We start from the raw sequence: 56,852 nt of genomic DNA on the forward strand, positions 1-56,852 counted from the left end.
CCACTGCGGCTTGCAACGCGGCGTCGGTGGCGTAAAGGTTGTAGTCCGTAAGCGGCGGCACCTGATTGGTGACGTCGTGGGTCTGCCAGGCTTGCGTCATCCGTGTCTCCGTATGCCCAATTGCCGTATGTGACGGTCACGCCATGGGGATCCTTTCATCATAGCGGCTAGGTCCGCGCGCTCCCATAAATTAGAGGATTGCTTCACATCCCCCCCGAGCGCAGGGATTGTCTGCTTACAATGAGTGCCGCTCCGAGGCGTCGCCCATGCGGCGGCACCGCGCGCAGCGAGACACGAGACAATCGCGCTCAGAACGACAAGCAAAAAGCAGCGAACAAAACGTCAAAAAAAGCGGTAGATGCAGTGCCCATCCAAGGGAGGATGACAGCATGGACTACGACTACATCATTGTCGGCGGCGGCTCGGCCGGTTGTGCGTTGGCGGCGCGATTGGCCGACGGTGCGCCGGGCAGCACGATCGCGCTGATCGAAGCGGGTCCGCCCGACAACAGCTTTCTCGTACGGCTGCCGCTCGGTCTCGCCGCATTGGTGCCGTTCCGATCGCGGCGCAACTATGGCTATCGCACAACGCCGCAGGCGGGGCTGGCCGGACGTCAGGGCTATCAGCCGCGCGGACGCGGCCTAGGTGGCTCGAGTTCGATCAACGCGATGATCTACACGCGCGGTCACCCGGACGATTACAACGCGTGGGCGCAGGCCGGCTGCACCGGCTGGGGATGGGACGACGTGCTGCCGTACTTCCGTCGCAACGAGAACAATGAACGCGGTGCGGATGCCTGGCACGGTACCGGCGGCCCGCTCAACGTTGCCGATCTGCGCACGGTCAATCCGTTCTCGCAACACTATGTCGACGCGGCGCGCGAAGCCGGGTATCCCGTGAGCGACGACTTCAACGGTCCGCACTACGAAGGCGCGGGCATCTATCAGGTGACCCAAAAAGACGGGCAGCGCTGGAACGCCGCGCGCGCCTATCTGCAAGGAAAATCACGCGCAAATCTTCATGTCATCACCGATGCGCTGGTGCAGCGCGTTGTCTTCGATGGCAAGCGCGCGACCGGCGTCAAAGTGCAACGGCGCGGCGCGCTGGAGACGCTGCGCGCACGCGCTGAAGTCGTGCTGAGCGCCGGAGCGTTCAATTCGCCGCAGTTGCTGATGTGCTCCGGAATCGGCCCTGCCGAACACTTGCGCTCGCATGGCGTGGAGGTGCACGTCGATGCCCCGGGTGTCGGAGAGAACCTGCAGGATCACATCGACTTCATCATCAACAAGTACGTGGCGCATCGCGATCTGGTCGGCTACACGCCCGCGGGATTGTGGCATCTGCTCACGCAAGGGCTGGACTATCTTCGCGAGCGGCGCGGCCTGTTCGCCAGCAACGTGGCCGAAGCCGGTGGCTTCCTCAAGAGCGATCCGTCACTGGCGTGCCCCGATTTGCAAATGCACTTCCTCGTGGGCATCTGCGACGACCATAATCGTCGGCTACATCTGCGGCGTGGCCTGTCGTTGCATGCCTGCGTACTGCGTCCGAAAAGCCGCGGACGCGTGACGCTTGCCAGCGCCGACATGCGCGACGCGCCGCGGATCGACCCGGCCTTTCTGCAAGCGCAGGAGGACGTCGACACGTTGCTGCGCGGGGTGCGCGTGATTCGTCGGATTCTCGCAGCGCCGTCGCTCGCGCGGTTCGGCGGCGAGGAGCTGCACAGCCGGGGCATCGAGTCGGACGAAGCGCTCACCGCGCTGATACGTGCGCGCGCCGACACCATCTACCACCCGGTCGGCACCTGCCGCATGGGCAGCGATGCGGCGTCGGTCGTCGATCCGGAACTGAGGGTTCGCGGCGTGGAAGGTTTGCGCGTGGTCGATGCGTCGATCATGCCCACGCTCATCGGCGGCAACACCAACGCCCCGTCGATGATGATCGGCGAAAAGGCCGCGGACCTGATGTTGTCCGGCGCGGGTCGATTGACGCAGCGCGTTGGATCGACATCCGTCGACACCGCGCCGCACGCACCAGCGACGTTAGCCGCCCGGGCGCAGCCACAGATCTAAGAAAGGCTCGCCCCACAGCCGGCTCGCCACCGCGCCCAAGCATAGCCAGGGACCAAACGGCAGCGGCTCGCGCAACGCGCGGCCGCGCCACACGCCGAGGCCCGCAAAAGCGAGCGTGGCCGCCACCGCGCCGAAGGCCAGCATCAGCGGCGTGCCGATCCACCCCAGCCATGCCCCACACGCGGCGACGAGCTTGGCGTCGCCGCCGCCCAGTCCGTCGACACCGGTCAGCGCCCGGTACGCGCCCGCCATCGCCGCCATGACGCCATATCCCAACGCAGCGCCAAGCACGGCTTCGTCGATGGGCAATGTCAGGCCCGCGACGCTGCCCAGCAAGCCCGCCCACAGTAGCGGCAACGTGAGCGCATCGGGCAACAACCGCGTATCAATGTCGATCAGCGCGAGCGCCAGCAGTGCCGCGCCGAAGCCGCACCATGCGAGCATCGCGAGGTACTGCATCGAAGGGACGAACGCCCACGCGAGCGTTGCGAACATGATCCCTACGGCTAGTTCGACAAGCGGATAGCGCAGGGAAATCGCCGCGCGGCAATTTGCGCAGCGGCCGCGCAGGAGGACAAAGCCTAGCACCGGGACATTGTGACGCGCCGCGATGCGCGTCTCGCAATGCGGGCAGTGCGATGGCGGCCAGGCGAGGTTGAAGGCGGGCACGACCGGCGGCGCCTCGCCCGCCCACGACGCCGCGTCGTATGCCCATTGCCGCTCCAGCATGCGCGGCAGGCGGCAGACGACCACGTTCAGGAAGCTGCCCACCAGCAGCCCCAGCGTCGCCATCGCGGCCACCACGGCTTCGCGCGGCAGCGCCCGGAAGGCGTCTCCAACGTTATCGATGAGCAACGCCATCATCAGAACATCGACTCCGCGTACTCACCCGCCGCGTGACCGATCTGCAACATGCCGCCCACGGTGAAGATGATCGTCAGCCCGACCAACGCCATCAGCACCGAGCGTAGCGCGGCAGATCGCGCCTTGACGCGCTCCGCGACTTCCTCGATGGTCATCAGGCCGATCTTGCGAATGCCGGCATCGAAGTTGGTGCGTCCCGAGTATTCGACCAGACGATCGAAGACTTCCTCGTTGAAGATGCCGGTATCCATCGCCTTGACCATGCTTCGCTCGCTCTTGAGCGACGCCCGCATGCGCAGCAAATGCGAGCGCATCCAGGGCGAGGCGCCCGCGAGCATGAGTGACACGGCGTCGAACACCGACGTCTTTGCGCCGGTCAGCGCGGCCAGTGACACCAGAAACTCCCCGGCGCGCACGTCGCGATACACGGCATAGGGGCCGAAGTTCTCGACGCGCTGCCGCATCGGCCCCGTCCATCGGCTCAGCGACAGCAAGACCGCCACCACGATCACGACCGGCACGCCATAGAGCAGTGGCCACCAGTTCGCCACGAACCCGGACACGATATACAGCCCCGCGCCCACGAGGGGAAACATCTCCGGCGGCATGATCTCGGTCATGATCGGCATCATGCCGTAGGCCACGCCCAACTGGATCGCGGCGAGCAGCACCGACATGAAGATCGGCAGCACAACGGCCCCGGCGATCGCCGCGCGCGTTTGCTGCTGCAAGGTAACCACCCGCGCCAGAAAGCGCAGCGTGCCGGCCAGGTCGCCCTTCTCGCCGGCCGAAATCACGATCAGATCTTCGTCGGGGATCGTGCCCTGCCACGACTTTCGCAGGTTCTTCGAGCTGGCGCGATCGCGCCATATCGCATAGAGGGGCGCCATCGGACTGCGCCGCTCCTTGGCGCGTGCATACCGACGCGAGAATAGCTCGAACGGATTGGCACCGTCCTCGATAGCGTCGGCAAAGTCGCTGTAGAACTTCGCTCGCATTTTGCGAAAGTGACGTTTCGCGCGACTCAGGCCCGGGTAAGAATCACGCGCGGGAGATAGCTTGGCAAGCAGACGATTGACGGCTTCTAGCATAGGAAATTGGGCGACGTTTCAAACAAGTTTCGTGAGGACGACTTACACACTCGAGAGTCGGCGCGGGGGTTGGGGCGATGTGGAGCCCCCTTTCCATATCTGGAATTTCTTGAGCTTGTAGAACGAGGCTTCGATGTCATGCGGATCGACGCGACCCTGCGCCATCTTGTAGATCGCATGCTCCATCGCCGATTTTCCGTGCATGACAGGGCTCGTGAGATCGCCATCGTGGTACGTACGCCAGTGGCGCTGCGCCTCCCAGAATTTCGACTGTCGCAGCAGTTCGAGCAACTCCTCGGTCACCTCGCACACCTCGGCCACGACCGTCTGCCCCGCCGTACCCCGTTCCTTGCAGTGCCCGCACCCCGGCCCCGCCACGCACACGCGCGCCGTGTCGATACCGAGACTACCGATCACGCCCAGCGTCATCTCGTCGAGCTTGCCGACGGCCGGCAACTTGCAGTGATCGCACAACACCGGGATCAGTTTTTGATACACCATCGCGGTGAGAAAGTTGGGCGACGTCACGGCCGAGACTGGCATGCCGATCTCGTCGCTGATCAGGCGCGGAATGATGCCGAAGGCGCTCGACGCGTGCACGGTCGAGAGTACCTGGTGGCCCGTCTCGGTCATCGATTTCGCGAAAGACCCGGTTTCGACATCGCGGATCTCGCCAGGCATGAGCTTGTCCGGGTCGCCGCGCAACAGCACCTTGGCTGCCGCACCGAAGGCCGATTCGCCGTGACCGTCTTCGGCACGCCGTTGAATCGGGATCTGCGTCACATGCGGCTGGATGTATTCGACCGGATCTTCGATGGAGAAGAATTTCTTACCGGCGTCGCGCTCGTACATCATCATGGTGCGCAGCGTCGTCGACTTTCCCGAGCCCGTCTCGCCGGCGATGATCGTCAATCCGGGGCTGCGATACACCGCGTTCTCCAGCACTTCGATCTGATCCTCGGAGTACCCGAGTTCAGCGAGCGTCATGACATCGTCGTCGACGGCCTCGTTCACAAGCAAACGCAGCACCACGTCGACGCCACGATTCTCCTTGATGCTCTGCAAGCGCAGTTGGTACTTGCGATTGCGCAGGTTCAGCGGAATGGAGCAACTCTGGTGCTGGGCTTCATCGAAGTGATTGTGGCTTCGGCTGCTGGGGTCGGCGCGCGAGTTGTAGGCCGCCGAAACGGCATCGAGCATGGCATGGTAGTCGCGCGAAAGGCGATCCAGCTCGCCGGTCGCACGAAGCTTGCCGTGGATGCGCATGCGCACGCGCACATGCCGGCCCTCGCGAAACTCGAAATGAATATCGGAGGCACGCGCATCGATCGCCCGCTCGATGATCAGATCGAAGTTTCGATAGGCGCCCGTGCGCTGCTCCTCGGCTCGGGCACCCGTTTCGCTATGCTGCTGGAGGCGCGACTGCATGAGCAGAATCTCTTCGGTCGTGCCCACGTAGACACCCTCGAGATCGAGCCGATGCGTCGCGCGTACTGCCTGTTCGAACCGCGCGAGCAGATCGGACCCCTGCATGCGAACGAACGTCGTGTGTTCGAGCAGCACCAGGAACAGGCGCGGCTTGATGGCCACGAGCACCAGCGATCCGTTCTCGGCGCCGGCCAGGGTAATGCCGAGATCCTGACGCCAGCCCTGCGTCTGGATATCTTCGATGCGAAGGTCGGCAATCGGCCGCGCCACCGCGCCGCCGCGTCCATTGACGCGCGAAAATGCCGCCTGGAAGCGGTCAGAAATCGTCGCCATTGCGCCGCCCTGGTGACCCCTGCCTTGCACTGCCCGCCTGCGTCGCGCCCATCGCATTGGGTAACAACAGGCGACGTGGCTTGCCGCCTCGCGCCACGTCGACGTAGTCGCTGCCGATCTTCACCACTCGCCAGTCGCCAAACCGGTCGCCGTCACTCACGCTGTAGCCAAAACGACCGTCAACGCGCAGATAGGCCACCGTGGTGTCGTCAACGCCGTGAATGAACAGCAGCTCTGGCGCTACGTCGGGCGTCGCGCCCGTGACGGGCTGAGGCTCGCCCCCCGCCGCCGCGCTCTGGGCGGCCGTGGCTTCCTGCGACGACTTGAGATGCGCACGCGCAAAGGTGTCGATCGTCTCGGCGGCACGCACAGGCGTGATCGCCATCGGCAACGAGAGCATCGCGGTCATCGCGAACCCTGCGGTGAGGCGAAGCTTAGTGGACATAGTAGGTTCCTTGAGCGGAGAAGACCGGTTTGGTGTCGTCGATCACAATCGTCAACTCGCGCAACGACATGTTGCCCGCGCGCATCATCAAACCGGCCACGGAGTCGACAAAGGCCAGGTGCCCGGCCATCTTCCATTCGCCCTTGGCGATCGGCGGCGGCACATCACTGCGCCCCGCCGCCCCCGGTGGGGCATTGACGAGCGGTTTGGGCATGGACAGCGAAATGTCCATGCCGTAGTCGCCGAGCGATTGCAGACGGGCGCCTGCCGTGCGCAGGAACTGCGTGCGCGGCACGGGCGTCACGCGCGCATCGCCATCGTCGCCATCGTCGCTAACGTCTTCGTCGTCGGCGAGCGCTGTGGCGGCATTCGCGGCCGACGCCGTCGTAGCCGGCTTCGACACAGGTACGAGGGTATCGGGCGGCGTCATCATTTCCGTTGCATTGTCGAGATCGACGATTTGCGCGTTCGGGCGCTGGGAGAGAAGCAGATCGAACGTGCCACCCTCCTGGCGACGCCACTGGATCTCGCAGGCATGGGTGTTGCACGCGATGGCTGCGGGACGCCATCCGCCAGCACTCGCCGGCAATGACTGAATCGCGTATTGCAAGCGCCTGACATACGACGCCCCGGCCGAGAACGGCTCCGCGGCGATCGCCCGCGCAAGTGCCTGCTTGTAGGCGTCGATCGGATCGACCTGATTGGCCGCCGCAAGCTTCGCCTGCTGCATGTCGTCATACCAGGACCATCCCCACCAACCGGCGCCACCGACGAGACAGAGCGTCGCGAACGAGAGGGCCGCGATCTTCAGTTGCCGCGCCGGCAGAGGCTTGCGCACCTCCCGCAGCCGCGCATCCTGCGGGACATCCCCATGCATTTGCTTCGCGATGTCGTCCAGCGTGAGCGCCACGTCAGCACCGCCGCAACTCAAGGGGGCGATACCGGCAATCGTGATCTTGCCCTCGATCTCCGCGGCCCATTGCTCCAGCCTCGCGGCAACTTCAGCGGCGGGCATCACCAGATCCAGTTCCGGACGGCGATCGCGCAACGTAATGAAGAGCGTTGCCGAGGCATTGTCGGGATCGGGATGCAGGAACGCGACGTTTGGCGCATCGACCATGGCGCCGAGCACCGCGCCGAGTGCATATCGCTCCGGCACGCTTTGCCCTGTGATGGCGGGATCCATCGCAAACAATCCTACGGTACGCGTACCTGCGCCGTCATCCGCCACGGCGAAGTGCGACGCATCGCGGCTCCTGGCGAGACCCCGGATCTCCGTGGGCTCTTTTTGCAGGCCGAGCAATGTCTCCCACTGCGCACCGACAACGAGCTGGTTGGTCAATATGCGCGTCATGTCACACGCCCTCGGTCAGTTCCGGCGAAATCAGGATGACGACTTCCTTGACCTGCTGACGCGCCTCCTTCGTGCCGCCTTCGTAATTGAAGATGCCGTCGCGGTCGGTCGAATCGTCTGTGCGACGGAAGCCGCTGAGTACCAGCGTATCGCCCGACTTGAGCGACGCCCGCTGCATGGTCTGGATCGATGCCGTGATCGGCAACTGCATGAACGAGCCCACGCCGAGACCGTCATCGCCGCTCGAGCGTCCGTTCGCTCTGCCGCCGACCCCCACCTTGACGCCATCGGATCCAATTTCCGCGGTGACATCCGAACCGCCGTCGCTGACGCCCGCATTGCTGCCGCTGGGCGCCTCCTTACCCGTGCGCAAATTGATCTTGTCGAGCTTCCTGAGGTCGGACATGTCGATCTGCACCTGCAACATCACGCTTCGGTTGTCCATGAGCGTGGGCAACAGGTTCATCACGAAACCGGTGGTCAGCACGGACTGCTCGGCGGTCACGACCGCCTGTCCACCGTAGTTACCGGGCGACATTTTTGTTTGCGCGACAAAGCCCTGATTCTGGGTGACGGCAACCGGCGCCGGCTGGTTGTTCAGCGTGACGACCGTGGTGTCGATCACCGTGCTCACGCGCCCCTGTTGACTGAGCGCGCGGATAAACGCGTTGGAGCCCTTGAATCGCCCGCTGTCGAGTGTTCTGAGCTGCATACCGCCTTTGCGCGACATCAGCGATCCGCCGGCGGCGGGACCGGCCAGCCCCAGCGTAATGCCGCTCGCGGCCTGGTACACCAGGTCCCAGTCGACGCCGACGGCCGAATTTTCTTCCAGCGAGACGGAATACACCTGCACGCGCAACTTGACCTGACGGCCGAGCACCGCGTTCTCGGATTCGATATAACTCGCTACGCGTTCAACGACGTCGGCCGTGTCGCTCACGACCAGCGAACTCGTCACGACCGAGGGCGTGACACGTCCGCCCTCGGAGAGCATGTCCGTGACTGTCTTGACGAGATCCGACCAGTAATCGAGTTCGGACTCCACGCTCACGTTGGCGTCAGCGTTGAAGCTCAGGTCGACGCCGCCCGCCGAGCCGCTCGCCCCGCCACCGCCGGAGGCGCCGCGATTGGCCTGCATTTGCGAAGCCTTGCCCACGGACGCCCGATACGACGAGCTGCCGGGCATCATCTTGATCTGGAAGGTTCGTGTGACATACCTCGCGAAGTGAACGACACCGTCACGATAGGTCCAGTGCGTCCCGGTTCGATTGGCGATGGTGTCCAGCAAACCCGACAGCGTGCCGGAGAATTGCAACGGCACCGTCGGCTCGCCGGTCTCGGCACAGTTGAGTTGGAAGAGGTTCGTCGGACTGCCGCCGCCGTTACCCCCGCGACTCGGCCCGCGGGCACCAGGTGCGCCACCGCCCCCGGTGCCCGCGGCGCACGACACGTCCGAGGCCATGCGGATCGTCAGGCCATTGCCCCGGGCCACCTGTGCCAGCACGACCGACATCGGAAGCGGCGCACCGGTCGCAAAGCGTACGTTGCGCTTGAAGAAGTCCGGCAACGCGACCGACGCGTTGATCGGGACGGAGCGCTTCGCCAGCCACGCCCCCTCGACGTGTTCAATGGCGCGAATCGGGGCTGCCGAATGCGCGTCGAACGCCGATCGCGCGCTCGTTTGCGCTTGCGAGACGTTGGCATCGGTCTTGGAGAGCATGCCGGGCGTACCGCACGCCGTCAGGAACAGGGTGGCGCACAACACGCCTAGTCGCTTACTCATGGATTGCCGCTTCCGTGATGATGGCTGCGCCGGGGGGGGTGCGCTGCGCTTGTTATTGAGTGGCGTGAACGACGCGCAGCACCCGGTTGGCCTCGTGGACCTTCACGCGAATGGGGGCGTCGGTGTTCTGCAACGAGACCACGACCTGCTCGACGATGCCGAGGAAGTCGCCCGTGAACGTTGCCGGATACTCGATGGGGAAGTCGCGGTCGATTTCCCAGGCGAGTTGCCAGCCGTGCGCCTCCAGGTAGCGCGCAAGCGCCACGGAGACACGGCCGTCGCCCGGCGACATCAGCAGTTCGAGAAGCTCGCGGACTTCGACCTGTGCCGCCAGCGGCTCGGGCGATGCCGCGGCCTGCGAAGCCGCGTCTGGCGTCGAGTCCACATCCGGCGGCGCATCGTTCGGCGGTGCCATGTCCAGCGCGCTCGCGAACGAACGTTGCGACGATGCGCCTGCCGCCGCATCGCCCGACATCAACGGCTGATGGCTGGCGAACGCGATCGGCAGATCGGCAGATCGATGCGCCCCATCGGAAGTCTCGAAAGCGAAAGCCGTACTCGACCATACAGCTGACGCGACAGCAGCGGTCAGCACTATTTTGATGTGCATGGTTTCCTCACGTCGAATTCAATGCCGAAATGCTGGATGGGGTTCGACCATGGGATCAGGAGCCGCTGATGGTGAAATCGAGCTTGGCCTTGGTAAGATCGTTCTTCTCGTCCGCGTTAGTGCCGCCAGAATTCGACGACTTGCAAGCCTCCGCCAACTTGCCCATCTGGAAGCTTGTTTTCAGATTTTTAAGCGTCGTGCCGTTCACAGATATCGTCGCGAAGTTCGAATGCAACGTCGTCATGAATTTTTGACATTGGTCGCTGGGAACATCCTCCGACGTAACCTGAACCCCGAAATTCGGACCATCGTTGATAGCGGCAGTGATAGGTGCCATCTTCATGGTCCCGCCGAACCGGTTCAAGTATTCACCATCAACGTTACCCGGCGACGGCGTCATCGCCCCGAACAGCCCCATATTGTCCATATCCTTCGGGGTCGTCTTGGCGGTCAACTGCCCCGACAGCACGGCGTTCTGCACCGACACCACCGCCATCTGCCAGTCCTTGATCTCCTGGTTCACCCGGACCGAATTCATCAGCCTGGGCACACCCACCATCGCGCCGGCCATGATCAGCCCCATAACCGCCACGGCGACGGACAACTCCACCAGCGTCACACCGCGCTGACGGCGCTTGCTCCACCGGCCAACCATGTTGTTCTTCATTTGCACGAGTGCGCCCTCGTTCACTTGCATGTCCATACCCCTCTTCCTGAGCAAATCGATTGGAAAAGCCGCGCGCCTTTGCGGTGACATCCGTGCGCTGCGACAGGGGCGATTTATGCCTGAACACCCGGCACCGCGTTATCGCGTGTTATCCGAATTTTTCGCAAAATGACAATTCCGGGGGGCAGGAAAGCACCCATCTGCGTGCCAATTTCGATAAGTCGCTGTCTATCGCCAAACGGCGAACAAGCGTCCTGAAGGAAGTTCAGCGCAAGGAGGGGCAAGGATCGACGCGAACGAGTGTTGCGTCAGGGGTCGTCGTGGCCGTCAGAATCGGCCCAACCGCAGCAAGAGTATTCCCAACGTCGCGTGCCGACGTCATCATTCAGCGGTTTCACAAGGCGCGTGGCGCGCCTGCGTACGCAGATCGGGACGGTGACGCAACGCGCCGTGGAAGACCGGACGCACAGCGGATTTGCGCCGCCCGCCGCCGAAAACGCGACGCCGGTCGCGTCAGCGCACCGCAGTCATTCCACCTTCATGCCCGCGAGTTCCGGTCGTGCGGGCGGGTAGGACAGATTCAGGTCGGTCAGCGCCTGCACCAGCAACTCAGCCACCATCAGGTTGCGGTGACGTTTCGAGTCGGACGGCACGACGTACCACGGCGCGTGTTCCGTCGACGTGGCCGATAGCGCCGCCTCGTAAGCCTTGGTGTAATGCGGCCAGAAGCTGCGTTCCTTCAGATCGTTCAGTTCGAACTTCCAGTGCTTGTTCGGATCGTCGATGCGCTCCTGCAAGCGCTTGCGCTGCTCGTCGGACGAGATATACAGGAAGCACTTGACGATGCGCGTGTGGTTGTCAGCCAGCAGACGCTCGAAGTTGTTGATGTGCGCGTAGCGTCGCTTGCACTCGTCGGCGTCGATCCAGTCGTGCACGCGCGTGATGAGCACGTCTTCGTAATGGCTGCGATTGAAGATCACCAACTCGCCCGCCCCCGGCACGACGCTATGGACACGCCACAGAAAGTCGCGCGCCAGTTCCGTGGGCGTGGGCGACTTGAAATTCGCCACGCGAATGCCGAGCGGATCGACGTTCTGGAACACCGCGCGGATGGTGCTGTCCTTGCCGCTGGTGTCCATGCCCTGCAACACGAGCAGGACACGTTGCCGGCTGTTGGCGTGCAGAAGCGTCTGCAACTCGTCGAGCTTGAGCGCCAGCTCGGCCATGCGCGCCTTGTCGTCGCCCTTGCTCTCGCCGGTAAATGGCGTATCGGCCGGATCGTAATCCGACAGGTCGAGCTTCTTGCCGAGCGGTACGCGGTATTTCTCGAACATCGCCAACTCCTCGTGACAGGCCTGCGGGCTAGTATCTCGCAAAAACAAAAGCGCGGCGCCGAACCGGCCACCGCGCTTTTTGCCTGAGGGATTCTCGTCGCCGCGTTGGCGCCGGGTTCTCCCGCGTCAGGCCCCGAGCTTCTTCTTGAGCAACTCGTTGACCTGGGCCGGATTGGCCTTGCCCTTGGTGGCCTTCATCGCCTGGCCGACCAAGGCGTTGAATGCCTTCTCCTTGCCCGCGCGGAACTCTTCGACGGACTTGGCGTTGGCGGCCAGCACCTCGTCGATGATCTTCTCGATCGCACCCGTGTCGGTGATCTGCTTCAGCCCCTTCGCTTCGATGAGGCGATCCGCCGCGCCCTCATCGGTGGCGCGCTCCTCCCACATCAACTGGAAGACCTCCTTGGCGATCTTGTTGGAGATCGTGTTGTCGGCGATGCGAGCGAGCAGACCCGCGAGCTGCGCGCTCGAGACCGGGCTTTGCTCGATGCCGATGTCTTCACGGTTCAGCAGGGACGACAGCTCGCCCATGATCCAGTTCGCGGCCGGCTTGGCACTCGCCTTGCCCGCCTTCGCGACCACGGCTTCGAAGTATGACGCTTGGGCTTTCGATTGGGTGAGCACAGCGGCGTCGTAGTCGGACAAGCCGTACGACTCGACGAAGCGCGCCTGCATGCCGGCGGGCAGCTCGGGCAACCCGGCGCGCACGCGCTCGATCCATGCGTTATCGATCACGAGCGGCAGCAGATCCGGATCCGGGAAGTAGCGATAGTCGTGCGCGTCTTCCTTGCTGCGCATCGAACGCGTTTCCTTCTTGTCCGGATCGTACAGACGCGTTTCCTGCACCACCGTGCCGCCGTCTTCGATCAACTCGATCTGACGGCGCACTTCGTACTGAATCGCCTCTTCGAGAAAGCGGAACGAGTTCAGGTTCTTGATTTCGGCACGCGTGCCGAATGCCTGCTGACCGACCGGACGCACAGAGACGTTGGCGTCGCAGCGGAAAGAGCCTTCCTGCATGTTGCCATCGCAAATACCGAGCCACACCACGAGTCCGTGCAACGCTTTCGCGTACGCCACGGCTTCGGCCGCGCTGCGCATGTCGGGCTCGGTCACAATTTCGAGCAACGGCGTGCCGGCGCGGTTCAGGTCGATGCCGGTCATGCCGGCGAAGTCTTCGTGCAGCGACTTGCCCGCGTCTTCCTCAAGGTGCGCACGCGTGAGCGTCACGACTTTTTCATAGGCTTCGCGACCGGTGCGTGCATCCGCCTCGACCTGAATCTTCAACGAGCCGCCCTGCACCACCGGAATTTCATACTGGCTGATCTGATAGCCCTTCGGCAGGTCGGGGTAGAAGTAATTCTTGCGCGCGAAGATGCTGCGCGGCGCAATCGTCGCCCCAATGGCCAGGCCGAATTCGATCGCGCGCTCGACAGCCCCGCGATTGAGCACCGGCAACACGCCCGGCAGCGCCAGATCCACGGGGCAGGCCTGCGTGTTGGGGGCCGCGCCGAACTGCGTCGATGCGCCCGAGAAAATCTTGGAAGCGGTGGAGAGCTGTGTGTGCGTCTCCAGACCAATAACGACTTCCCATTGCATAAGGTTCACCCTGTCTCAACTTGTCGGCATGGCGCGTTCGCCCTGCCCTTGCCGCCGGTCGTCGCCGCGACGGTGACGCTCCGGCCTCTGTTCCTGTTCGCCGATGCTGGCTGGCGCTGGTTCGCGTCTATCGGCGAGTGTCCGCCGCGCAAATCCCAGAGCGCGGATCGAAACTCACCGGCCAGGCGTTCTGGTAAATGCCCGGCGTGCAATACGCCTCGCAATTGGCATGACCGATGGTCACGTTGCCCGGATCCTGCCAGATGAGCAGTTTGCAGCTTCCGCTGTTCGCCCGCAGTTCGATGCTCGGACGCCACTGCGTCTGGTGGAAATCCGCCAGATTAAAGTGGCAGCTCCCGCGCTGGCCGACCCACAGACGCCAGTCGAGCGACTGCACCTGGTTGGCCGACACCTTGAGCGTTGCCTGCTCGCGGAAACCGTCTTCGTCCGTCTGCGAGCAGTAGCCCGACAGATTGATCTCGCGGTAGGCGATCGGCGTAGGACGCCCGAACGGCAAGGTGCACGACGCGAGCGTGAGCACCATGCCGGCGAGCGCCAGCCCCTTCGATACCCACGCGGCGTGCGGGGCGAGCGACGTCGTCAAGCGTTGGCGGCGCACGATCAGACGCCTGCCGGAGCGCGCTTGTGCCAGTCGGTCGCGCGCTGGAACGCGTCGGCCACTTGCAGCAGGCGGGCTTCGTCGAAGTAGTTGCCAATCAGTTGCAGACCGACCGGACGCGCATCGCGCCCCGCGCCGACCGGCAGGCTCATCCCCGGCAAACCGGCCAGGCTCACCGACAGCGTGTAGATGTCGGCCAGGTACATCTGCACCGGATCGGCGCTCTTCTCGCCGAGGTTCCACGCGACCGACGGCGCCACCGGACCCATGATGACGTCGCACTGCGCGAACGCATTCTGGAAGTCCTGCGCGATCAAACGGCGAATCTTCTGCGCCTGCAGGTAGTAGGCATCGTAGTAGCCGTGCGAGAGCACGTACGCGCCCACGAGAATGCGGCGTTTGACTTCGGTGCCGAAGCCTTCGGCGCGCGACTTCTTGTACATGTCGAGCAGATCGCGGTACTCGGCCGCGCGGTGGCCGTAGCGCACGCCGTCGAAACGCGACAGGTTCGACGAGGCTTCGGCCGGTGCCAACACGTAGTACACGGGAATCGACAGTTCGGTCTTCGGCAGCGACACCGGCACGCGCACGGCGCCGAGCCGCTCGAACTCACGCAATGCGTTGTCGATCGCTTCGCGCACGTCGGCGTCGAGACCTTCACCGAAGTACTCGGCCGGCAAGCCGATGCGCAGACCGGCCAACGGCTTGTCGGCCGTGGCGCCGTCGAGCGGCTTGCCCAGACCGCGCGCGAAGTCTTCGTCGGCGCGCTCCAGGCTGGTCGAGTCGCGTTCGTCGAAACCCGCCATGCCGTTGAGCATCCACGCGCAATCCGCCGCGCTATGACCGAACGGGCCGCCCTGGTCGAGCGACGAAGCGAACGCGATCATCCCGTAACGCGACACGCGGCCATACGTCGGCTTGATGCCGGTCACGCCGCAGAACGCCGCCGGCTGACGGATCGAGCCGCCGGTGTCGGTTCCGGTGGCGACCGGCGCGAGACGCGCGGCCACCGCGGCAGCCGACCCGCCCGACGAGCCGCCGGGCACGGCGCGCGTGTCCCACGGGTTCTTCACCGGGCCGTAATACGAGTTTTCGTTCGACGAGCCCATGGCGAACTCGTCCATATTGGTCTTGCCCAGCGTGACCATGCCCGCGTGCGCCAGGCGCTCGACGACGGCGGCGTCGTATGGACTGACGTAGTTCTCGAGCATGCGAGAGCCAGCGGTGCTGCGCCAGCCGCGCGTGACGAATACGTCCTTGTGCGCAACGGGAATGCCCAGCAACGGCCGGTTCGCGCCCTCGCCGGCGGCGATGCGCGCGTCGGCGGCACGCGCCTGCGCGAGGCTCGCCTCGGCGTCGACGTGCACGAATGCGTTCAGATCGGCGGCCCCGGCAATGCGGTCCAGATAGTGCTGCGTCAGTTCGACGCTCGAGACGCGCTTGGCGTCGAGCGCAGCGCGCAAATCCTGCAAATGAATCAGATCTTGTTCCATGGTGGCTGCTGTGCGTTATAGCGCATGAAGGCATGAGGGCATGCGGGGCGCCGAGGGCGCGCGGCAATCCGTTGCGCGAGCGTCCGGCGCACCGGAGGCATACATCGCGCAACGGGCCGGACTCATTCGATGACCTTCGGCACCAGATAGAGGCCGTCCTGCACGGCGGGCGCGGGGCGCTGATTGGCTTCGCGATCGACCTGCTCCGTCACCGCGTCGGTCCGCAGACGCTGGGCGACCGCCTGAATTTGCTCGATCGGATGTGCCAGCGGGGCTACACCTTTCGTGTCGACCGACTGCATCTGCTCGACGAGCGCGAAGAAGCCGTTCAGCTCCTTTTCCATGTGAGCGGCCTCGTCATCGGCCAGCTCGAGACGCGCGAGGTGGGCGATGCGTTTGACGTCTGAGAGATTCAAAGCCATGAAGAAATCCCGAAAAAATGCGCATTGGAGAGCAGCCGGGTGCATGCCTGACGCCAATATTAGGGACAGAATGCGGAGAATGTGCGGACGGCGTTGGGTTCGTCCACCGTTTTACTCCGTGCACCGGGCCGCGCAGGAGGGCTGGCGCGCCGTGCCACAAGGCTCCCGGCGGGCGCACCGGGGGCGTCGAATGGGGTGTCAACGTGCTCGTTTTTCCTGCAAAACCTGCGAAATTATAAGGTATCATTGCGCATTAAATTTGCGTCGGAGCGTGTTTTTGCACCCTTCGACGCTGTCGCGCAGGTGGGCCACGGCCAGTCCGGGGGGCGCGACAGACGTTCGCGCAGTCCATTGGAAGACCCTGACGCGACGGATGGATAACGGCAGCCCCGCCTCCTGCCCGGTACCGCATTCCTCGGTTTGTCCGCACGTTTCGCGAGCCGCCGCGTGGCGCCTGGCGATTTTTTTGCGAACAGGCCGGAACCCAGATGACAGGCCGCCGTCCCAGTCACATCCATTGGGACGGCCTCACGCAGACACAGGATTTTGCATGTTCGGTTTTCTTCGAAGCTATTTCTCCAACGACCTGGCCATTGACCTGGGCACCGCCAACACGCTCATCTACATGCGCGGCAAGGGCGTCGTGCTCGACGAACCGTCGGTCGTCGCCATTCGCCAGGAAGGCGGCCCGAGCGGCAAGAAGACGATTCAAGCCGTCGGCAAGGAAGCCAAGCAAATGCTTGGCAAGGTGCCGGGCAACATCGAGGCGATTCGCCCGATGAAGGACGGCGTGATCGCCGACTTCACCGTGACCGAGCAGATGATCAAGCAGTTCATCAAGATGGCTCACGAGTCGCGCCTGTTCTCGCCGTCGCCGCGCATCATCATCTGCGTGCCGTGCGGCTCGACCCAGGTCGAGCGCCGCGCCATCAAGGAAGCCGCGCACGGCGCGGGCGCCTCGCAGGTGTATCTGATCGAAGAACCGATGGCCGCAGCCATCGGTGCCGGCCTGCCGGTCTCGGAAGCCACGGGCTCGATGGTCGTCGACATCGGTGGCGGCACGACCGAGGTGGGCGTGATCTCGCTGGGCGGTATCGTCTACAAGGGATCGGTACGTGTCGGTGGCGACAAGTTCGACGAAGCCATCGTCAACTACATCCGCCGCAACTACGGCATGCTGATCGGCGAACAGACCGCCGAAGCGATCAAGAAGGAAATCGGCTCGGCCTTCCCGGGTTCCGAAGTCAAGGAAATGGAAGTCAAGGGTCGCAACCTGTCGGAAGGGATTCCGCGCGCTTTCACCATTTCGAGCAACGAAATCCTCGAAGCGCTGACCGATCCGCTCAACCAGATCGTGTCGTCGGTGAAGATCGCCCTCGAACAAACGCCGCCGGAACTGGGTGCCGACATCGCCGAGCGCGGCATGATGCTCACGGGCGGCGGCGCGCTGCTGCGCGATCTCGACCGTCTGCTCGCCGAAGAAACGGGCCTGCCGGTGCTGGTCGCCGAAGACCCGCTTACCTGCGTGGTGCGTGGCTCGGGCATGGCGCTCGAGCGCATGGACAAGCTCGGCAGCATTTTCTCTTACGAGTAAGCTAACGTGCGTGGTTCGTCGTCCGGCGCGGTGGGGCCATCCCTTCCCCCCGTCGCCCGACACGACTGGCCACGCAGCAAGACCACGCGCACGGAGCTTGTCGTCATGCCGCGCCGTCGCACCCGACTGACACCATTCGCGCACCGCGGCGCCTCGCTGCGCGTGCTCCCCTGAAGGGCCCACCATGCAGTACAGTCCGCCGCCACTGTTCAAACAGGGTCCGTCGGCGTTGGCCCGGCTGATCTGTTTCGTCGCGCTTGCCATCGGCCTGCTCGTGGTCGACTCGCACTACAACACGCTGGAACGGGTTCGGGCCGTTGTCGGCACCGCCCTGTATCCGGTGCAACGCATGATGCTGTTGCCGCGCGACGCCATTCTCGGCGTGGCGGGCTTCTTCTCGACCGAATCGCAACTCTCGGGCGAGAACCGGGCGCTTCTCGCGCAAAACCTTGAGCTCTCCGTGCAGGCTCAACGCAATAACCAGTTGACCGCCGAGAACGAACATCTGCGCCAGATGCTCGCCTTGCGCGAGCGCCTGCCCGTGCCGAGCATTCCCGCCGAGATCGAGTACGACACACGCGACCCGTTCACGCAGCGCGTGGTCATCGATCGCGGCACAAAGCATGGCGTGAAGCTCGGCGCCCCGGTGGTCACGGAACAGGGTCTGCTCGGTCAGGTCTCGCGCGTCTTCCTGCTGCAAAGCGAAGTCACGCTGCTCACCGACAAAGAGCAAGCCGTGCCCGTGCAAGTCACGCGCAGCGGTGTGCATAGCGTGATCTACGGCGGGCTGCGCGGCAACGTGCTGGACCTGCGCTTCATTCCACTGTCGGCCGACGTCAAGGTCGGCGACGAAATCGCCACGAGCGGCCTGGACGGCATCTACCCCGCCGGCCTGCCCGTGGCCCGCATCACCAAGGTTGACCGCGTGTCCGACACCGCGTTCGCGCGCATTCTGTGTCAGCCGGTGGCCAATCTGCGCAGCCAGCGTCAGGTGCTGGTGCTGCAATACACCACGCCGCTCGCCCTGCATCCAGACGCCGCCGCCGATCTCGCGCGCGCCTCCGATCCGTCGGCAAGCGGCGAGAAGCCCGGCCAGAAGGGCGGCATGCGCGCCGATCCGAAGCGCGCCCCGGCCACCCGCAAGGGTCATTGAGGAATCGATATGACACGACCGCAATACATTCTGCTGCCGGTCAATCCGTACTTCATCGCGATCAGTCTCGTGGTGGCGTTTCTGATCAACCTGATGCCGTGGGGCCACGCCCCCGCCATGCCCGACTTCGTCGCGCTGGTGTTGATGTTCTGGAACATCCACCAGCCGCGCAAGGTGGGCATGGGCGTGGCGTTCCTCGTTGGCCTGCTCATGGACGTGCACAACGCCGGCCTGCTGGGCGAGCACGCGCTCGCTTACACGCTGCTGTCCTACGGCGCGATCATGATTCACCGCCGTGTCCTGTTTTTTACGCTGCTTGGCCAGGCGCTGACGGTGCTGCCGTTGCTGCTGCTCGCGCACGTGGTGCCATTCATCATTCGTCTGGCGACCGGTGCGGCGTTTCCGGGCTGGTGGCCGCTCGCGGCGGGGTTTGTCGAAGCCCTGCTCTGGCCGGTGATCAGTATTCTGTTGCTGGCGCCGCAGAAGCGCGCCGTCGACCGCGACGACACGCGTCCGATCTGATGGGCCCCGTCCCCACCCGATCGCGCCACCGAGCCCTGCTTGCATGACCGAGTTCAAGAATCCCCAGCAACAACTGCAGACGTTTCATCTGCGGATCACAGCGGCTGCATTTTTCGTGCTGATCTGCTTTGGCCTGCTCGGCGTACGCTTCGTCTACCTGCAGGTCTTCCGCCATAACCAGTACGCGCTGCAAGCCGACGAAAATCGCGTCTCGCTCGCGCCGATCGTGCCCAACCGGGGCGTGATCATGGATCGCAACGGCGTGGTGCTCGCGCGCAATTATTCCGCTTACACGCTGGAAATCACGCCATCGAAGATCGGCCGTCCGCTGGAAGATCTCATCACCGATCTGTCCGACGTGATCGAGATCACGCCGCGCGACCGCGCCCGCTTCAAGAAGCTCATGGACGACAGCAAGAGCTTCGAGAGCCTGCCGATCCGCACACGCCTGACCGACGAGGAAGTCGCGCGCTTCACCGCGCAGCGCTTCCGCTTTCCCGGCGTGGATGTGCACGCGCGGCTCTTCCGCCAGTACCCGCTGGGCGAGACCGCCGCGCACGTGATCGGCTACATCGGCCGGATCTCGCAGCGCGATCGCCAGCGGATCGAGGCGATGAGCGAAGAGAACGACAGCGACAGCGCCAAATACGACATCCGCCGCGACGTCAACAACTACAAGGGCACCGATTACATCGGCAAGATCGGCGTCGAGCAGAGCTACGAGACGCAGCTCCATGGCATCACCGGTTTCGAGGAAATCGAAGTCACTGCCGGTGGCCGCCCGGTGCGCACGATCTCGCGCACCCCGGCCACGCCCGGCGACAATCTGGTGCTGTCGCTCGACATCAAGCTCCAGCAAGTGGCCGAGCAAGCGTTCGCCGGGCGGCGCGGCGCCGTCGTGGCGATCGAGCCGAAGACGGGCGACGTGCTGGCGTTCGTCTCGGCGCCGAGCTTCGATCCGAACATGTTCGTCGAAGGGATCGACCAGCAAAACTGGGACGCCCTGAACAATTCGCCCGACCGGCCGCTGCTCAACCGTCCCTTGCGCGGCACCTATCCGATCGGCTCGACGTACAAGCCGTTCATGGCGCTCGCCGCCCTCGAACTGGGCAAGCGCACCACGAGCTGGGGCTTCCAGGACACGGGCGCATTCACCCTCGGGAACCACACGTTCCGCAACGACGTTCGCAACGGCCAGGGCTGGATCGACATGTACCGTTCGATCGTGGTGTCGAACGACACGTATTACTACATGCTCGCGCACGATATGGGCGTGAATGCGATTCACGACTTCATGGCGCCGCTCGGCTTCGGTCAGTTGACGGGCATCGACATCGAAGGCGAGGCGCGCGGCATTCTGCCGTCGACCGAATGGAAGCGCAAGGCGTACAAGAAGCCCGCGCAGCAGAAATGGTACGACGGCGAGACCGTCAGTCTGGGCATCGGGCAAGGCTACAACTCGTTCACGATCCTGCAACTTGCGCACGCGACGGCCACGCTGGCCAACAACGGCGTGGTGATGAAGCCTCACCTCGTGAAGGCCATCGAGGATCCCGTCACGCACGCACGCCAGCTCACCGTGCCGCACGAAAGCGCACGGCTGCCCTACAAGCAGGCGAACATCGATTTCGTCAAACGCGCGATGGTCGGGGTGATCAAGGAAGGCACCGGCCGTCAGGCATTCGCGGGCGCGCCGTACGAGGCCGGTGGCAAGACCGGCACGGCGCAGGTCTACTCGCTCGGCAAGAACGAGAAGTACAACCACAACGCTATCCCCGAATTCAAGCGCGATCATGCCTTGTTCATCGCGTTCGCCCCCGCCGACGATCCGAAGATCGCCGTCGCACTGATCGTCGAGAACGCGGGATGGGGCGCCGCACAAGCCGGTCCGGTCGCGCGTCGTCTGCTCGACTACTACCTCATCGACGAGCCGAAGGAGCGCGCCGCCGAAGCGGCGGCGTTGCAGGCGGCCGCATCGGCTCCGGGGGCGGCATCGGGCGTCTCGGCCGTGTCCGCCACACCCGATGCCGCCCCCGCCAGCGCTGCCGAACTGAGCGGGCGCACGACCGTGGCACGCGTCGCCCCGGTCGCATCCAACGCGACGGCGAGCGTATCGGGTACCGCCGACGGCAAGGCTTCCGCTGCCGGTGCACCCAAGCCCGCCCCGGCGCCGCATCGTCAGCCGGCCGTGAGTCCGACCGTCGCCGACGAAGCTCGCCATCGCGCGGCCATTCGCGCGCAAGGAGGAACGCCATGATGGCGCTCGACAAACATACGTGGAAGCAGCAGGTGAAACGCCTGTTCGTCGGTTTCGACAGGCCCCTGGCGCTGATCGTCTTCCTGCTGTTGTGCGTGGGACTGGTCACGCTCTATAGCGCCAGCATCGATGTGCCCGGGCGCGTCGAAGACCAGGTGCGCAACATCGTGCTGACGTTCATTCTGATGTGGCTGCTGGCGATGCTGCCCACGCAGACACTGATGAAGTTCGCGGTGCCGCTCTATACGGCCGGCGTAGCACTGCTCATTGCGGTCGCGATGTTCGGGCTGACGAAGAAAGGGGCGAAGCGCTGGCTGAACGTGGGGATGGTGATCCAGCCGTCCGAGATCATGAAGATCGCCATGCCGCTGATGCTGGCGTGGTACTTCCAGAAGCGCGAAGGCAATATTCGCTGGTTCGACTATCTGGTCGCCATGGTGTTGCTCGGCTTGCCCGTGGGGCTGATCGCCAAACAGCCTGACCTCGGCACCGGCCTGCTGGTGGCCGCCGCCGGACTTTACGTGATTTATCTGGCCGGACTGTCGTGGAAGCTCATTCTGCCGGTACTCGTCGCTGTCGTGATCGGCATCGGCACCGTTCTGGCCGTGCAGGACAAGATCTGTCAGCCGGGGGTCGAATGGTACTTCCTGCACGACTACCAGAAGCACCGTGTGTGCACGCTGCTGGACCCAACGTCGGATCCGCTCGGCAAGGGCTTCCACACGATCCAGTCGGTCATTGCCATCGGCTCGGGCGGCACAACCGGCAAGGGCTGGCTGAAGGGAACGCAGGCCCACCTCGAGTTCATTCCCGAGAAGCACACCGACTTTATTTTCGCGGTGTTCGCCGAAGAGTTCGGGCTGATCGGCGAAGCCGTGCTGCTGGTGCTGTATCTGCTGCTGGTCGCGCGCGGGCTGGTGATCGCGGCCTCCGGCGCCACCTTGTTCGGGCGCCTGTTGGCGGGGTCCGTCACGATGATCTTCTTCACCTACGCCTTCGTGAACATGGGCATGGTGAGCGGCATTCTACCGGTGGTCGGCGTTCCGCTACCGTTCATGAGCTACGGCGGCACCGCGCTGGTGACGCTCGGCCTGGGGATCGGCATTCTGATGAGCGTGGCGCGCGAGAAGCGCCTGATGCAAAGCTAACGGGCCGGCGCAGGGGACAGGGTGGGCGCGGGCCCCCGATTCATCGCATCGAGCTTGCCTTGGGCGGCCACGTCGCCCTGGGCGGCGGCCTTTTCGTACCATAGACGCGCACGTCCGAGATCTGGCGTCACGACGCCATAGCCCCGCTCGTAGTAGCTCGCCACGATGTACTGCGACGGCAGATCGCCACCGCGCGCGGCTTTCTCGTACCAACCAAACGCTGTCTTGTAATCCTTGGGCACGCCGCGCCCGATGAAATACTCGTTCGCGATGGCCGCCTGCGCCTGCACATGGCCCTGCTTCGCCGCCTTTTCGTACCAGAGATTGGCCTGGGGAATCGATTTTCCGACGACATAGCCGTCGTCGAACATCTTGCCGTAGACGTACTGAGCCTGGGTCATGCCTGCGTTCGCCGCGCGCTCGAGCCACTGCACGGCGCCGCTCGGATCGGGCGTGCCGCCCTCGCCGTTGAGCAGCATCATGGCGTAGTCGAACTGGGCGAGACGATTGCCCTGCTCGGCCGCCCGGCGAAACTCACCGAGTGCCTGCGACTGCTGGCCCGCCTCATAGTGCTGCACGGCCTGATCGGTCAGCCCCTGGGCCGGGGCTTGCGCGGCGGCTACCGCATAAGGAATCGGCTGGCAGGCCGCCCCCACCAACGTGGCGGCGAGACCGGTGAGCAGCCGGCGCATGGCGTAAGACGTCGACATCGCGAATCTCCCGAGACAGGCTTTGGACGTATTGTGCGCCAAATGGACAAGATGCGCCGGGGCGAATGCCGGCGCCGGTTTCGCCGCCGTGTTGACGATCGAGATCGCGTCGGCCAAGGTGAAAGCCCCGGCGTAGGGCCAGGGCTTGGATGGGCGGCAAGACGTCCGACTTACGGCTTGATGTACGCGTAACCCTTTTGCTGCAAGCGCGTGAGTTCGACGACACCGGACGGCGTGAAGTCCGCGTCGAGCACAAACTGGTCCTTCTTCAGGTTGCGCTGCTTCATCGTGATTTCACACACCTCGAACTTGACGCCACGCGCATGCAACGCCGCGATCAGCGGCCCGACGGTCGCGGCGTCCTTGTAACTTTCCATCAGGAAGTCGACCCCCTTCGCGTGCGCGACGACCACGATGTCGGTATCCGGCACCGTGTCGAGCTGGTTGCGAACGTTGCGCAAAGCGGCCAGCGCCTGTTGCTCGGCGTCGTTGATGTGATACACGACCTTGTCGCGCGCGAATGCCGGTGTGGCAGGCACGGCGAATGCCGCGAACAGGAATGCGGCCAGCAAGCCGCGCAGCAGCGTCTTCATTTGTGGAGTCTCCTATTGGTTACGTGGTGTCAGCCGCATCATAGCGCGTTGGCCCGCCCCAGGGCATCGCTCGGGCCCGGCGCGCCGGGCGTCACATCTCGCACCGAATACGGCGGCGGCCCCTCCCACCCCGCGTCGGTCTGCGTCGCGGCATCGAAACAGACCACTCGCTCCTCTCGCGCCGGAACGGGCAACCGCGCAGGGCCTGCGGGTCCCGAACTCACAAAATCTGCGCGCAATTCGCCGTGATCGAGCGGCGATGCGCTTAGCTGCCGCCGTGGGAGCACGGCAGCCACCGGTCGATTCACCACCTGATCCAGGGAATGCAGATTGCCGTGCGAATCTCGCCGCCGCATTGCGACAAGCTGTACCAAGGACTGCACGTTCTGCGCAATCACGTCGCTGCCCGCTGAAATTCTAGTCATGCCAACTCCTGAAATGAAAAAACCCGCCAGACTCAAGATCTGGCGGGTTGGCACTTTCGGTCAGGTGGCCACTGGCCGCCGTCGAATTCGCCGGCGGGAGTGTCGAATTCGTGGCGGCGTGGGCGTCACCCCAGCGACGGGAGGACGCAGCATCAACGAAGATCTCGCAAGCGTCGAAGCGTATTACGCCGTGACTTCCGACCAGCAGTTCGGCGTCTCGTACAGACGCAGGCGCACCAGGCGCAAGTCGCGGCCGTAATGCGCGTCAAAGACGTGGCTCAGCGTGTCGAAGGCAGCCGCCGCCAGATTCTCGACGGTCGGCACCCGGTCGAAGACCACCGTCTTGTGGTCGGGCATCGTCTCGAGAAAATTGCGCACGGCCGTGTCGCCCTCATAAACGAGGAACGCGTGGTCCCACACCGACACGAGATGCTCATTGGCCAGGGCCTTCACGTCGGCGAAGTCCATCACCATGCCATTGTCGGAGGCCCCGCTCTCGCGGCTCACTTCGCCCGCGAGCGTGATCTCGAGCACATAGCGATGCCCGTGCAGGTTGCGGCACTGGCTTCGGTGGTCGGGAATGCGGTGGCCCGCATCGAATTCGAGTTTCCGGGTAATCGTAATCACGGCAACGGCTCAGGGAATATTCAGGTATTTGTGCGTCTGCATCGACAACGACCAGCGCGGATGCGCTTTGCAATAGTCGATCGCCAACTTCGTATTGGTGTCGCGCAGCGGTCCGTCCATCGGCTGGAGGTAGAAGTACTGGAAATCGAGCGCTTCGTACTCAGCCAGACGTTGGCGATCTTGCGGCACCACAACTTTCAGCTCATCGCCGCGCGTGACGATCAGCTCGGCATCGGCCTTCGGGCTCACGCACACCCAGTCGATCCCCTCGGGGATCGCTTGCGTGCCGTTGGTCTCCACCGCGATGCGAAAGCCCTCGGCGTGCAGCGCGTCGATGAGCGGCGCGTCGAGCTGCAGCAGCGGCTCACCGCCCGTGCATACGACGAACCGGTGGGCGCGCTCGCCCGCCGGCCACAACGCCACGATTTGCGCGACGAGATCGGCCGGCGTACGGTACTTGCCGCCATTCTCGCCGTCGGTGCCGATGAAGTCGGTGTCGCAGAACTGGCAGACGGCGTCCGCGCGGTCCTCTTCGCGGCCGGTCCACAGGTTGCATCCTGCAAACCGGCAGAACACCGCCGGACGTCCGGCGTTGGCGCCCTCGCCCTGCAAGGTGTAGAAGATTTCCTTTACCGCGTACGTCATGTTGCCCTCGATTCTCCCAGGATCAGACCGCGCTGCGATCGTGATCGTGACCGCGCGCGCGCCACTGCTCGAAACCGCGCTGGCGCAACTGGCAGGCCGGACATTCGCCGCATCCGTAACCCCACGCATGCAGCACGCTGCGCTCGCCCAGATAGCACGTGTGCGTGTCTTCGCGCACGGTCTCGACCAGCGCGTCGCCGCCCAGATCCTGCGCCATCTGCCACGTGTCCGCCTTGTCGATCCACATCAGCGGCGTCTCGACGATAAAACGTTGGTCCATGCCCAGATTGAGCGCGACCTGCAGCGCCTTCATGGTGTCGTCGCGGCAATCGGGGTAGCCCGAAAAATCCGTCTCGCACATGCCGCCGACCAGCACGCGCAAACCGCGTCGATACGCAATGGTCGCACCAATCGTCAGGAACAGCAGATTCCGGCCCGGCACGAAGGTGTTCGGCAGATGGTTTGCCGCCATTGCGATCGTGGTCTCGCGCGTCAGCGACGTCTCGCTGATCTGGCCCAGGATCGACAGGTCGATCATGTGATCGTCGCCGAGGCGCGGCGCCCACTGCGCAAACCGCGCGCGCAGCTTGGCCAGCACGTCGGTGCGGCATTCCAGTTCCACCCGGTGGCGCTGGCCGTAATCGAAGCCCAGCGTTTCGACGCGCGCATAGCGCGACAGTGCCCACGCGAGGCAGGTGGTCGAATCCTGTCCACCGGAGAACAGGACCAGAGCGGAATCAGTGCTTGTCGTCATGATCATGCGCTAGCAGTATCGCCCTCGCCGTCAGGGCGACGGGGGCCGGGGCACGCGCTTGCGGCCGCCCCTCGGGCAGCCCGCGTGCGGGATAGGTCACGCGATTGTGAACCGCGACGCCCGGCATGGCTATCGTCAGGGCGTGATACCCATCATCGGGCAGCGTTTTCGTTCAAACGCAAAAAGGGCTTGCGATGTACGCAAGCCCTTCGAATTTGGTGGCCTGGGTCGGAATCGAACCAACGACACGCGGATTTTCAATCCGCTGCTCTACCAACTGAGCTACCGGGCCAAGAGAAAGCGATTATAGAGACTGCCGACGCTTCGCGCAAGCCCTTCGTTGAAAAAATCCGCTGGAAAGCGGCGTCGCAGCGCGCTCGGGCGCGCCGCACCTCCGTCATGTCTTGCTCTTCGAGAGCTCCACGCCCAGTTGCTTGAGCTTGCGATACAGGTGCGTGCGCTCCAGGCCCGTTTTCTCGGCCACGCGCGTCATGCTGCCGTGCTCCTTGGCCAGATGGTAGGCGAAGTAGGCACGCTCGAACGCATCGCGCGCCTCGCGCAGCGGAACGTCGAACGAGATGTCGCCCGACATGCCCACCACCGCCCCCGCGACGCCGCCATCGAGATCGTGCGCGCCGAGCGGCGCGTGATGCACCGCCGAGCCGTTCAGGCCCCCGCCCACGTGGCGCGGTTCGCTCTCGCCGAAGACGCCCGCGTCAGGCGCGTCGTCATCGGCGGCGAATGCGCTGGGCGCGCCGCCAGACAGTTCGCGTTTGCCGCGCGCGAGCCCCTGCTCCACCGCCTGCAACAGCTTCTGCAGGGCAATGGGCTTTTCGAGGAAATTGAGGGCACCGATCTTGGTCGCCTCGACGGCGGTATCGATCGTGGCGTGGCCCGACATCATGATCACGGGCATCGTCAACAACTGCTGCGCCGCCCATTCCTTGAGCAAGGTTACGCCGTCGGTATCGGGCATCCAGATATCGAGCAGCACGAGATCGGGCGTGTGCGCGGCGCGAAAGGCCCGCGCTTCCTGCGCGTTCTCCGCGACCTCCACGACATGCCCCTCGTCGCTCAGAATCTCGGAGAGCAGCTCCCGGATCCCCATTTCGTCATCCACCACCAAAATGGTTGCCATTTACGCTACCTTCGTGTGTTCTGCCGGCTTGTTGCGCGACAGTTCCTGGTCGTCAGCCAATTGAGTAAACAAGATCGAAATCTGTGCGCCTGCACTGCCTTCGCCCTCGGGTAATGGCCGGTTGCGAATGTCGATGCGCGCCTGATGCTCGTCGATGATCTTCTTGACCATCGCGAGTCCGAGTCCGGTGCCCTTCGACTTCGTGGTCACGTAGGGCTCGAATGCGCGGGTCAGAATGCGCGCCGGGAAGCCCGGCCCGTTGTCCGTGATCGTCAAGCGCACTGCCGTGCGTTTCGGTTCGCCGGGCTGCATGTCCGTTCCTGCGTATTCTACTGTCTTCGTTTCCACCGTGATAAGAGGCTTTTCGGTTGCGCTGACGGCATCTTGAGCATTCTGCAGCAGATTATGAATAACCTGACGCAATTGCGTCGAGTCGCCGCGTATCTCCGGCAGGTCCGCATCCAGATTCGGACGAATCGCGCCGCGCCCTTCATCCACCCCGTATAACGTCAGCACCTCGCCGATCAACTCGTTGAGTTGCAGCGAATGCATGATCGCTGGCGGCAGTCGCGCGTAGTCGCGGAAATCGTCGACCATGCGCTTCATGGCCGCCACCTGGTTGACGATGGTCGTCGCGCCCCGGCGCAGCACCTCGGCATCGGCCGGCGGCAGCTTGTCGGACAATTTCATTTGCAGCCGCTCGGCGGAGAGCTGGATCGGTGTGAGCGGATTCTTGATCTCGTGTGCCAGACGCCGCGCCACCTCGGCCCACGCGACCGAACGCTGTGCCGAAATCACATCGCTGATATCGTCGAACACCACGACGTAGCCGCCGCCCGCACGTGTCGGCACGCCCGCCACCGCGACCATCGGCTCCGGCAAATGCGAACCGCGCACGAGCAGCGTCACGGCATCGGTCTCGCCCGGCAGCGTCAGACCGATCTGCTGCTGCCAGTGCCCGCCCGGGCCGAGATCGGCGTTCGCATCGCGATCGGCGAACGCGCGACGCAGCGTCTCACCAAACTCCACCAACGCCGGAATATGCGCGGGCGAGCGGTTCAGCTCACCCTGCAAGCTCTGCTTGAAGATGCGTTCGGCGCCGGCATTGGCCGTCGTCAGGCGGAAGTCGCGGTCGAAGACGAACACGCCGGCCGTGAGGCTCGACAGAATACTCTCCAAGTGCGCCTTCGAACTTTCAAGCGCCAGCCGATTGCGCTCGACCGTGGCGCGCGCGTCGGACAACTGACGCGTCATGGCATTGAACGCCTGCGTCAGGAAGCCCAGTTCGTCGTTGGTGCGCATTTCCCCTTTCGGCGACAAATCGCCTGCCGCGACTTCCTGCGTGCCGCGTGCCAGCAAGAAAAGCGGCCGCGCGAGCTGGTTGCCGAGTGCCAGCGCGAGCATCATCGCCACGAACGTGGCGAGGAACAGCGACAGCGTCAGCGTGCCGATATACATCTTTCGCAGGCCCGTGCGGCCCAGCGCCTTTTCCTGATATTCGCGATAGGCGCTCTGCACCGCCTCGGCGTTCTGCGCAAGATTGGCCGGCACCAGTTGCGTGACTTGCAGGAAACGCTCTTCGTCTTGCAATGACGACGTGTACCCGGAAGGAATGCGGATCACCACGCGCCAGCGCAATTGATCTCGTGCCTGATGCTTGTCGTAGCCCTCGCTGCCGCCTTCGATGGCCGTATAGCCGCGCGACTGCGTGCGCGCCTGACGCAGCATGAGCGGCGTCGGCAGATCCGGCACCAGCGCATTGAAGCTGCCAGACGCCGACGCGAGCACACGCCCATTGCCGTCGACGATGGTCGCGTCTTGCAGGCCGAACTGGTCACGCATGCGCAGCAGCGCGAGCGTTCCCCCCTTGTCGCCGCTCGACGCAAGGTTGTCGGCCACGAGTTGCGCCTTGGCGCTGAGGTCCGACAGACCGTTGTTGAGGATGGCGCGTCCGAGTTCGAGTCCGGAGTCGAGCGCCGTCTCGACGCGCACGTCGAACCACGACTCGATGCTGCGCGAGACGAACTGCAGCGACACCAGATAGATGATGCCGCCCGGCAGCACCCCCACCAGCGCGAAGAAGATGGCCAGCTTGGCGAGAAGTCGCGTGCCGAAGCGTCGCTCGCGCAGCCGCGCAAGAATGATCCAGACGAGCGCACCGACGATGAAGACGAAGATGATCGCCACCGCGATGTTCGCCGTGTAGAGCAGCGAATAGTAGCGATCGAAGAATTCGGTATTGGCCGATGCCAGCGCAAGCAGGCCGAACAGCCCGATGGCCACGAGCGCCATCGTGACGATCAGCGTGCGAATGACGATGCGCTTGAGCAGGCCGCCGCCGTTACTTGACACGGGCGACTCCGGGCGGCAGCGCCGCGCTGAAGGCAAGTGGCAAATGGCCCCTCAGACGGAACGCATGATTCACGGGGTCGAGCGGCGTGCTCGTCGCTACGACCGGGAGCGCCGGAGCGCTGGCCGCCGCCGACGGTGGCGCGGGCGAGAACATGAAGCGCGCCCAGTCGGAGCTGAGATTCCAGTCGCGATTGTTGACCGCGTCGATCTGGAACGGCTTGGGCATCAGCGCATTGTCGAGCCGCATGCGTACCGAGGCCTGATATTGCGTGCCAGGTTTGACGACGCCCTTCTCGATGACGCGCCAACCGCTCACATTGCGCACGAGCGCGAGCGCCTCGCGCAACGAGCCGAAGCCAAGCTGCAATCCGCTGTTGCTGCTGTTCCCACTATTGCTGGAGACGCGATACTGACGCGTGAGCGGCTGGAACCACAACCGCACGCTCTGCGACGTGGTCACGACCTTCTCGTCGAACCAGTACCAGCGAGAGCGAGTGAGTTCGAAGTCGGTTGTGAAATAGAGCGAGATGCCGCGATTGACCGCGTCCTCCAGGCTGCTGTTGAGCTCAAAGGCAAAGCGCGCGTCGAGCAACCAGCCGCCCTCGGACGGCTCGAGCCGCGCTTCGCGCACCTGGATGTCATTTTCGGCGCGCGCGGGCGCAGCGAAGCCGAGCGCAAAAACGCACAGCAGCAGCGGCAGCAAACTGGCCAGTAGCCGTTGGGAAAAGGTCACCGTTTCTGGAAGCGAGCGTAATAGAAGCCGTCGTGGGCGCCGCCAGGGGTCATCAGCAATTGCCCGGGAGCGTCCAATCGTACCGCATCTGTGCGAATACGTTCAAACCATTGCGCTTGCTGCTCGTTTTCCGCCGGGAAGATCGAGCACGTCGCATAGATCAACTCGCCGCCCACGGCCAACGTGTCCCAGAGCGCCAGCAAAATGCGCCGCTGCTCTTCGACCAGGGCCGCAATGTCGGCCCGGCGACGCAGCCAGCGAATATCCGGATGACGCCGCACGATGCCGGACGCCGAACACGGCACGTCCGCCAGAATGCGATCGAACGGCACGCCGTCCCAGCCGCCGCCGGACCACTTCGACGGCGTGCCGGCGTCGCCGATGCGCACGTCCGCACTGAGTCCCAGACGCTCGAGGTTTTCGTAGATGCGCGGCACGCGCAGGCGATCCGACTCGAGCGCCGTGACCTGCACGTCGGCCAATTCCAGCAAATGGCCGGTCTTGCCGCCCGGGGCAGCGCATGCGTCCAGCACCCTCATGCCGGTACGCGGTGACTCGCCCAGCACGAGCGGAGCGGCCAGTTGTGCCCCGGCGTCCTGCACCGACACCCATCCGTCGGCAAAACCCGGCAGACGGTCGACCGGCACGGCTTGCGCGAGCCGCAACGCGACCGGGCCGATGATCTCGGCATCCATGCCCGCCGCCGCCAGACTTGCCTGCATGGCGGCCACACTGACGCGACGTGTGTTCACGCGCAGCGTCATCGGCCCGCGGCTGTCGCCGGCGGCAAGCAACGTCTCCCATCGATCGGGATAGCCTGCGCGCACGGTGTCGATCCACCACGCGGGGTAGTTCCAGCGGGCTTCGGGCTGCTTCGCGATCTCGGCCATCAGGCGCTCGCGCTCGCGCAGGAAGCGACGCAGTACCGCGTTGGCCAACCCCTTCGCGGCGACGGTGCGACGCTGCACGGCAATCGCCTCCACGGCCTGGTCGACGACCGTAAATTCGGTGTACGCAGCATCCTCGGCGGCGTCTTGCAGCAACGCCAATGCGCACAGCAGGATGTCGCGCACGCGCGCTTGCAGTGCGGGCTTGACGAGCAAGGCGAGCAACGCGCGGCTGCTGCCCAGCCGGCGCACGGCGCGGTAAGCGAGATCTTGTGCGGCGGCCCGCACGGTCGGTGCGCATTGCGTGGTGGCCTGGGCCAGCGCTTGCGGCAATGCGGTGCCCTTCTGGACGGATTCGAGGGCCTGCGCGGCGCGCTGCAGCGCATAGGCCAGGGATTCGGTGGGCAGACTCGATTGCGGCATGGGCTTTCTACAAACGAACATGCCCGCGCGACGGCGGGCATGGGAGATATCGGACGGCTGTCGGGCCACAGAATAGCAGACTGGTGATGCGCGCCGGACGGTGACGCCCGCGCCGGCGGGCGAGGCCATGGCCGGCGAGCTCAGGCCTCACTTTCGTGCATGCGGCGCGCGATCAGGCCGGATACTGCCCGGTGCGCGCCATCTCCATCAGTCGGGCGACGCGCTCCTCGGTCGCCGGGTGTGTCGAGAACAAATTCGCGATCGCGCCGCCGGACAGCGGGTTCATGATCATCATCTGCGCCGTGGCCGGATGCTGCTCGGCCGCCTCGAACGGAATACCCTGCGCATAACGATGAATCTTGTCGAGCGCCATCGCCAGCGACTGCGGGTCGCCGGAGATTTCCGCGCCGCCGCGGTCCGCCTCGAATTCACGCGCGCGCGAAATCGCCATCTGGATCAGCGAGGCGGCCAACGGCGCGAGGATCGCCACGGCAATGCTCGCGATCGGATTGGAGGGGCGGCCGTTCTCGTCGCGCCCACCGAAGAACATGGCGAAGTTGGCGAGCGCGGAAATCGCACCGGCCATCGTGGCGGAAATCGTCGAAATGAGAATGTCGCGATGTTTCACGTGCGCCAGCTCATGCGCCATCACGCCGCGCAGCTCTCGATCGGAGAGCACACGCAAAATGCCGGTCGTGGCAGCCACGGCCGCGTTCTCGGGATTGCGCCCGGTCGCGAACGCGTTGGGCGCGTCCTCGTTGATCAGGTAGACCTTCGGCATCGGCAGCCCGGCACGCTGCGACAACTCGCGCACCATGTTGTAAAACTGCGGTGCGCTTGTCTCGTCGACTTGCTGCGCGTTGTACATGCGCAGCACCATCTTGTCCGAGAACCAGTAGGAAAAGAAATTCATCGCCAGCGCGAACGCCAGCGCGAGCATCATGCCCTGCCTGCCGCCGATCATGCCGCCCACCACCATGAACAACGCGGTGATGGCCGCCATCAGCAGGGTGGTCTTCATCCAATTGAACATGGTGTTCTCCTCTGCAAATCTTGATGACCCGAGGAAACCACGCACTTTGCGTGTCCTCGGGCGTTAGATGGTGCCGGTCGTCAAAAATTCAACGGCAGCGGCGTTCGCATCGATACTTTTCAGACGTTCGCTGGAATTTCCCGCCGATTCCGTGACGTTTTACGATTTTTCCGTACGGTTTCAATGAACAGAACGGTCGATTCGGTCGATATTACTTCGCCGGCGGGTGGCCTGCCGCGAAAACATCGCCGGGCGCCAGTGCGAACCCCGCAAGGAATTCACGTACCGGCAGACGTTTGCCGCCCGGCTTCTGGCACTCGGTCACATGAAGCGCGCCCGCCCCGCATGCGACGACGATCGCGTCGGCGCTCACGTCGAGAACGGTGCCGGGGGCAGCCCCCGGCTTGCCCGCCACGGCGCACGCGCGCCACAGCTTGACGGGGGTGTCGTGCACTGTGCCGAGCGCCCCCGGGAAAGGATCGAACGCCCGGACCTGGCGCGCCAGTCCCTCGGCGGGTTTGCGCCAATCGAGCACCGCTTCCTGCTTGGCGATCTTTTCCGCGTAGGTCACCCCGGCGTCGGGCTGGGCAACACTCGGCAGATGCCCGTCGCGCGCGAGCTGACGCAAGGCGTCGACGATCAACTTGCCGCCAAGCGCCGCCATGCGGTCGTGCAGCGTCGCCGTGGTGTCGTCCGGGCGGATGGGCTCGGCCTCGCGCAGAATCATCGCGCCGGTGTCGAGGCCGGCGTCCATCTGCATGATAGTGATGCCGGTCTCGGCGTCGCCCGCCTCGATGGCACGATGGATCGGTGCCGCACCGCGCCAGCGCGGCAACAGCGAGCCATGAATGTTCAGGCACCCGTATCGAGGCAGATCGAGCACTTCCTGCGGCAGGATCAGGCCGTAAGCGGCCACGACCATGACATCGGGTGCCAGCGCGCGCAGTTGTTCGATGGCGGCCGCGGCTTCCTCCGGAAACTTGCCGTTACGGCGCAGCGACGCCGGCTGCGACACCGGCATGCCATGCGTCTGGGCGTATCGTTTGACCGGACTGGCGTGCAGCTTCATGCCGCGACCGGCCGGACGATCCGGCTGAGTGAGCACCAACTCGACAGGGAAGTCAGCGGCGTCGATGGCGGCAAGCGCGGTTTGTGCGAATTCCGGCGTACCGGCGAAGACGATGCGAAGCGTCATGACGAACTTCCTTGGGCTAACGCGATAACTTATTTGACGGTGCCGGCGGCGGACGCGGCCACCGCAGTCGAAGGCGCCACGAAGGCGCGGAAGCGCTCGTTGGTATCGCCTGCACGGCCGCCCTGCCAGATCTCACGCCAGCCGTCCGGCGCGAGGATGCGCGCGTTGGCCTTGTCGAGCACCAGCAGCACGTCGCAGCGCGACGCATCCGCCAGATCCGGAAGCTGTACCGGACGCACGTCGATGAAATAGTCGAGCATGGCGCGCTCCGACTCGCCGACGTTGAACGACCCGACGCATCGGGTCGCCAATGGCGTGCCATGTGGCGCCGCATGGGCAAGCGACTCACGCAGTCCCTCGAACGGCGTGCGGTAGCTGCGAGCCTCGTTGATCCAGGGCAGCAACAGCGTGGAAAGCGTTCCCCAGACGAACATCAGCCCGGCGAAACCGAAGACCAGGGCACCGAGCTGACGGCGGTGCACGATGGCACTCACCCACAACGCGGCGACGACAACCGCCGCGAGCACCAGCCCCGGCGAGAACGGCAGCACGTAATCGAGGGGCAGCCACTTGCCGATCGGGCCCGCGGCGACGTGCCCGTTCCCGGTCAGTTGCAGCCCCCAACGCACCCAGAGGAACAGTCCCAGCGCACTCATGAGCACGAGCGCCACGCCCGACCACGCCTTCTCGAGCCACGTTGGCAAGCGTGCGTTCGCACCCAGCACCGCGATAGCCGGAAAGAGCGGCAACATATAGATGTCGCGAATGGCCGACGACGCGACGAGCGTCGCCACGAACAAGCCGGCGTACAGCCAGAGCATGGCCTGCTCCGGAAAATCGATCACGTAACGCCGTAACCCGCCGCCCTGTCGCAGTTGCGCGATCAGCGCGCCCAGCGCGAGCCAGCCCGCCGGAAAGGTCAGCCCGATCAGGCTCGCGAGATCGCTGCCATAGGTCGTGCGTTCTCCGCCGAGATGGACAAAGCCGAAGAACCGACCGAAGTTGTTATCCCAGAACCACTCAATGAAAAGTGGCTCCGAGGCATGCCAGAACAACGCAGGCCAGATCACCAGCCACGGCAGCGACGCCAGCACCGCCCAGCCGAGCGCCCCCGCATAGCGGCGCGTACGATACGCCGGCACGGCGAGCACGACCAGTGCGGTGAGACCCAGCACACCGGGCACCAGCAGGCCCTTGCTCAGAAAGGCAATACCGGCGCCCGTGCCAAACAGGAGTCCCCACAAGCGCGACGAGTTCTCGGCTTTGGCCAAGCGGGCCAGCGCCGCCAGCGCGAGCGCGGCGCCTGCAAGTTGCGGCACATCCGCCGTCAGTTTGTGAATGTTCTCGATGGCCCCGAAGCTGCCGACCATGAGCATGGGCGCGAGCCAGTTGAATGTGTCCGTATTTTGCGTATCCGCAGGGCCGTAGAGGCGTTGCGCCAGCCGGCCGACACAGATCACCGCAATGACCAGCCAGGCGAGCACCGCGAGCTGGGCCGCATCGAAGACCGGCAGCACACCGGACGCCAGCCGAGCGAAGAACGCGCCCGTCCAGTACATCACGGGGGGCTTCTCCACGAACGGATCGGCGGCCACGTGCGGCACGACCAGATCGTGGCCGCGAAAGAAGTTGAGCACCATGCCTACGGAATACGGCTCGTCGGCTTTCCAGGGGTCGCGGTCGAACAGGCCCGCCAGCAGGAAGGCAAACAGGAGCGCGGCGCTCAGCCAGTAGATCGTGCGGGTGCGGGAGGACGACGAAGCGATGGCGATGGACATCTCGGCAAACAGTCGGGAGTTGGCCCGACGGCAGACGTTCGATGACGCCCCGTCGCAGCGGCAGAAAGCGGACACACGCGCCCGCGAGCGCTGCAAGTATAGAGGACTTTACCGGCCGCGCCCACGCTGGGCGCCGCCGGAGTGGTTCAGGCGCGTTCGACCTGTTTTTTCATCTTTTGCTTGATGCGGTTGCGCTTGAGCGGCGAGAGATACTCGACGAACACGCGGCCCTTGAGGTGATCCATCTCGTGCTGGATGCACACGGCGAGCAGGCCGTCGGCGTCCAGTTCGAACGCCTCACCCTGCTCGTTCAGGGCGCGCACGCGCACGCGGTCGGCGCGCTCGACTTCGTCATAGATGCCGGGCACCGAGAGGCAGCCCTCTTCATAAACCTTCTGTTCGTCGCTGCGCCAGACGATCTCGGGATTGATGAACACGCGCAATTCGTCGCGCGTTTCCGAGAGATCCATCACGATGACTTGCTCGTGCACGTCGATCTGCGTGGCCGCGAGGCCAATGCCGGGGGCGTCGTACATGGTCTCGGCCATGTCCTTGACGAGCTTGCGGATCCGATCGTCGACCTTGGCAACCGGCTTGGCCACCTTGTGCAGACGCGGATCGGGATATTGAAGAATTGTCAGTAATGCCATGATGAAAACGGGAATTCGCCGCATTGCCCTGCGAGTGGCCGTGAACGCACAATCCTGCGATGGCAGCTGCGTCGCGATGCTCGCGCCGCAGGGGATATCCGCCTTGGCCCCCCGGTCAATGCTTACCGGATGATGAAAAATTTTAGCATAGCGCCCCTCTCGACGCTGACGGCGGGCCACGCGCGACCCGCCCGAGCCTCTTGCGCCGAGCCCTGTCCCGAGGCCCGTTCTGACGTCATGTCCCGCGAAAGCGCCCTTCACACCGACGCCACGCACGATAGCCCTCATATCGGGGCCGACCGCGCGGAAATCAAGGACTGGCTGCGGCTGTGCCACACGCCCGGGGTACCCCCGGCTGCGGTACGGCGTCTGCTGAGGGCATTCGGGGTGCCTGAAGCGATCTTCCGGGCGTCGCGCGCCAGGCTCGCTGGCGTGCTGCCGGACACGCTCGTGGACAGGCTGCTCGCGCCGATGTCCGCCGAGTTGACGGCACAGATCGCCGGTACCGTCGACTGGGCCAGTCGTCCCGGGTGTGCGGTCGTCACGTTGTCCGAGCCGGCCTACCCGCGTGAGCTGCTGACGCTTGGCGACGCCCCCCCAATCCTGTATTGCCGCGGCGATGCCGGTCTGCCAAACCGCGCCGGGGCCATTGCGGCGGCGCTTGTCGGCAGCCGCCGCGCCACGCCGCAGGGACGCGACAACGCGCGACACTTCGCCCGCGCGCTCGGCGACGCGGGCGTGACCGTCGTGTCGGGGCTGGCGGCAGGCATCGACGCTGCCGCGCACGAAGGCGCGCTCGAGACGGCGGGCGGCACCTGCGCCGTCGTGGGCACGGGGCCTGATCTCGTCTACCCGACGCATCATCGCGACTTGGCCGAGCGCATCGCTGAGCGCGGCCTCGTGCTGTCCGCGTTCCCCGTGGGCACACCACCGCGTGCCGATCACTTCCCGCGGCGCAACCGGCTGATTGCCGCGCTCGCACGGTGCACCGTGGTCGTCGAGGCCACCACGCACTCGGGATCGCTGATCACAGCACGTCTGGCAGGCGATCTGGGCCGAGACGTGCTCGCCGTGCCCGGCTCGATCCACGCGCCGCAAAGCCGCGGCTGCCACACGTTGATCCGCGACGGTGCCACGCTCGCGACATCGCCCGACGACGTCTTCGAAGCCTTGGGCATTGCGCCGCCCGCGCCGAGCGTGGAAACGCTCCCCCTGTCGGACAGGGGAAGCGCGGGAAATGCGCGCAAAAGCGCACATGGCGGACAGGCCCGTGTATCGAGGCGCCCGCCGTCCGACGGCGCGGCGACCGATCCATTCAGCATGGCCGAGACCGTGCGCGCCAGTGGCCCACCGACGGCCCGCGCCACCGTGGCGATGCCCACCGCCGCGCCCCCCGGCATGGCAGCAGTCCTGGAAGCGCTGGGGTATGATCCGGTCAGCGCGGACACCCTTTGCGGGCGCACCGGCCTGGCGATCACCACCGTGCTTGCGCATCTGAGCGTGCTTGAACTCGACGGCCGGATCGCCCGACTGGCCGGCGGACGATTTGCCCGGCAGACCGACCGGGGCGTACGCTGACGAATGCCCGGGTCGCCGAGGCCGATGCCTGAAATGCGCCGGTCGCCGCTGCGCCCCCTCCCAATTCCGAGATACCGACATCACCGACACCATGCCCGTTTTCGATCCTGTGGCCGACCGCTCCGCGCTGGCTGCCGCGCTGGCCGATGGCAACACGCGTCTCGTGGCCTGCATGTGCGCGGCGTGGTGCGGCACCTGCCGCGAGTATGCGCAGGCGTTCGAGCAATTGGCGGCCCGCCATCCGGCGCTGTGCTTCGTCTGGGTGGATATCGAGACGCACGCCGACTGGCTCGACGATCACGACATCGAGAACTTTCCGACCCTGCTCGTTCAGGATGCGCAGCAGCCGGCGGGACAAGCCCGTTTTTTTGGCCCAGTGCTGCCGGCCGTCGGCATTCTCGACCGTATGCTCGACGCGCGAGTGCTGGGCGACGCGACGGTGGCCGCCCCTGCGCTGCGCGAGCACCTGCTTGCCGGATAGCCCCGTCGGAGCCGACCGGCAAGCGCATCAGGCAAAGCGCGACGCCGTGTCGCAGCGGTGGGGCCGCGCCGCCGGGCCTGCGCTTGCCGCCGGCTTGCGACGCGCTTATGATGTGCCGCTTTCAGGCATGCCTTGTGCCCGATCCGACGGCAACGCCGGACTGGCTATATGTTATAAAGCCAACGAATGTCGCTTGCCGACGCCCCCTCACCATTACCTAACGTCATGTCAAAAGCTCTGATCATTGCCGAGAAACCGTCCGTCGCGAATGACATCGCGCGGGCGTTGGGCGGCTTTACCAAGCATGACGAGTACTTCGAGAACGACGACTACGTCGTCTCGTCGGCGGTTGGCCACCTCGTCGAAATCGGCGCGCCGGAAGACTATGAAGTCAAACGCGGCAAGTGGAGTTTCGCCAACCTTCCCGTGATTCCTCCGCATTTCGACCTCAAGCCGATCGCCAAGAGCGAGTCGCGTCTGAAGGTGCTCACGCGGCTCATCAAGCGCAAGGACGTGGACGTCCTGATCAACGCCTGTGACGCGGGACGCGAAGGGGAACTGATTTTTCGCCTGATTGCGCAACACGCGAAGGCGAAGCAGCCGGTCAGGCGGCTGTGGCTGCAATCGATGACGCCGCAGTCGATTCGTGACGGCTTCAGTCGCCTGCGCAGCGATGACGACATGCTGCCGCTGGCCGACGCCGCGCGCAGCCGCGCCGAAGCCGACTGGCTCGTGGGCATCAACGGCACGCGTGCCATGACCGCGTTCAACAGCAAGGGCGGTGGTTTCTTCCTGACGACCGTCGGTCGCGTGCAGACGCCGACGCTGTCGATCGTGGTCGAGCGCGAAGAGAAGATTCGCAAGTTCGTGTCGCGCGACTACTGGGAAGTGCGCGCCGATTTCGTTGCCGCCTCAGGCTTCTACGAAGGCCGCTGGTTCGATCCGAGCTTCAAGCGCAACGAATTCGATCCGGAGCAGCGCGATTCGCGTCTGTGGAGCGTTGCGGCGGCCGAGTCGGTCGTGGCGGCGGTGCGCGGCAAGCAGGGCACGGTCACGGAAGAATCGAAGCCGTCGACGCAACTCTCACCGCTGCTGTTCGACCTGACGAGCTTGCAGCGCGAGGCCAACGGCCGCTTCGGTTTCTCTGCCAAGAACACGCTGGGTCTGGCGCAGGCGCTGTATGAAAAGCACAAGGTGCTGACGTACCCGCGTACCGACGCGCGCGCGCTGCCGGAAGACTATCTGGCCACCGTCAAGGAGACGATGGCCGTGCTCAAGGAGAGCAACAACTACCACCAGTTCGCCAACCAGATCCTGAGCAAGGACTGGGTCAAGCCGAACAAGCGGATCTTCGACAACAGCAAGATCAGCGATCACTTCGCCATCATCCCGACGCTGCAGGCGCCGAAGAACCTCTCCGAGCCGGAACAAAAGCTGTACGACCTCGTCGTCAAGCGCTTCCTGGCGGTGTTCTTCCCGGCGGCCGAGTATCAGGTGACGACCCGGATCACGGAAGTGGTGGGCCATCACTTCAAGACCGAAGGCAAGGTGCTCGTCAACGCTGGCTGGCTGGCCATTTACGGCAAGGAAGCGCAGGGCGACGGGAAAGACGGCAAGGAAGAGCAGCCGAACCTCGTGCCGGTCGCGAAGGACGAGAAGGTTGGCGTCGACAAGGTCGAATCGGTCGGCCTGCAAACCAAGCCTCCGGCACGGTACAGCGAAGCGACGCTGCTCTCGGCGATGGAAGGCGCGGGCAAGCTCGTTGAAGAGGGAGAGTGGCGCGAGGCGATGGCGGGCAAGGGTCTGGGGACCCCGGCCACGCGGGCGGCCATCATTGAAGGGTTGCTGACGGAAAAGTATCTCGTGCGCGAAGGCCGCGAGTTGCATCCGACCGCCAAGGCCTTCCAGTTGATGACACTGCTGCGCGGGCTCGGCGTCGACGAACTCACGCTGCCCGAACTCACGGGCGAATGGGAAGCCAAGCTCTCGCAAATCGAGCGCGGCGGCCTCAAGCGTGATGAGTTCATGCACGAGATCGCGCAAATGACGCAGACCATCGTCAAGCGCGCGAAGGAATACGACTCGGACACGATCCCGGGCGACTACGCCACGCTCACCACGCCGTGTCCGCATTGCGGCAGCGTGGTCAAAGAGAACTATCGGCGCTTCGCGTGCACGAGCTGCGCTTTCTCGATCTCGAAGATCCCGGGCGGGCGTCAGTTCGAAATCCCGGAAGTCGAGGACCTGCTCAAGAACAAGACCATCGGACCGCTGTCGGGATTCCGCAGCAAGATGGGCCGTCCGTTCTCGGCCATTCTCAAGCTCTCGCCCGACGACGAGATGGGTTACAAGCTCGAGTTCGACTTCGGCCAGGACAGCGGCGACGAAGACGGTGAGGCCCCCGATTTCACGGGACAGGAGCCGGTCGGCAAGTGTCCGAAGTGCGGCGGAAACGTGTTTGAGCACGGTATGCGTTATGTCTGCGAGAACGCCGTCGCCAGCCCGAAGACTTGCGACTTCACGTCGGGCAAGGTGATTCTCCAGCAGGAAATCACGCGCGAGCAGATTCACAAGCTGCTGACCGAGGGCAAGACGGATCTGCTGACGAGCTTCAAGTCGTCGCGTACGGGGCGAACGTTCAAGGCGTATCTGGCCAAGCAGAAGGACGGCACCATCGGCTTCGAATTCGAAGCGAAGGCACCGAAGAAGACGGCTGCGAAGGCTGGCGACGCCGAGGCTGACGGCAAAGCCGCCCCGGCGCGCAAGACGGCAACGAAGACCGCGGCGGCGAAGGCACCGGCCAAGAAGACAGCGGCCCGGAAAACGACGGCCAAAGCCAAGCCGGTCAAGAAGGAAGCCACGTCCGGCGCGTCGGACAACGCTGCCGTCGAGGACGAGGATCCGCCGTTCTAAGCGGATCGAGTACGGCATCGCCCGGTTGTCGCCGGGCAATGAAAACGGCCACTTCCTTGCGGGAGTGGCCGTTTTTTCATCTCGCGAAGCGCACTACGTCACACCGAAATGCCCGTGGTGGGCGCGCTCGGCGACGGGATCTTGGGGGGCACCCAGCGTTCGGCCGCCGAAATGCCTTCGTTCTGGCGGAAATACTCGACGGTGAGATCGATGAAACCGCGCGTCTTGGCCGACAGATACTTCCGGCTGGGATAGACGAGCGAGACATCGACCGGCGTTTGGGAGTAGTTGCGCATCAGCGCGACGAGATCGCCGTCGCGCACATCGTGCCCCACGAGATATGACGGCAGGAACGCAATGCCGTGCCCCAGCAGCACCGATTGACGCAGCAGCGCCGTGTTGTTGCAGATGAACTTGTTCTGCACACGCACGCGCACCTCGCCGTCCGGGCCGGAAAACACGCGGTCTTCGCTCCAGATGTCATTCGGCAGACCGAGCACACCGTGCTCGCCCAGCTCTTGGGGCGTGACCGGTTCGCCGTGCTCGGCGATATACGCCGGCGAAGCACACAACATCACGCGCGTCTCGGCGAGCACGCGTGAAATCAGGCTTTCGCTGTTGATCATGCGCGTGAGCAGAATGCCGCAATCGTAGCCCTCTTCCACCAGATCGACCGCCCGGTCGGTCAGCGCGAGATCGACCACGACCTTCGGGTGCAACTCCTGGTACTTCTTGACGAGCGGTGCGAGGTTGCGTAGACCGAACGACACCGGCGCAACGACCTTCAAGGTGCCTTTCGGATCGCGTGAGGCGCTGGAGATGAGGGCGTCGGCCTCGTCGACTTCGTCGATGATCTGCCGGCAGCGTTCGAGATACACCTGCCCGGCACCGGTCAGCGACAGACTGCGCGTGGTGCGATTGAGCAGGCGAACACCGAGATGCGATTCCAGTTCGGCGACGTGCCGCGTGACCACGGCGGCCGACAGGTCCATCTGGGCAGCCGTACGGGCAAAGCTGCCGTTGTCGGCCACTTTGACGAAAACGCGCATCGATTGCAGACGATCCATAGTGTTTCCAATCGTGATGTGCCGCGTCGTACTGGCAAGGACAAGCATGGGCGGGCCGGCCATTCACCGGCGCTGCGCGCACCCGCGGGCACCGGCCTGACCCCCGCCCCGGATCGTTCCGGGGTGGGCCGTGCGTGCCGCCAGGGCTGTCGACACGGCGGGGAGACTTCAATAAGGCGCTAGCTTACCGTAGGCAGCCGAAACTTGCCTGACGTGGCAACGATTTTGGTGCATGACCGCCCTGTGACATGCGCCTCAGGGCACCGGGATCCGCGACAGATGCGGGAATTCACTCGACGTCGTCAGCCATCACGTCTGCTTCTCGCCACTTTCGCGCCACTTTCGCGCCGTGAGCCGGGTGTTTGACGCAGGTCAGGGCGCGGCGTTCGCAGCGCCGCTACAGTCCTCTATCACCTACTGTTACAGGCCGCGTCATGACTCCGCTCCGCCTTTCGTCGACGCCTTGCGCCAACGCCGCAGCCCCCAGCGAACCGCACGCTGGTACGCCATGTCCCGGCTGTGCGTCGCGGACGTCGTCCGAGGGTCACGGGCATTCACGATGCGGCACCTCGCCGGCGCCGCGAAACACCGCGGCCCCGTCCGCCCCGCTTCACTTCGATGCACAACTGCTCGCCCGTTACGACGTGAACGGGCCGCGCTACACCTCGTACCCGACGGCACTGCAATTCCGTGACAACTTCGGCGCTGACGACTATGCGCGCGCAGCCGCGCAGTCCAAGCGCACTGGCAAACCGCTGTCGCTGTATGTCCACGTGCCGTTCTGCGACACGGTGTGCTTCTACTGCGCGTGCACCAAGATCGTCACGCACAATCGCGCCCACGCGCAGGCCTACGTCGAGCGCCTGCATACCGAGATCGCGCGGCAGGCGTCGCTGCTCGGCGCCGGCCGCGGGCTCGCGCAGATGCATTGGGGCGGGGGCACGCCGACGTTCCTGTCGTTGGAACAGATCGCCTCCCTTGTCGAGGCCATCAGCCGTCATTTCGTGATGACGCTCGACGACAGCGCCGAGTACGCCATCGAAATCGACCCGCGCAGTGCCGGCCCGGCATCGATCCGCGCCTTGCGCGCGCTCGGGTTCAATCGTCTGTCCATCGGGGTGCAGGATTTCGATCCCCGTGTCCAGGCGGCGATTCATCGCGTGCAGCCGCGCGCGCTGGTCGAAGCCACGCTCGACGCCGCGCGAAGCTGTGGTTTCCGGTCGGTCAACTTCGATCTGATCTACGGCCTGCCGTATCAAACGCCCGAGTCGTTCTCGAATACGCTCGACGCCGTGATCGAGATGGCGCCGGAGCGCCTGTCGGTCTTCAGCTACGCGCATCTGCCGCAACAGTTCAAAATGCAGCGCTGCCTGCCCGACGCCCGGCCGGACGGCCCGCAAAAGCTGGCGCTGTTGCAGACGATCATTGCCCGCCTGAGCGCAGCGGGCTATGTCTATATCGGCATGGATCACTTCGCGCGGCCCGACGATGAACTCGCCCGTGCGCAGGCCGCTGGCAGTCTGCATCGCAACTTCCAGGGTTACAGCACACGGGCCGATTGCGACCTCGTCGGGGTGGGCATGTCGGCCATCGGCCGGGTGGGGGATAGCTACGCACAGAACGCCAAGACCCTGAAGGCGTATTACGAAGCCATCGATGCCGGCGGACTCGCCATCGCGCGTGGCGTGCGACTCGATGACGACGACCATATCCGGCGCGACGTCATTTCGCGCCTGATGTGCCACATGTCGCTGGAATTCGCGCCCCTCGAACAGGCTTACGACATCCGCTTCGCCAGCTATTTTGCGAGTGAGCTGGGCGAGTTGGCCGAGCTGGCGGCCGATGGTCTCGTGGCCATCGAGGCCCACGGACTGCGCATCTTGCCGGCCGGACGCTTGCTGGTTCGCGTCGTCGCCCAGGTCTTCGATCGCTATCGTCGCGGCAACGCTCACTCGCGATGCGCAAAAGTGATGTGAGCGCAGCGCGGGTCGGCCCATGAAAAAACGCCCGGTGAAGTGCTCACCGGGCGTTCTCACTTTCTGGGTTGACGAGGCTGACGAGGCGATTGAGGCCAACGACGCCTCAGCAGCATCGTCCGCCGCCTTTGCCGCCGTAGCGCGCTTCCTGCCGTTCCCGGAAGAACGCCTCGTAGCTCATGACCGGCTGATCCGGGTGCGTGGCCTGCATATGCGCGACATAGGTGTCGTAGTCGGGCAGGCCGACCATCAGACGCATGGCCTGCCCCAGATACCGGCCCACCTTACCGACTTCATCGAGCATGGCGTCGCCCCCGGCCTCAGACCTGACGACCGGTCGGCATCGGCTCGAACGGCGTTTCGCGAGCCGTCGGCTTGTTGGCCTGGCGTGCCACGAGGATGGTGCGTACGCCGAAGATCGCCACGGATACGACCACGAACATAAACACGCCGGAGAGCGTTGCATCGACGTAATCGTTGAACACGATCTGCTGCATCTGCGCGACCGACTTGGCCGGCGCGAGCAACTTGCCGTCGGCGAGCGCCGCCTGATAATTGGCCGCGTGCGCCAGGAAGCCGACCTTCGGATTCGCATCGAACATCTTCTGCCACCCGGCCGTGAGCGTGCAGGCCAGCAGCCACAGCGTGGGCAGGACCGTCACCCAGGCAAAGCGCTCGCGCTTGAGCTTGTAGAGCACGCACGTCGCGAGGATCAGCGCGATCGCGGCCAGCATCTGGTTGGAGATACCGAACAGCGGCCACAGCGTATTGATGCCGCCCAGCGGATCGACCACGCCCTGGTACAGGAAGTAGCCCCACGCAGCCACGCACAGACCGGTGGCGGTCAGGTTCGCGGGCCACGAATCCGTGCGCTTGAGCGACGGCACGAATGTCCCCAGCAGATCCTGCAGCATGAAGCGGCCGGCACGCGTGCCTGCATCGACCGCCGTCAGGATGAACAACGCTTCGAACAGAATCGCGAAGTGATACCAGAACGCCATCATCGCTTCGCCGCCGACCACCTTGTGCAGGATCTGGGCCATGCCGACGGCGAGCGTCGGCGCGCCACCGGCACGCGAGATGATCGTGTTCTCGCCCACGGCGTGTGCGGTGGCGGTGAGCACGTCCGGCGTGATGGCAAAGCCCCAGCCCGAGACGACGTGCGCCACGGCTTCGGGCGTCGTACCGATCACGGCGGCCGGGCTGTTCATCGCGAAATACACGCCCGGATCGATCACCGAGGCCGCGACCAGCGCCATGATGGCCACGAACGACTCCATCAGCATGCCGCCGTAACCGATGAAGCGCGCGTTGAGTTCGTTATCGAGCAGCTTGGGGGTGGTGCCCGACGAGATCAATGCATGGAAGCCGGACACGGCCCCGCACGCGATCGTAATGAAGAGGAACGGGAACAACTTGCCCGACCAGACCGGGCCGCTGCCGTCGACGAACTGCGTGAGCGCGGGCATCTTCAGCTCGGGTGCGACCACCAGAATGCCGATGGCCAGCGCCATGATCGTGCCGATCTTCAGGAACGTCGACAGATAATCGCGCGGCGCAAGCAACAACCACACAGGCAACACCGATGCGACAAAACCGTAACCGATCAGCATCCACGTGAGTTGCTTGCCGTCGAACGTGAACAGCGGCGCAAAGGTGGCGCTGTCGTGCACGTTCTGGCCGAAAAAGATCGCGGCCATCAGCATCACGAAGCCGATGATCGACACTTCCCCGATGCGGCCCGGACGGATGTAGCGTGTATAGACGCCCATGAACAGCGCGATCGGGATCGTCAGTCCGACGGTGAACGTGCCCCACGGCGAACCGGCCAGCGCCTTGACCACGATCAGCGCCAGCACGGCCAGAATGATGATCATGATGAGGAACGCGCCGAACAGCGCGATCACCCCGGGAATCATGCCGAGTTCGGACTTCACGAGATCGCCCAGCGAGCGGCCGTCGCGGCGCGTGGAAATGAACAGCACCATGAAGTCCTGCACTGCGCCCGCGAACACCACTCCGGCGAGAATCCACAACATGCCCGGCAAATAGCCCATTTGCGCGGCGAGCACCGGGCCGACGAGCGGTCCTGCGCCGGCAATGGCCGCGAAGTGGTGCCCGAACAGCACATAGCGATTGGTCGGCACGTAGTCCAGGCCGTCGTTATGGCGCCAGGCCGGCGTCATGCGCGAGCCGTCGAGTTGCGCGACGCGCGTCGCGATGAACTTGCTGTAGAAACGATAAGCGATCAGATACACGCAGACAGCCGCGATCACGATCCAGAGTGCGCTGACGGTTTCGCCGCGCGATAGAGCCACCGTGCCAAGCGCGCAAGCGCCGACGACGGCCACCGCTGCCCAGGGCAGTTGTTGCCAGATGCGATTCATTGTCTCTCCTCGGAACTGCCTCCTTCAGGCAGCAACCCGGGACCGCGCCGTTGCGGCACTGCCCCGCCTCTTGACCCGGCACCATGACGGCACCGTGGAACGTGGCTCGCAGCACGCGCCCCTCTTTCGGGGGCCTGCGCACAGCAAGGACCGGTGGTGCTACGCAGCGCATCGGCGTGTGAACATCCGAACTGGCGTAACACCGGCGAGACGCTGACGAATGACACTCGGCAGCCCCGGCCACGATTCGGCGTGTAGTATTGGCGTTTGCCCGCTGCGCCACAAGCGCGAAACTACGCAGGCCCGCTACGTGCTATTACGTAGCGAAGCCCCGTGAAACGCGGCATTGCAGCTTTCCGAATGCCATGAATCTCCGACAGAAATTTTTCGTCCTGGCGCTGTTGCCGGTGGCCCTGGCGATGGTCGCCATCGCGCTGGCCGTGCGACACCAAGGCAACGAGCTTTCGAGCGCGCAGCACGACGCTGTGCAAACCACATCGCTGGCCAACAAGCGGGCGGAGCTGCTGCATTACGTGGGCCTTGCGCGCAAGGCCATCGAGCCGCTGTACGACGGCCCCGACACGCCCGCCGCCCGCGAGGCGGCCCTCGCCATCCTTGCCCGCCTGGAGTTCGGCAAGGACGGCTACTTTTTCGTCTACGATCTCGAAGGCCGCAGCCTGATGCACCCGCGCCAACCCGAGCTCGTCGGCCACAATCTCTGGTCGCTCAAGGATGCGTCGGGCGCGCCCACGATCCAGCGCCTGATCGCGGCGGCGCGCGCCGGCGGCGGCTACGTGCAATATCCGTGGGAAAAGCCGTCCCTGCACCAGATGGCGCCAAAGCTCGGCTACGTCGTCGCCCTGCCCCGCTGGAACTGGATGATCGGCACCGGGATTTATCTCGACGACGTCGAAGCTACGCTGCGCGCGTCGGACGAGCGCGCGCAGGCGAACATCGATCGCACGCTGATCTGGATCACCCTCATCGCCTCGACATGCCTGGCGATCGTGGCCCTGTGCGGGCTCGTCGTGAACATCACCGAACTCAAGACCGCCGATGCGAAGTTGCGCCAACTGGCACGTCAGGTGGTGGAATCGCAGGAAGTCGAGCGCGCGCGCATTTCGCGCGAACTGCATGATGGCATCAGCCAATTGCTGGTGTCGGTCAAGCTACTGCTCGAGTCGGCGTCGATGCGTTTGCCGGGCTCGCCCGCCGCCGCCAGCACCGCGCTGGGCGTGGCCATCGAGCGGTTGAACGGCACGCTCGGGGAAGTACGACGTATTTCGCAGGCGCTGCGCCCGGCCATGCTCGACGATCTCGGTCTGGCCGCGGCCATCGACCAGCTCGCACGGGAGTTCGGCTCGCATGCGAATCTGCCTGTCGAGATGCAAGTCGAAGGCGACGCCCCCGTGCTGGACGACAACATCAAAACAATGCTCTATCGCATCGCGCAGGAAGCGCTGACCAACATCGAACGCCATGCGCACGCGTCGCGCGTTTCGATCCTGCTGATGTTCAAACCCGACGGCATTCACCTGTCGATTGCTGACGACGGCTGCGGATTCGACGTGACCGACGTGCATCACAATCCCAGCCATGGCATCGGCCTGCGCAATATGCGCGAGCGGCTCGATGCCGTCGGCGGCGTTCTCGGCATTCAGTCGTGGCCGGGTCTTACCACCATCAGCGCGTGGGTGCCCCTCACGCCCGCCGCCGCGAAAGCGGCGCTTCGTACAGCCTCACACCAATGACGCAAGCGCATCCCATTCGACTGCTCCTGATCGACGATCACCCGCTCGTGCGCGATGGACTGCGCGCACGCTTCGATGCCTCGCCCAACCTGCAGGTCGTCGGTGAGGCGGGCAATGCACAGGAAGCGCTCACGCGGGCGAAGACATCGTCGCCGGATCTGGCGCTGATGGACATCAGCATGCGCGGCACGAACGGCATTGAACTGACGGCCCAGTTTCGCGAGCAGTTCCCCCACATCGCCGTGCTGATCCTCTCGATGCATGACAACGCCGAATATGTGCGTCAGGCCGTCCGCGCCGGCGCACGCGGCTACGTGCTCAAGGATGCCCCCGCCCACGAGATCGTGACCGCCATCGAACGCGTGGCGCGCGGCGATTCGTACTACAGCGCCGCCATTGCCGCGCGCGTGGTGCAGGCCTCGACATCGCACGCCCCCATCGACTCGCTCACGCCTCGTGAACGCGAAATCCTCTCGCGGATCGCGCGCGGACTGGCGAACAAGCAAATTGCCACGGAGATGGATTTGTCGGTCCGCACCGTGGAGACGCACCGGCTCAACATCAAGCGCAAGCTCGGCATCGAAGGGCAGGCGGAGTTGATCAAGTTTGCGGTGGAGAATCGACTGTAGGTCGCGTGGGGGCGCCTGTCGAGCGCACGGCGCGCATGGGTCGAGTGACGGTACGGCGCTCACACCGACCGTGATCAGTGCACAAATGGGTTGTATACCTCTACGCCGGTACTGGAAAAATCCCTCACGTTGCGCGTGACCACGACAAGCCGATGCACCAGCGCAGTGGCAGCGATCAACTTGTCGATGGGGTGCTCGGAATGGGGCACGCGTAGACGTGCCCAAACGTTACAGATCGTCTGGTCCACCGGCAAAATCTCTCGCGCGTAATCGCGTTTCAGCTTTTCGAGCCATGCCTCGATCAGCACCGCCTGTCGCGCATCATTCCGGTGCCGAAGGACTTTCACACCACGCTGTAGTTCTCCCAGCGTGATGACCGAAAGAAAGCGCGGTGATTGATCACGATCGGTCCGACGGATAAAGCGCTGAACCCCTTCGTCACCGCCCCCGCATTTCCGACACTCGCTAATAACGTTCGTATCGAGTAAATACATCGGACACTCATTGCCTTAATTGATACGTTCAAAATCGCTGTCCAGTCCGACATTCGGCATGGCCAACAGTGCTTCCCCCAGCGAGCGAAACCCCGGAACCCGCGCCACGTTATCCAGAATCGTCAGCACTTCTTCCTCCGGGGTTCTCCCGTACATGGCCGCACGCGACCGAATCGATCGCATGAGCGGTTCGTCAATACCTTCGATCAACATCATGTGCATCAGCGCCTCCTGGGGTTCCGAATGGAAAAGTCGTTGTCCGAACAGAACAACAGGAGAAATGCTATCACCACAGTCCTATCGAAAACCGCCCCGATCCTTGCCTGGCAAGCCTTTCGGAAGTCTCACAAGGCAACAAAAATCCCACCGAAGTCTCCCTCGGTGGGATCGTTGTGTGCATCCTTAACTTGATCCGTGATGCCGGCGTCTCGCAAGTTCAGCGCGCGATCATTCGATCATCGGACGAATCACGACTTCAGGCGACGCTCGATGTCGGTCTTCGTGTCGAGCAACGCTTGCGGCAGACGATGATTGAACGTGTCGAACAGTTCGGTGTGGAGCTTCAACTCCTCGTGCCAGGCGGCCGAGTCCATCGAGGTCACGTCGTCGAACTGCGACGGCGTGAACGACAGACCGTTCCAGTTCAGGTCCTCGTAGCGTGGTGTGATGCCGAACGCGTTCTCCACCCCTTGCGCCGTGCCGTCGATACGGCCGAGCATCCACGCCAACACGCGCATGTTCTCGCCGAAGCCCGGCCACACGAACTTGCCGTCCGCGCCCTTGCGGAACCAGTTCACGCAGTAGATCTTCGGCAACGCGGCGCCAAGCTTGTCCAGATGCGCGCCGGTATCGAGCCAGTGCTGGAAGTAGTCGCTCATGTTGTAGCCGCAGAACGGCAGCATAGCGAACGGATCGCGGCGCACCACCCCCTGCTGGCCCGCCGCCGCGGCCGTCGTCTCCGAGCCCATGGTCGCGGCCATGTACACGCCCTCGGTCCAGTCGCGCGCTTCTGTCACCAGCGGCACGGTCGTCGAACGGCGGCCGCCGAAGATGAACGCATCGATCGCCACCCCGGCCGGGTTTTCCCAGTCGGCATCGATCGACGGACATTGCGATGCCGGTGCCGTGAACCGCGAATTCGGATGCGCCGCCTTGCGGCCCGTCTCCTTCGCGCTCTCCGGCGTCCAGTCCTTGCCCTGCCAGTCGATCAGATGCGCCGGCGGCGTGTCGGTCAGGCCTTCCCACCACACATCGCCGTCGTCCGTCAACGCCACGTTGGTGAAGATGACGTTCTCACCGAGCGTCGCCAGCGCGTTCGGGTTGGTCTTCTCGCTGGTCCCCGGGGCCACGCCGAAGAAGCCGGCTTCCGGATTGATCGCGTATAGACGGCCATCGCGGCCCGGCTTGATCCAGGCGATGTCGTCGCCAATGGTCTCGACCTTCCAGCCGTCGAAGCCCTTCGGCGGGATCAGCATGGCAAAGTTGGTCTTGCCGCAGGCCGACGGGAACGCCGCCGCCACGTGATACTTCCTGCCCTCGGGCGACGTCACGCCGAGAATCAGCATATGTTCGGCGAGCCAGCCTTCGTCGCGGCCCATCTTCGAGGCGATGCGCAGCGCGAAACACTTCTTGCCCAGCAGCGCATTGCCGCCGTAGCCCGAGCCATAGCTCCAGATTTCGCGGGTTTCCGGAAAATGCACGATGTACTTCGTGTTGTTGCACGGCCATGCCACGTCCTGCTCACCGGCGGCGAGCGGCTTGCCCACCGTATGAACGCAAGGCACGAACTCGCCGTCGGCGCCCAGAACGTCATACACGGCACGGCCCATGCGCGTCATGATGCGCATGTTCACGGCCACGTACGGTGTGTCGGACAATTCCACGCCGATATGGGCAATCGGCGAGCCGAGCGGACCCATCGAGAACGGTACGACATACATCGTGCGACCGCGCATGCAGCCCTGGAACAGGCCGTCGAGCGTCGTGCGCATTTCATGCGGATCGATCCAGTGATTGGTCGGGCCCGCGTCTTCACGCGTTTCGCTGCAGATGAACGTGCGGTCTTCCACCCGCGCGACATCCGACGGATCGGAGAGCGCGAGGAACGAGTTCGGGCGCTTGGCCGGGTTGAGCCGCTTCATCGTGCCGGCAGCCACCATCTGCTCGCACAGACGGTCGTATTCCTCCTGTGAGCCGTCGCACCAGACGACACGCTCGGGCTGGGTAATCGCCGCGATGTGCGACACCCAGTCGATCAGCTTGCGATGACGCACCCAGGCGGGCAGATCACGGGTAGCGACATTGGACGAGGAGGAGGAGGCGTTGAGCGCGCTTGCGCTCACACTGGCTTGCGTCATGGGGGTTGTCTCCATGCAGAGTCGGGAAATCGAGGCGGACGCCGGGCGTCCGTCGTGCAGGCACCTTGGATGGCCGGGCGACCCTTCCGGTTGGGGATACCGGAAGGGCAGGATAGCCCCGGCGATCGCCGTGTGCGCAGAACCTTAACGCGCACGCAGGCATGGGCCGCACGAAGTACGGAGCGTGTTGTGTGGCTTGCGACGCACGCAAGTCCACACGCGGGACAGCAGGGGGCAACACGCGCACCGATACGTGCGCATCAGGCGTCTCGCTCACCGGGTCCGACTTGCTTTTGCGGGGTGGGTTCGATTTTTTGCCATCGTGTTGAGGCGGTTTCGCCATGGTTGCCAGGACACCTGCCATACTATGCAAAACGAGGCGTCAGCATACCACCGCGCAAATCGCGTCGGTGCTGCGTCGCAACAAGGCCGGCGCTGGGTGGCCCCGACAAACGCCGTCCCTGTGGTCGACCCGTTCGTCCGCCGGTCGCGGCGGCCTCAGACCCATGTTCCGCCCGCGCAGAGCGCTCGCCGTCCTGCGCCGATCCGATTACGTTTTGCCATGAAAATTGCCATTCTCGACGACTATCAGGACGCCGTTCGCAAGCTCGACTGCTTCTCCCTGCTGGCTGGTCACGACGTCAAGGTCTTCAACAACACGGTCAAGGGCGTCGGGCAACTCGCCGCCCGTGTCGGCGAAGCGGAAGTGCTCGTTCTGGTTCGCGAGCGCACCGCCATCACCGCCCAGCTCATCGACAAACTGCCGCGTCTGCGCATCATCAGCCAGACCGGGCGTGCCGGCGCGCACATCGACATCGACGCCTGCACCGCCCGCGGCGTGGCCGTGCTCGAGGGCATCGGCTCGCCGACCGCGCCGGCCGAACTCACCTGGGCACTGATCATGGCCGCCCAGCGCCGGATTCCTCAATATGTCTCCAGCCTCAAGCACGGTGCGTGGCAGCAGTCCGGTCTGAAATCGTCGAGCATGCCGGCGAATTTCGGGCTGGGTCAGGTGCTGCGCGGTCAGACACTCGGCCTCTGGGGCTACGGCAAGATCGGCCGACTCGTGGCAGGCTATGGCCGCGCGTTCGGCATGGAAGTGATGGTCTGGGGACGTGAAGGATCGCGAGAAGCCGCCGCCGCCGATGGCTTGCGCGTGGCGAACAGCAAGGAAGAACTGTTCACGCAAAGCGACGTGCTGTCGTTGCACCTGCGCCTGAACGACGAGACGCGTCACCTCGTCAAACTCGACGACCTGCTGCACATGAAGCCCACGGCACTGTTCGTGAATACGAGCCGTGCGGAACTGGTCGAAGAGAACGCATTGATCACGGCACTCAATCGGGGCCGCCCCGGCATGGCCGCCATCGACGTCTTCGAGAGCGAGCCGATTCTGCAGGGCAACCCCCTGCTGCGACTGGAGAATTGCGTGTGCACGCCGCACATCGGCTACGTCGAGCGGGAAAGCTACGAGCTGTATTTCCGCGTGGCCTTCCAGAATATCGTCGATTTCCTGAACGGCGACCGCTCGCACGTCGCCAACCCGGCCGCGCTGCTCGGCTTCGGGCGCTGACATCCGCCGCGCCGGCGAGGCGCCTACGCCATCGTGTCCCGATGTCGCAGGAAAGTTTCGCCGTCCTGGCGACCCAGCGCGAATGCCGGGCCCATCATGTCGGGGCGAGTGTAATCCCAACTCGAAATCGGCACGGGCACCGACGGCTGCACGTACAAGCGGTCCTGCCCGGCGTGATGTTGCGTAAAGATCTGCGGACGTGGATAGCGCCGCGTCACCAGCACCAGCACTCGCCCCGGCGTGGCGTCGAGCGCATCGACCGGTACGTTGTCGACCATGCCGCCGTCGAGCACAGGGCGACCGTCGCGCCGCAGAATCGGCGTGAACGGCGGCGTGCATGACGATTGCAGCATCAGATCGGCCAGATCCGCTGTCGTTCGGCAGTCCTGCGCGCGCACGAATTCGGGGGTAAAACCGAGCTGCCTCGCGAGCGTTGGATGCAACGTGCGACGCACGTGCTTGTCAATGTTGTAAGCCACTAGCCCCGCCGCCGTCGCCATGCGTGGCCCCAGCCAGCGCGGGATGTGTGACAGTCCCACGCGAATCTCCGGCGCCGCGGCAAGTTTGTCGAGCTGGCCATCATAGATGGCGAGCAGCGCCTGACGATAGATGCGGTAATGTGGAAACACCCGCTCACGGCGCACCAGATTGCCCCAATAGGCATTCTTGCGATTGCTCGCGAGCGCCTGCCGGTAGTAATCCATCACCCAGTCCGACGAGCGCATGTGCAGCATGCACGCCGTGGCCGCGCCGGCCGAAATACCGGTGATGACACGCGGGCGCAGCGGCATGTCGCGCGTCACGCGTTCCCAGAATCCCGCCTGCCACCAGCAACGGTTGCCGCCCCCGGCGAATACGATCTGATCGAACACTTGCCCTCCTCGGTGCTATCGCGCGAGCCACGTCGACCGCCTCGCGCCTGTGTGCTCACAGCAGCGCGTAGGTCGTCGTCGCATGCACGGCCATCTTGCCCGACGCGTCGAGAATTTCGATTTCGCCGAACACCAGGTTCTTGCCGCGACGCAGAATTCGCGCGATCACGCGCAGATCGCCATCGGTCACCGGGCGCATGAACTGCGTGTTGAGCGTGACGGTTGTCATCGGCTGGAAGCCGCCGAGCGCGGCTGAGAGTGCCACCACCATCGCCGTGTCGGCCACGGCCATGAACACCTGCCCGCAGATCACGCCACCACCATGCTTGAATGCGGCATCGAACGGCAATCTCAGCTCGCTTTGCTCCGGTCCGGTCGCCTCGATCCGCAGATTCAATTGCCGCACCCATGGCGACACGAGTCCGTCGAGCATCTTCTGCGCTTGCACCAGCTCCATCCTGAGCGTCCTCCGGTTTCGTTGAGACGCCGATGATAGCCCCAAAACAGAAGCGCCACCCCGCCAGGGGTGGCGCTTGCGTCATCCACCAGGGTCATGCGCCTCAGTCATGCGCGCGAATAACCCTCAGCGGCCGATCATCCGTTCGTCTTGTCGTGACGAATCCGTCGGCTCTGATGATTCTCGCGGTGCTGCACGCCGGCCTGCTCGCCCGCGCTCACGTGACCGTTTTTGCCCGCGTGCGCTTCGACAGCGTCGACATGCGCCTGCCCGCGCTCAAGGCTACCGGCCTGCTGGTTGGTCAACGTACCAGCGGCTTGTCCTTGCGCGATGCGCTTCTCCTGATTGACGTTGCGTTGCACGTCAGCCTGCATGCGCTCCGACGACGCCGATCCGGGATTCGCTGCCCGGTCGTTGTGCTTGAGCTGCTCGATCTTTGCGCTCTCCTTGTTCTGGGCGCGGGCGATGCGGGCCTTCTCGGCCGCCGTATCGCCGGTGTGATCGGCGTGCGCCTGCATCCGGTCGATCTTCGCCTCGCCCTTCTCGAGACGCGACGCTTCCTTCGTCGTCAACTGACCGCTCTTGAGGCCATTGTCGATGCGCTGCTGTTGCTTGACGTCGCGCGACGTCTCGGTCGTGGGCGTCTGGGCAAACGCCTGCGAGGCGAACACACCGCCCAAGGCAAGGGTCGCGGCGCTCAGAATCACGGTTTTGCGGATGTTCATAATGGAATCCTTATTGGCTTTGCACTGCTTTGAATTGGCCTGAACGCGCATGCGGTGATGCGTCTTCAGGAAACCGGCGGGGATCCGGGCCGTTGGCGGGATTGCCAGCGAATGACCGTGTCCTTATGCGGTTTAACGGCGCAGGCGAGCGCCGCGCCGACAGCCGGCGTGTAACCGGGCAGTCCGAAAAGTAACCACGTGTAATCGGCGCGTCTGTCGCGATTCGCGCTATGTCCCTGAAATCGATAGGACACCCGCAGACAGCGCCGTAACGATTTGATACAGTGGTGCCCATTTGGCCGGCACGCGGCGCTAGCGAGCGTGCCACTCCGTAACTGTCAGCCCCCTTACGCGAACTCGCGAGTCAAGAAGGAGCCTTCCCCATGCAGAGCACCAGAGACGATCTCGGCAAACTGATCTTGCGCCTTACCCTCGGCATCCTGCTGCTGTTTCACGGCGTCAGCAAGGTCATCAACGGGATCGGCTTCATCGAGGGCATGATCACGTCGCACGGCCTGCCGAGCTTTCTCGCCTACGGCGTCTATCTCGGCGAACTGCTCGCCCCGGTCCTGCTGATTCTCGGCGTTCTCACCCGTCTGGGCGGCCTGCTCGTCGTGGGCAATATGGTGATCGCGTTCTCGCTGGTGCACCTGAACCAACTCGGCGATCTCGCGAAGACCGGCGGCTGGTCGCTCGAACTGCAAGCCTTCTACTTGTTCACGGGCGTTTGCCTGATGCTCTTCGGTGCGGGCCGCTACAGCGTGTCGGGCGGTCGCGGCGCCTGGGACTGATCGAAGGACGAAGCGCGTCAGGCGTGCCCTTTTGCGCGCACTATCGCACGCAGTTCATGAACGGCCCGCCCTT

The 56,852-nt window shown here is 64.4% G+C and carries 50 protein-coding genes, 1 tRNA gene and 1 pseudogene (1 of these 52 cut by a window edge); 14 read left to right on the plus strand and 38 right to left on the minus strand.

The window, feature by feature from the left end; translation table 11 throughout:
* Positions 1 to 100, minus strand: the 5' portion of a protein-coding gene (locus PanNE5_RS05870; RefSeq protein ID WP_261939402.1) for an isovaleryl-CoA dehydrogenase. The gene continues 1,565 nt to the left of window position 1, outside the view; only the first 100 of its 1,665 coding nucleotides appear in the window; it begins with the start codon at positions 98 to 100; its stop codon lies off the left edge, out of view.
* 289 nt (positions 101 to 389) lie between these two features.
* Between PanNE5_RS05870 and PanNE5_RS05875 the strand changes: the two genes are divergently transcribed.
* Complete coding sequence (locus PanNE5_RS05875; protein WP_017235132.1) at positions 390 to 2,069, plus strand: GMC family oxidoreductase; 1,680 nt, start codon at positions 390 to 392, stop codon at positions 2,067 to 2,069.
* Here the strand turns inward: PanNE5_RS05875 and PanNE5_RS05880 are convergent.
* The 13 genes from PanNE5_RS05880 to gatC form a co-directional block, all read right to left on the minus strand.
* A complete protein-coding gene (locus PanNE5_RS05880) occupies positions 2,040 to 2,933 on the minus strand; it encodes a prepilin peptidase (protein ID WP_261939403.1) in 894 nt (297 codons plus the stop codon). The genes PanNE5_RS05875 and PanNE5_RS05880 overlap by 30 nt on opposite strands.
* On the minus strand, positions 2,933 to 3,931 hold the full coding sequence (locus PanNE5_RS05885) for a type II secretion system F family protein (protein ID WP_157211530.1): 999 nt from the start codon (positions 3,929 to 3,931) through the stop codon (positions 2,933 to 2,935). The genes PanNE5_RS05880 and PanNE5_RS05885 overlap by 1 nt, the downstream gene beginning before the upstream one ends.
* 135 nt (positions 3,932 to 4,066) lie before the next feature.
* Complete coding sequence (locus PanNE5_RS05890) at positions 4,067 to 5,785, minus strand: GspE/PulE family protein (protein WP_017235135.1); 1,719 nt, start codon at positions 5,783 to 5,785, stop codon at positions 4,067 to 4,069.
* Positions 5,769 to 6,230: a hypothetical protein gene (locus PanNE5_RS05895; protein ID WP_017235136.1), complete on the minus strand. Its 462-nt coding sequence runs from the start codon at positions 6,228 to 6,230 to the stop codon at positions 5,769 to 5,771. The genes PanNE5_RS05890 and PanNE5_RS05895 overlap by 17 nt, the downstream gene beginning before the upstream one ends.
* Positions 6,220 to 7,584 (minus strand): type 4b pilus protein PilO2, encoded by a 1,365-nt coding sequence (pilO2, locus tag PanNE5_RS05900; protein ID WP_261939404.1) that lies wholly within the window; start codon positions 7,582 to 7,584, stop codon positions 6,220 to 6,222. Before pilO2 ends, PanNE5_RS05895 begins: the two co-directional genes overlap by 11 nt.
* Before the next feature lies 1 nt (position 7,585).
* On the minus strand, positions 7,586 to 9,367 hold the full coding sequence (locus PanNE5_RS05905) for a secretin N-terminal domain-containing protein (RefSeq protein WP_026132186.1): 1,782 nt from the start codon (positions 9,365 to 9,367) through the stop codon (positions 7,586 to 7,588).
* Positions 9,368 to 9,419: 52 nt separating this feature from the next.
* Positions 9,420 to 9,977 carry a toxin co-regulated pilus biosynthesis Q family protein gene (locus tag PanNE5_RS05910; RefSeq protein WP_017235139.1) on the minus strand — a complete coding sequence of 186 codons (558 nt, stop codon included), beginning with the start codon at positions 9,975 to 9,977 and terminating at the stop codon, positions 9,420 to 9,422.
* A gap of 55 nt (positions 9,978 to 10,032) precedes the next feature.
* Positions 10,033 to 10,680 carry a type 4 pilus major pilin gene (locus tag PanNE5_RS05915; RefSeq protein WP_017235140.1) on the minus strand — a complete coding sequence of 216 codons (648 nt, stop codon included), beginning with the start codon at positions 10,678 to 10,680 and terminating at the stop codon, positions 10,033 to 10,035.
* A gap of 491 nt (positions 10,681 to 11,171) precedes the next feature.
* Positions 11,172 to 11,978 (minus strand): polyphosphate kinase 2 family protein, encoded by an 807-nt coding sequence (locus PanNE5_RS05920; protein WP_017235141.1) that lies wholly within the window; start codon positions 11,976 to 11,978, stop codon positions 11,172 to 11,174.
* A 126-nt stretch (positions 11,979 to 12,104) separates the two neighbouring features.
* Positions 12,105 to 13,577 carry an Asp-tRNA(Asn)/Glu-tRNA(Gln) amidotransferase subunit GatB gene (gene gatB / locus PanNE5_RS05925; RefSeq protein ID WP_017235142.1) on the minus strand — a complete coding sequence of 491 codons (1,473 nt, stop codon included), beginning with the start codon at positions 13,575 to 13,577 and terminating at the stop codon, positions 12,105 to 12,107.
* A 127-nt stretch (positions 13,578 to 13,704) separates the two neighbouring features.
* Positions 13,705 to 14,196 (minus strand): hypothetical protein, encoded by a 492-nt coding sequence (locus PanNE5_RS05930; RefSeq protein WP_410007561.1) that lies wholly within the window; start codon positions 14,194 to 14,196, stop codon positions 13,705 to 13,707.
* A gap of 2 nt (positions 14,197 to 14,198) precedes the next feature.
* A complete protein-coding gene (gene gatA, locus PanNE5_RS05935) occupies positions 14,199 to 15,689 on the minus strand; it encodes an Asp-tRNA(Asn)/Glu-tRNA(Gln) amidotransferase subunit GatA (RefSeq protein ID WP_261939405.1) in 1,491 nt (496 codons plus the stop codon).
* Between the two features lie 122 nt (positions 15,690 to 15,811).
* The gene (gene gatC / locus PanNE5_RS05940; RefSeq protein WP_017231545.1) at positions 15,812 to 16,111 is read right to left on the minus strand and encodes an Asp-tRNA(Asn)/Glu-tRNA(Gln) amidotransferase subunit GatC; all 300 of its coding nucleotides are present in this window, start codon (positions 16,109 to 16,111) and stop codon (positions 15,812 to 15,814) included.
* 550 nt (positions 16,112 to 16,661) lie between these two features.
* Between gatC and PanNE5_RS05945 the strand changes: the two genes are divergently transcribed.
* The 5 genes from PanNE5_RS05945 to rodA all read left to right on the plus strand — a co-directional run bounded on the left by PanNE5_RS05945 (position 16,662) and on the right by rodA (position 22,785).
* Positions 16,662 to 17,705, plus strand: a complete 1,044-nt coding sequence (locus PanNE5_RS05945) for a rod shape-determining protein (protein WP_010805637.1) — start codon at positions 16,662 to 16,664, stop codon at positions 17,703 to 17,705.
* Between the two features lie 184 nt (positions 17,706 to 17,889).
* Positions 17,890 to 18,858, plus strand: coding sequence for a rod shape-determining protein MreC (gene mreC, locus PanNE5_RS05950; protein ID WP_261939406.1), 969 nt, complete (start codon positions 17,890 to 17,892; stop codon positions 18,856 to 18,858).
* Positions 18,859 to 18,867: 9 nt separating this feature from the next.
* Complete coding sequence (mreD, locus tag PanNE5_RS05955; RefSeq protein ID WP_261939407.1) at positions 18,868 to 19,380, plus strand: rod shape-determining protein MreD; 513 nt, start codon at positions 18,868 to 18,870, stop codon at positions 19,378 to 19,380.
* Between the two features lie 43 nt (positions 19,381 to 19,423).
* The gene (gene mrdA / locus PanNE5_RS05960; RefSeq protein ID WP_150562068.1) at positions 19,424 to 21,637 is read left to right on the plus strand and encodes a penicillin-binding protein 2; all 2,214 of its coding nucleotides are present in this window, start codon (positions 19,424 to 19,426) and stop codon (positions 21,635 to 21,637) included.
* Positions 21,637 to 22,785, plus strand: a complete 1,149-nt coding sequence (gene rodA, locus PanNE5_RS05965) for a rod shape-determining protein RodA (protein WP_017231975.1) — start codon at positions 21,637 to 21,639, stop codon at positions 22,783 to 22,785. Before mrdA ends, rodA begins: the two co-directional genes overlap by 1 nt.
* Here the strand turns inward: rodA and PanNE5_RS05970 are convergent.
* From PanNE5_RS05970 to def, 15 genes and pseudogenes are all read right to left on the minus strand, one after another.
* Complete coding sequence (locus tag PanNE5_RS05970; protein WP_157211336.1) at positions 22,782 to 23,495, minus strand: tetratricopeptide repeat protein; 714 nt, start codon at positions 23,493 to 23,495, stop codon at positions 22,782 to 22,784. The genes rodA and PanNE5_RS05970 overlap by 4 nt on opposite strands.
* A gap of 170 nt (positions 23,496 to 23,665) precedes the next feature.
* Positions 23,666 to 24,088 carry a DsrE family protein gene (locus PanNE5_RS05975; protein ID WP_017231977.1) on the minus strand — a complete coding sequence of 141 codons (423 nt, stop codon included), beginning with the start codon at positions 24,086 to 24,088 and terminating at the stop codon, positions 23,666 to 23,668.
* 38 nt (positions 24,089 to 24,126) lie between these two features.
* Positions 24,127 to 24,513 (minus strand): hypothetical protein, encoded by a 387-nt coding sequence (locus PanNE5_RS05980; RefSeq protein WP_261939408.1) that lies wholly within the window; start codon positions 24,511 to 24,513, stop codon positions 24,127 to 24,129.
* Between the two features lie 183 nt (positions 24,514 to 24,696).
* Positions 24,697 to 25,140: a 6-carboxytetrahydropterin synthase QueD gene (gene queD, locus PanNE5_RS05985; RefSeq protein WP_017231979.1), complete on the minus strand. Its 444-nt coding sequence runs from the start codon at positions 25,138 to 25,140 to the stop codon at positions 24,697 to 24,699.
* 9 nt (positions 25,141 to 25,149) lie between these two features.
* The gene (queE, locus tag PanNE5_RS05990) at positions 25,150 to 25,785 is read right to left on the minus strand and encodes a 7-carboxy-7-deazaguanine synthase (protein WP_017231980.1); all 636 of its coding nucleotides are present in this window, start codon (positions 25,783 to 25,785) and stop codon (positions 25,150 to 25,152) included.
* 22 nt (positions 25,786 to 25,807) lie between these two features.
* Entirely contained in the window at positions 25,808 to 26,545 is a 738-nt protein-coding gene (gene queC / locus PanNE5_RS05995) for a 7-cyano-7-deazaguanine synthase QueC (RefSeq protein WP_017231981.1), read from the minus strand.
* 210 nt (positions 26,546 to 26,755) lie between these two features.
* Positions 26,756 to 26,831 (minus strand) — tRNA-Phe (locus tag PanNE5_RS06000).
* A gap of 105 nt (positions 26,832 to 26,936) precedes the next feature.
* On the minus strand, positions 26,937 to 27,677 hold the full coding sequence (locus tag PanNE5_RS06005; RefSeq protein WP_261939409.1) for a response regulator: 741 nt from the start codon (positions 27,675 to 27,677) through the stop codon (positions 26,937 to 26,939).
* Positions 27,678 to 29,969 (minus strand): sensor histidine kinase, encoded by a 2,292-nt coding sequence (locus PanNE5_RS06010; protein ID WP_254440897.1) that lies wholly within the window; start codon positions 29,967 to 29,969, stop codon positions 27,678 to 27,680.
* A gap of 199 nt (positions 29,970 to 30,168) precedes the next feature.
* A pseudogene (locus PanNE5_RS06015) lies at positions 30,169 to 30,762 on the minus strand (DUF4390 domain-containing protein); the annotation flags it as partial.
* Entirely contained in the window at positions 30,759 to 32,072 is a 1,314-nt protein-coding gene (gene rsmB, locus PanNE5_RS06020; protein ID WP_261939410.1) for a 16S rRNA (cytosine(967)-C(5))-methyltransferase RsmB, read from the minus strand. The pseudogene PanNE5_RS06015 and the gene rsmB, both read right to left, overlap by 4 nt.
* A 172-nt stretch (positions 32,073 to 32,244) precedes the next feature.
* Positions 32,245 to 33,105 carry a zinc metalloprotease HtpX gene (htpX, locus tag PanNE5_RS06025; RefSeq protein ID WP_017231986.1) on the minus strand — a complete coding sequence of 287 codons (861 nt, stop codon included), beginning with the start codon at positions 33,103 to 33,105 and terminating at the stop codon, positions 32,245 to 32,247.
* 211 nt (positions 33,106 to 33,316) lie between these two features.
* On the minus strand, positions 33,317 to 34,300 hold the full coding sequence (fmt, locus tag PanNE5_RS06030; protein WP_150562017.1) for a methionyl-tRNA formyltransferase: 984 nt from the start codon (positions 34,298 to 34,300) through the stop codon (positions 33,317 to 33,319).
* Positions 34,301 to 34,329: 29 nt separating this feature from the next.
* A complete protein-coding gene (locus tag PanNE5_RS06035; protein WP_261939411.1) occupies positions 34,330 to 36,078 on the minus strand; it encodes an ArnT family glycosyltransferase in 1,749 nt (582 codons plus the stop codon).
* A gap of 146 nt (positions 36,079 to 36,224) precedes the next feature.
* Complete coding sequence (def, locus tag PanNE5_RS06040) at positions 36,225 to 36,728, minus strand: peptide deformylase (RefSeq protein ID WP_026131609.1); 504 nt, start codon at positions 36,726 to 36,728, stop codon at positions 36,225 to 36,227.
* 237 nt (positions 36,729 to 36,965) lie between these two features.
* Between def and dprA the strand changes: the two genes are divergently transcribed.
* The 3 genes from dprA (at position 36,966) to PanNE5_RS06055 (ending at position 41,700) form a co-directional block, all read left to right on the plus strand.
* The gene (dprA, locus tag PanNE5_RS06045) at positions 36,966 to 38,306 is read left to right on the plus strand and encodes a DNA-processing protein DprA (RefSeq protein WP_261939412.1); all 1,341 of its coding nucleotides are present in this window, start codon (positions 36,966 to 36,968) and stop codon (positions 38,304 to 38,306) included.
* A gap of 91 nt (positions 38,307 to 38,397) precedes the next feature.
* Entirely contained in the window at positions 38,398 to 38,787 is a 390-nt protein-coding gene (locus PanNE5_RS06050) for a thioredoxin family protein (RefSeq protein ID WP_261939413.1), read from the plus strand.
* Positions 38,788 to 39,012: 225 nt separating this feature from the next.
* Positions 39,013 to 41,700, plus strand: a complete 2,688-nt coding sequence (locus PanNE5_RS06055) for a DNA topoisomerase III (RefSeq protein WP_017233788.1) — start codon at positions 39,013 to 39,015, stop codon at positions 41,698 to 41,700.
* Positions 41,701 to 41,798: 98 nt separating this feature from the next.
* Here the strand turns inward: PanNE5_RS06055 and PanNE5_RS06060 are convergent, their stop codons facing one another.
* A complete protein-coding gene (locus PanNE5_RS06060; RefSeq protein ID WP_017233789.1) occupies positions 41,799 to 42,767 on the minus strand; it encodes a LysR family transcriptional regulator in 969 nt (322 codons plus the stop codon).
* A gap of 644 nt (positions 42,768 to 43,411) precedes the next feature.
* Here PanNE5_RS06060 and hemN point away from each other — a divergent pair.
* Entirely contained in the window at positions 43,412 to 44,743 is a 1,332-nt protein-coding gene (hemN, locus tag PanNE5_RS06065) for an oxygen-independent coproporphyrinogen III oxidase (protein WP_261939414.1), read from the plus strand.
* Between the two features lie 106 nt (positions 44,744 to 44,849).
* On the opposite strand, the gene PanNE5_RS06070 is transcribed toward hemN, so the two are convergent.
* Together PanNE5_RS06070 and PanNE5_RS06075 are read right to left on the minus strand one after the other, a co-directional pair.
* Entirely contained in the window at positions 44,850 to 45,047 is a 198-nt protein-coding gene (locus PanNE5_RS06070) for a YbdD/YjiX family protein (protein ID WP_017233791.1), read from the minus strand.
* 16 nt (positions 45,048 to 45,063) lie between these two features.
* Positions 45,064 to 47,130: a carbon starvation CstA family protein gene (locus PanNE5_RS06075; protein ID WP_017233792.1), complete on the minus strand. Its 2,067-nt coding sequence runs from the start codon at positions 47,128 to 47,130 to the stop codon at positions 45,064 to 45,066.
* Positions 47,131 to 47,495: 365 nt separating this feature from the next.
* On the opposite strand from PanNE5_RS06075, the gene PanNE5_RS06080 reads away from it, so the two are divergent.
* Together PanNE5_RS06080 and PanNE5_RS06085 are read left to right on the plus strand one after the other, a co-directional pair.
* Positions 47,496 to 48,881 (plus strand): cache domain-containing protein, encoded by a 1,386-nt coding sequence (locus PanNE5_RS06080; protein ID WP_017233793.1) that lies wholly within the window; start codon positions 47,496 to 47,498, stop codon positions 48,879 to 48,881.
* Positions 48,878 to 49,510 carry a response regulator gene (locus PanNE5_RS06085; protein WP_017233794.1) on the plus strand — a complete coding sequence of 211 codons (633 nt, stop codon included), beginning with the start codon at positions 48,878 to 48,880 and terminating at the stop codon, positions 49,508 to 49,510. The genes PanNE5_RS06080 and PanNE5_RS06085 overlap by 4 nt, the downstream gene beginning before the upstream one ends.
* A 74-nt stretch (positions 49,511 to 49,584) precedes the next feature.
* On the opposite strand, the gene PanNE5_RS06090 is transcribed toward PanNE5_RS06085, so the two are convergent.
* The 3 genes from PanNE5_RS06090 to PanNE5_RS06100 all read right to left on the minus strand — a co-directional run bounded on the left by PanNE5_RS06090 (position 49,585) and on the right by PanNE5_RS06100 (position 52,361).
* Entirely contained in the window at positions 49,585 to 50,004 is a 420-nt protein-coding gene (locus PanNE5_RS06090; protein WP_017233795.1) for a type II toxin-antitoxin system VapC family toxin, read from the minus strand.
* A gap of 15 nt (positions 50,005 to 50,019) precedes the next feature.
* Complete coding sequence (locus PanNE5_RS06095) at positions 50,020 to 50,220, minus strand: DNA-binding protein (protein WP_130024507.1); 201 nt, start codon at positions 50,218 to 50,220, stop codon at positions 50,020 to 50,022.
* Between the two features lie 251 nt (positions 50,221 to 50,471).
* Positions 50,472 to 52,361 (minus strand): phosphoenolpyruvate carboxykinase (GTP), encoded by a 1,890-nt coding sequence (locus PanNE5_RS06100; protein ID WP_261939415.1) that lies wholly within the window; start codon positions 52,359 to 52,361, stop codon positions 50,472 to 50,474.
* Positions 52,362 to 52,923: 562 nt separating this feature from the next.
* Here PanNE5_RS06100 and PanNE5_RS06105 point away from each other — a divergent pair.
* Entirely contained in the window at positions 52,924 to 53,934 is a 1,011-nt protein-coding gene (locus tag PanNE5_RS06105) for a D-2-hydroxyacid dehydrogenase family protein (RefSeq protein WP_130024506.1), read from the plus strand.
* A gap of 23 nt (positions 53,935 to 53,957) precedes the next feature.
* On the opposite strand, the gene PanNE5_RS06110 is transcribed toward PanNE5_RS06105, so the two are convergent.
* From PanNE5_RS06110 to PanNE5_RS06120, 3 genes are all read right to left on the minus strand, one after another.
* Complete coding sequence (locus PanNE5_RS06110; RefSeq protein ID WP_261939416.1) at positions 53,958 to 54,806, minus strand: patatin-like phospholipase family protein; 849 nt, start codon at positions 54,804 to 54,806, stop codon at positions 53,958 to 53,960.
* Positions 54,807 to 54,861: 55 nt separating this feature from the next.
* Complete coding sequence (locus PanNE5_RS06115) at positions 54,862 to 55,263, minus strand: PaaI family thioesterase (protein WP_130024504.1); 402 nt, start codon at positions 55,261 to 55,263, stop codon at positions 54,862 to 54,864.
* Positions 55,264 to 55,400: 137 nt separating this feature from the next.
* Positions 55,401 to 55,988 carry a hypothetical protein gene (locus tag PanNE5_RS06120; RefSeq protein ID WP_261939417.1) on the minus strand — a complete coding sequence of 196 codons (588 nt, stop codon included), beginning with the start codon at positions 55,986 to 55,988 and terminating at the stop codon, positions 55,401 to 55,403.
* Between the two features lie 383 nt (positions 55,989 to 56,371).
* Here PanNE5_RS06120 and PanNE5_RS06125 point away from each other — a divergent pair, with 383 nt between their 5' ends.
* Positions 56,372 to 56,779 carry a DoxX family protein gene (locus PanNE5_RS06125; RefSeq protein WP_017233802.1) on the plus strand — a complete coding sequence of 136 codons (408 nt, stop codon included), beginning with the start codon at positions 56,372 to 56,374 and terminating at the stop codon, positions 56,777 to 56,779.
* The last annotated feature ends 73 nt before the right edge of the window (positions 56,780 to 56,852 follow it).

Source organism: Pandoraea sp. NE5 (genome assembly GCF_024363545.1).
GTDB lineage: Bacteria > Pseudomonadota > Gammaproteobacteria > Burkholderiales > Burkholderiaceae > Pandoraea > Pandoraea cepalis.

What these genes read in the sequence shown, in the direction of transcription:
- PanNE5_RS05915 (WP_017235140.1), bottom strand. Translation starts at nt 10,680, where the DNA reads ATGGACATGCAAGTGAACGAGGGCGCACTCGTGCAAATGAAGAACAAC.
- PanNE5_RS06075 (WP_017233792.1), bottom strand. Translation starts at nt 47,130, where the DNA reads ATGAATCGCATCTGGCAACAACTGCCCTGGGCAGCGGTGGCCGTCGTC.
- PanNE5_RS06010 (WP_254440897.1), bottom strand. Translation starts at nt 29,969, where the DNA reads ATGGCGCTCGTGGCCATCGGGCTGTTCGGCCTGCTTGCGCTGGCATCG.
- pilO2 (WP_261939404.1), bottom strand. Translation starts at nt 7,584, where the DNA reads ATGACGCGCATATTGACCAACCAGCTCGTTGTCGGTGCGCAGTGGGAG.
- PanNE5_RS05920 (WP_017235141.1), bottom strand. Translation starts at nt 11,978, where the DNA reads ATGTTCGAGAAATACCGCGTACCGCTCGGCAAGAAGCTCGACCTGTCG.
- PanNE5_RS05875 (WP_017235132.1), top strand. Translation starts at nt 390, where the DNA reads ATGGACTACGACTACATCATTGTCGGCGGCGGCTCGGCCGGTTGTGCG.
- gatB (WP_017235142.1), bottom strand. Translation starts at nt 13,577, where the DNA reads ATGCAATGGGAAGTCGTTATTGGTCTGGAGACGCACACACAGCTCTCC.
- PanNE5_RS05890 (WP_017235135.1), bottom strand. Translation starts at nt 5,785, where the DNA reads ATGGCGACGATTTCTGACCGCTTCCAGGCGGCATTTTCGCGCGTCAAT.
- PanNE5_RS06070 (WP_017233791.1), bottom strand. Translation starts at nt 45,047, where the DNA reads ATGCTCGATGAAGTCGGTAAGGTGGGCCGGTATCTGGGGCAGGCCATG.
- mrdA (WP_150562068.1), top strand. Translation starts at nt 19,424, where the DNA reads ATGACCGAGTTCAAGAATCCCCAGCAACAACTGCAGACGTTTCATCTG.
- mreD (WP_261939407.1), top strand. Translation starts at nt 18,868, where the DNA reads ATGACACGACCGCAATACATTCTGCTGCCGGTCAATCCGTACTTCATC.
- queE (WP_017231980.1), bottom strand. Translation starts at nt 25,785, where the DNA reads ATGACGTACGCGGTAAAGGAAATCTTCTACACCTTGCAGGGCGAGGGC.
- PanNE5_RS05885 (WP_157211530.1), bottom strand. Translation starts at nt 3,931, where the DNA reads ATGCGAGCGAAGTTCTACAGCGACTTTGCCGACGCTATCGAGGACGGT.
- fmt (WP_150562017.1), bottom strand. Translation starts at nt 34,300, where the DNA reads ATGACGCTTCGCATCGTCTTCGCCGGTACGCCGGAATTCGCACAAACC.
- PanNE5_RS06095 (WP_130024507.1), bottom strand. Translation starts at nt 50,220, where the DNA reads ATGATGTTGATCGAAGGTATTGACGAACCGCTCATGCGATCGATTCGG.
- PanNE5_RS05980 (WP_261939408.1), bottom strand. Translation starts at nt 24,513, where the DNA reads ATGACTAGAATTTCAGCGGGCAGCGACGTGATTGCGCAGAACGTGCAG.
- PanNE5_RS05905 (WP_026132186.1), bottom strand. Translation starts at nt 9,367, where the DNA reads ATGAGTAAGCGACTAGGCGTGTTGTGCGCCACCCTGTTCCTGACGGCG.
- PanNE5_RS05945 (WP_010805637.1), top strand. Translation starts at nt 16,662, where the DNA reads ATGTTCGGTTTTCTTCGAAGCTATTTCTCCAACGACCTGGCCATTGAC.
- dprA (WP_261939412.1), top strand. Translation starts at nt 36,966, where the DNA reads ATGTCCCGCGAAAGCGCCCTTCACACCGACGCCACGCACGATAGCCCT.
- queC (WP_017231981.1), bottom strand. Translation starts at nt 26,545, where the DNA reads ATGATCATGACGACAAGCACTGATTCCGCTCTGGTCCTGTTCTCCGGT.
- PanNE5_RS05975 (WP_017231977.1), bottom strand. Translation starts at nt 24,088, where the DNA reads ATGAAGACGCTGCTGCGCGGCTTGCTGGCCGCATTCCTGTTCGCGGCA.
- PanNE5_RS06055 (WP_017233788.1), top strand. Translation starts at nt 39,013, where the DNA reads ATGTCAAAAGCTCTGATCATTGCCGAGAAACCGTCCGTCGCGAATGAC.
- PanNE5_RS06115 (WP_130024504.1), bottom strand. Translation starts at nt 55,263, where the DNA reads ATGGAGCTGGTGCAAGCGCAGAAGATGCTCGACGGACTCGTGTCGCCA.
- PanNE5_RS05910 (WP_017235139.1), bottom strand. Translation starts at nt 9,977, where the DNA reads ATGCACATCAAAATAGTGCTGACCGCTGCTGTCGCGTCAGCTGTATGG.
- PanNE5_RS06105 (WP_130024506.1), top strand. Translation starts at nt 52,924, where the DNA reads ATGAAAATTGCCATTCTCGACGACTATCAGGACGCCGTTCGCAAGCTC.
- PanNE5_RS06100 (WP_261939415.1), bottom strand. Translation starts at nt 52,361, where the DNA reads ATGACGCAAGCCAGTGTGAGCGCAAGCGCGCTCAACGCCTCCTCCTCC.
- PanNE5_RS06035 (WP_261939411.1), bottom strand. Translation starts at nt 36,078, where the DNA reads ATGTCCATCGCCATCGCTTCGTCGTCCTCCCGCACCCGCACGATCTAC.
- PanNE5_RS05895 (WP_017235136.1), bottom strand. Translation starts at nt 6,230, where the DNA reads ATGTCCACTAAGCTTCGCCTCACCGCAGGGTTCGCGATGACCGCGATG.
- rsmB (WP_261939410.1), bottom strand. Translation starts at nt 32,072, where the DNA reads ATGCCGCAATCGAGTCTGCCCACCGAATCCCTGGCCTATGCGCTGCAG.
- PanNE5_RS06005 (WP_261939409.1), bottom strand. Translation starts at nt 27,677, where the DNA reads ATGGCAACCATTTTGGTGGTGGATGACGAAATGGGGATCCGGGAGCTG.
- PanNE5_RS06060 (WP_017233789.1), bottom strand. Translation starts at nt 42,767, where the DNA reads ATGGATCGTCTGCAATCGATGCGCGTTTTCGTCAAAGTGGCCGACAAC.
- PanNE5_RS06120 (WP_261939417.1), bottom strand. Translation starts at nt 55,988, where the DNA reads ATGAACATCCGCAAAACCGTGATTCTGAGCGCCGCGACCCTTGCCTTG.
- PanNE5_RS06050 (WP_261939413.1), top strand. Translation starts at nt 38,398, where the DNA reads ATGCCCGTTTTCGATCCTGTGGCCGACCGCTCCGCGCTGGCTGCCGCG.
- PanNE5_RS05880 (WP_261939403.1), bottom strand. Translation starts at nt 2,933, where the DNA reads ATGATGGCGTTGCTCATCGATAACGTTGGAGACGCCTTCCGGGCGCTG.
- PanNE5_RS06085 (WP_017233794.1), top strand. Translation starts at nt 48,878, where the DNA reads ATGACGCAAGCGCATCCCATTCGACTGCTCCTGATCGACGATCACCCG.
- gatC (WP_017231545.1), bottom strand. Translation starts at nt 16,111, where the DNA reads ATGGCTTTGAATCTCTCAGACGTCAAACGCATCGCCCACCTCGCGCGT.
- rodA (WP_017231975.1), top strand. Translation starts at nt 21,637, where the DNA reads ATGGCGCTCGACAAACATACGTGGAAGCAGCAGGTGAAACGCCTGTTC.
- gatA (WP_261939405.1), bottom strand. Translation starts at nt 15,689, where the DNA reads ATGGAACAAGATCTGATTCATTTGCAGGATTTGCGCGCTGCGCTCGAC.
- htpX (WP_017231986.1), bottom strand. Translation starts at nt 33,105, where the DNA reads ATGTTCAATTGGATGAAGACCACCCTGCTGATGGCGGCCATCACCGCG.
- mreC (WP_261939406.1), top strand. Translation starts at nt 17,890, where the DNA reads ATGCAGTACAGTCCGCCGCCACTGTTCAAACAGGGTCCGTCGGCGTTG.
- PanNE5_RS06090 (WP_017233795.1), bottom strand. Translation starts at nt 50,004, where the DNA reads ATGTATTTACTCGATACGAACGTTATTAGCGAGTGTCGGAAATGCGGG.
- PanNE5_RS06125 (WP_017233802.1), top strand. Translation starts at nt 56,372, where the DNA reads ATGCAGAGCACCAGAGACGATCTCGGCAAACTGATCTTGCGCCTTACC.
- PanNE5_RS06080 (WP_017233793.1), top strand. Translation starts at nt 47,496, where the DNA reads ATGAATCTCCGACAGAAATTTTTCGTCCTGGCGCTGTTGCCGGTGGCC.
- PanNE5_RS05970 (WP_157211336.1), bottom strand. Translation starts at nt 23,495, where the DNA reads ATGTCGACGTCTTACGCCATGCGCCGGCTGCTCACCGGTCTCGCCGCC.
- def (WP_026131609.1), bottom strand. Translation starts at nt 36,728, where the DNA reads ATGGCATTACTGACAATTCTTCAATATCCCGATCCGCGTCTGCACAAG.